Source organism: Vitreoscilla sp. C1 (assembly GCF_002951955.2).
Taxonomy (GTDB): domain Bacteria; phylum Pseudomonadota; class Gammaproteobacteria; order Burkholderiales; family Neisseriaceae; genus Vitreoscilla; species Vitreoscilla stercoraria.
Map to the genome: position 1 here is coordinate 1 of NZ_CP019644.2, position 57,671 is coordinate 57,671.

54 protein-coding genes, 1 tRNA gene and 1 rRNA gene (1 of these 56 running past the window's edge) are annotated in these 57,671 nt (G+C 44.5%); 36 read left to right on the top strand and 20 right to left on the bottom strand.

Features of this window, described 5'->3' with window-relative positions; all coding sequences use genetic code 11:
- Positions 1 to 49 precede the first annotated feature (49 nt).
- The 10 genes from rrf to sugE all read left to right on the top strand — a co-directional run bounded on the left by rrf (position 50) and on the right by sugE (position 14,018).
- Positions 50 to 163 (top strand): 5S ribosomal RNA (rrf, locus tag ADP71_RS00005).
- A 250-nt stretch (positions 164 to 413) separates the two neighbouring features.
- Positions 414 to 4,142, top strand: a complete 3,729-nt coding sequence (locus ADP71_RS00010; RefSeq protein WP_171460793.1) for a pilus assembly protein — start codon at positions 414 to 416, stop codon at positions 4,140 to 4,142.
- A gap of 236 nt (positions 4,143 to 4,378) precedes the next feature.
- Positions 4,379 to 5,506: a glutamine-hydrolyzing carbamoyl-phosphate synthase small subunit gene (gene carA / locus ADP71_RS00015; RefSeq protein ID WP_104931204.1), complete on the top strand. Its 1,128-nt coding sequence runs from the start codon at positions 4,379 to 4,381 to the stop codon at positions 5,504 to 5,506.
- 20 nt (positions 5,507 to 5,526) lie between these two features.
- On the top strand, positions 5,527 to 6,417 hold the full coding sequence (locus ADP71_RS00020) for a PhzF family phenazine biosynthesis protein (protein WP_019958188.1): 891 nt from the start codon (positions 5,527 to 5,529) through the stop codon (positions 6,415 to 6,417).
- Between the two features lies 1 nt (position 6,418).
- Positions 6,419 to 7,069 (top strand): leucine efflux protein LeuE, encoded by a 651-nt coding sequence (leuE, locus tag ADP71_RS00025; protein ID WP_019958189.1) that lies wholly within the window; start codon positions 6,419 to 6,421, stop codon positions 7,067 to 7,069.
- Positions 7,070 to 7,128: 59 nt separating this feature from the next.
- Positions 7,129 to 10,338 (top strand): carbamoyl-phosphate synthase large subunit, encoded by a 3,210-nt coding sequence (gene carB, locus ADP71_RS00030; RefSeq protein ID WP_019958190.1) that lies wholly within the window; start codon positions 7,129 to 7,131, stop codon positions 10,336 to 10,338.
- A gap of 81 nt (positions 10,339 to 10,419) precedes the next feature.
- Positions 10,420 to 11,091 (top strand): nicotinamide riboside transporter PnuC, encoded by a 672-nt coding sequence (pnuC, locus tag ADP71_RS00035; protein WP_019958191.1) that lies wholly within the window; start codon positions 10,420 to 10,422, stop codon positions 11,089 to 11,091.
- A gap of 140 nt (positions 11,092 to 11,231) precedes the next feature.
- Positions 11,232 to 12,185: an NUDIX hydrolase gene (locus tag ADP71_RS00040; protein ID WP_019958192.1), complete on the top strand. Its 954-nt coding sequence runs from the start codon at positions 11,232 to 11,234 to the stop codon at positions 12,183 to 12,185.
- Between the two features lie 164 nt (positions 12,186 to 12,349).
- Entirely contained in the window at positions 12,350 to 13,669 is a 1,320-nt protein-coding gene (niaP, locus tag ADP71_RS00045) for a niacin transporter NiaP (RefSeq protein WP_026353525.1), read from the top strand.
- 34 nt (positions 13,670 to 13,703) lie between these two features.
- The gene (gene sugE, locus ADP71_RS00050) at positions 13,704 to 14,018 is read left to right on the top strand and encodes a quaternary ammonium compound efflux SMR transporter SugE (protein ID WP_104931206.1); all 315 of its coding nucleotides are present in this window, start codon (positions 13,704 to 13,706) and stop codon (positions 14,016 to 14,018) included.
- A 55-nt stretch (positions 14,019 to 14,073) separates the two neighbouring features.
- Here the strand turns inward: sugE and ADP71_RS00055 are convergent, their stop codons facing one another.
- The 3 genes from ADP71_RS00055 to ADP71_RS00065 all read right to left on the bottom strand — a co-directional run bounded on the left by ADP71_RS00055 (position 14,074) and on the right by ADP71_RS00065 (position 15,653).
- Positions 14,074 to 14,754, bottom strand: a complete 681-nt coding sequence (locus tag ADP71_RS00055) for a hypothetical protein (RefSeq protein ID WP_026353526.1) — start codon at positions 14,752 to 14,754, stop codon at positions 14,074 to 14,076.
- A 244-nt stretch (positions 14,755 to 14,998) separates the two neighbouring features.
- A complete protein-coding gene (locus ADP71_RS00060) occupies positions 14,999 to 15,298 on the bottom strand; it encodes a hypothetical protein (RefSeq protein WP_019958196.1) in 300 nt (99 codons plus the stop codon).
- Between the two features lie 43 nt (positions 15,299 to 15,341).
- Positions 15,342 to 15,653 (bottom strand): hypothetical protein, encoded by a 312-nt coding sequence (locus tag ADP71_RS00065; RefSeq protein WP_019958197.1) that lies wholly within the window; start codon positions 15,651 to 15,653, stop codon positions 15,342 to 15,344.
- 161 nt (positions 15,654 to 15,814) lie between these two features.
- Between ADP71_RS00065 and ADP71_RS00070 the strand changes: the two genes are divergently transcribed.
- Positions 15,815 to 16,279, top strand: a complete 465-nt coding sequence (locus ADP71_RS00070; RefSeq protein ID WP_081619554.1) for a TlpA family protein disulfide reductase — start codon at positions 15,815 to 15,817, stop codon at positions 16,277 to 16,279.
- A 41-nt stretch (positions 16,280 to 16,320) separates the two neighbouring features.
- On the opposite strand, the gene ADP71_RS00075 is transcribed toward ADP71_RS00070, so the two are convergent.
- Genes ADP71_RS00075 through ADP71_RS00085 form a run of 3 tightly spaced genes read right to left on the bottom strand, consistent with a single transcriptional unit; the run spans position 16,321 to position 20,001 of the window.
- Positions 16,321 to 16,764, bottom strand: coding sequence for a hypothetical protein (locus tag ADP71_RS00075; protein WP_019958199.1), 444 nt, complete (start codon positions 16,762 to 16,764; stop codon positions 16,321 to 16,323).
- 58 nt (positions 16,765 to 16,822) lie between these two features.
- The gene (locus tag ADP71_RS00080) at positions 16,823 to 18,466 is read right to left on the bottom strand and encodes an FAD-dependent oxidoreductase (RefSeq protein WP_019958200.1); all 1,644 of its coding nucleotides are present in this window, start codon (positions 18,464 to 18,466) and stop codon (positions 16,823 to 16,825) included.
- Complete coding sequence (locus ADP71_RS00085) at positions 18,463 to 20,001, bottom strand: polyamine aminopropyltransferase (RefSeq protein WP_019958201.1); 1,539 nt, start codon at positions 19,999 to 20,001, stop codon at positions 18,463 to 18,465. The genes ADP71_RS00080 and ADP71_RS00085 overlap by 4 nt, the downstream gene beginning before the upstream one ends.
- Positions 20,002 to 20,163: 162 nt before the next feature.
- Between ADP71_RS00085 and ADP71_RS00090 the strand changes: the two genes are divergently transcribed.
- From ADP71_RS00090 to ADP71_RS00130, 9 genes are all read left to right on the top strand, one after another.
- The gene (locus ADP71_RS00090) at positions 20,164 to 20,562 is read left to right on the top strand and encodes a DUF350 domain-containing protein (RefSeq protein ID WP_019958202.1); all 399 of its coding nucleotides are present in this window, start codon (positions 20,164 to 20,166) and stop codon (positions 20,560 to 20,562) included.
- Positions 20,563 to 20,575: 13 nt separating this feature from the next.
- Positions 20,576 to 21,694: an SPFH domain-containing protein gene (locus ADP71_RS00095; RefSeq protein ID WP_019958203.1), complete on the top strand. Its 1,119-nt coding sequence runs from the start codon at positions 20,576 to 20,578 to the stop codon at positions 21,692 to 21,694.
- 15 nt (positions 21,695 to 21,709) lie between these two features.
- The gene (locus ADP71_RS00100; RefSeq protein ID WP_019958204.1) at positions 21,710 to 23,344 is read left to right on the top strand and encodes a DUF4178 domain-containing protein; all 1,635 of its coding nucleotides are present in this window, start codon (positions 21,710 to 21,712) and stop codon (positions 23,342 to 23,344) included.
- Between the two features lie 19 nt (positions 23,345 to 23,363).
- Positions 23,364 to 23,513: a hypothetical protein gene (locus tag ADP71_RS00105; protein ID WP_019958205.1), complete on the top strand. Its 150-nt coding sequence runs from the start codon at positions 23,364 to 23,366 to the stop codon at positions 23,511 to 23,513.
- A gap of 9 nt (positions 23,514 to 23,522) precedes the next feature.
- Positions 23,523 to 23,882 carry an adenosylmethionine decarboxylase gene (gene speD / locus ADP71_RS00110; RefSeq protein WP_019958206.1) on the top strand — a complete coding sequence of 120 codons (360 nt, stop codon included), beginning with the start codon at positions 23,523 to 23,525 and terminating at the stop codon, positions 23,880 to 23,882.
- Between the two features lie 624 nt (positions 23,883 to 24,506).
- Positions 24,507 to 24,734: a hypothetical protein gene (locus ADP71_RS00115; RefSeq protein ID WP_104931212.1), complete on the top strand. Its 228-nt coding sequence runs from the start codon at positions 24,507 to 24,509 to the stop codon at positions 24,732 to 24,734.
- Between the two features lie 90 nt (positions 24,735 to 24,824).
- A complete protein-coding gene (locus ADP71_RS00120; protein ID WP_104931213.1) occupies positions 24,825 to 26,078 on the top strand; it encodes an IS256 family transposase in 1,254 nt (417 codons plus the stop codon).
- A 29-nt stretch (positions 26,079 to 26,107) separates the two neighbouring features.
- Positions 26,108 to 29,008, top strand: a complete 2,901-nt coding sequence (locus tag ADP71_RS00125; protein WP_257793074.1) for an autotransporter outer membrane beta-barrel domain-containing protein — start codon at positions 26,108 to 26,110, stop codon at positions 29,006 to 29,008.
- Positions 29,009 to 29,075: 67 nt separating this feature from the next.
- Entirely contained in the window at positions 29,076 to 30,023 is a 948-nt protein-coding gene (locus tag ADP71_RS00130; protein WP_019958208.1) for a GlcNAc-transferase family protein, read from the top strand.
- 64 nt (positions 30,024 to 30,087) lie between these two features.
- On the opposite strand, the gene ADP71_RS00135 is transcribed toward ADP71_RS00130, so the two are convergent.
- Both ADP71_RS00135 and ppc read right to left on the bottom strand, forming a co-directional pair.
- Positions 30,088 to 30,822 (bottom strand): HAD-IA family hydrolase, encoded by a 735-nt coding sequence (locus ADP71_RS00135; protein WP_019958209.1) that lies wholly within the window; start codon positions 30,820 to 30,822, stop codon positions 30,088 to 30,090.
- Positions 30,823 to 30,900: 78 nt separating this feature from the next.
- Entirely contained in the window at positions 30,901 to 33,609 is a 2,709-nt protein-coding gene (gene ppc, locus ADP71_RS00140; protein ID WP_104931216.1) for a phosphoenolpyruvate carboxylase, read from the bottom strand.
- 302 nt (positions 33,610 to 33,911) lie between these two features.
- Here ppc and groES point away from each other — a divergent pair, with 302 nt between their 5' ends.
- From groES to ADP71_RS00175, 7 genes are all read left to right on the top strand, one after another.
- Complete coding sequence (gene groES / locus ADP71_RS00145) at positions 33,912 to 34,199, top strand: co-chaperone GroES (protein WP_019958211.1); 288 nt, start codon at positions 33,912 to 33,914, stop codon at positions 34,197 to 34,199.
- 5 nt (positions 34,200 to 34,204) lie between these two features.
- Complete coding sequence (locus tag ADP71_RS00150) at positions 34,205 to 34,597, top strand: DUF1883 domain-containing protein (protein ID WP_104931217.1); 393 nt, start codon at positions 34,205 to 34,207, stop codon at positions 34,595 to 34,597.
- A gap of 27 nt (positions 34,598 to 34,624) precedes the next feature.
- Positions 34,625 to 36,262: a chaperonin GroEL gene (gene groL, locus ADP71_RS00155; RefSeq protein ID WP_019958213.1), complete on the top strand. Its 1,638-nt coding sequence runs from the start codon at positions 34,625 to 34,627 to the stop codon at positions 36,260 to 36,262.
- Between the two features lie 101 nt (positions 36,263 to 36,363).
- Positions 36,364 to 37,110, top strand: coding sequence for a Nif3-like dinuclear metal center hexameric protein (locus ADP71_RS00160; RefSeq protein WP_104931218.1), 747 nt, complete (start codon positions 36,364 to 36,366; stop codon positions 37,108 to 37,110).
- A gap of 78 nt (positions 37,111 to 37,188) precedes the next feature.
- Positions 37,189 to 37,653, top strand: a complete 465-nt coding sequence (locus tag ADP71_RS00165) for a pyrimidine dimer DNA glycosylase/endonuclease V (protein WP_104931219.1) — start codon at positions 37,189 to 37,191, stop codon at positions 37,651 to 37,653.
- Positions 37,654 to 37,748: 95 nt separating this feature from the next.
- Entirely contained in the window at positions 37,749 to 38,354 is a 606-nt protein-coding gene (locus tag ADP71_RS00170) for a glutathione S-transferase N-terminal domain-containing protein (protein WP_019958216.1), read from the top strand.
- 9 nt (positions 38,355 to 38,363) lie between these two features.
- On the top strand, positions 38,364 to 38,819 hold the full coding sequence (locus tag ADP71_RS00175; protein ID WP_019958217.1) for a ClpXP protease specificity-enhancing factor: 456 nt from the start codon (positions 38,364 to 38,366) through the stop codon (positions 38,817 to 38,819).
- A gap of 53 nt (positions 38,820 to 38,872) precedes the next feature.
- Here ADP71_RS00175 and ADP71_RS00180 read toward each other — a convergent pair whose 3' ends face one another.
- From ADP71_RS00180 to tsaB, 3 genes are read right to left on the bottom strand one after another with little or no spacing between them, the layout of a single operon-like run.
- Positions 38,873 to 39,778, bottom strand: a complete 906-nt coding sequence (locus ADP71_RS00180; RefSeq protein WP_019958218.1) for a uracil-DNA glycosylase family protein — start codon at positions 39,776 to 39,778, stop codon at positions 38,873 to 38,875.
- Positions 39,772 to 40,191: a GNAT family N-acetyltransferase gene (locus tag ADP71_RS00185; RefSeq protein ID WP_019958219.1), complete on the bottom strand. Its 420-nt coding sequence runs from the start codon at positions 40,189 to 40,191 to the stop codon at positions 39,772 to 39,774. Before ADP71_RS00185 ends, ADP71_RS00180 begins: the two co-directional genes overlap by 7 nt.
- Positions 40,185 to 40,862: a tRNA (adenosine(37)-N6)-threonylcarbamoyltransferase complex dimerization subunit type 1 TsaB gene (gene tsaB, locus ADP71_RS00190; RefSeq protein ID WP_104931220.1), complete on the bottom strand. Its 678-nt coding sequence runs from the start codon at positions 40,860 to 40,862 to the stop codon at positions 40,185 to 40,187. Before tsaB ends, ADP71_RS00185 begins: the two co-directional genes overlap by 7 nt.
- A 28-nt stretch (positions 40,863 to 40,890) precedes the next feature.
- Between tsaB and gluQRS the strand changes: the two genes are divergently transcribed.
- Entirely contained in the window at positions 40,891 to 41,805 is a 915-nt protein-coding gene (gluQRS, locus tag ADP71_RS00195; RefSeq protein WP_104931221.1) for a tRNA glutamyl-Q(34) synthetase GluQRS, read from the top strand.
- An 88-nt stretch (positions 41,806 to 41,893) separates the two neighbouring features.
- Positions 41,894 to 42,169, top strand: coding sequence for a hypothetical protein (locus ADP71_RS00200; RefSeq protein WP_171460796.1), 276 nt, complete (start codon positions 41,894 to 41,896; stop codon positions 42,167 to 42,169).
- A 47-nt stretch (positions 42,170 to 42,216) separates the two neighbouring features.
- On the opposite strand, the gene ADP71_RS00205 is transcribed toward ADP71_RS00200, so the two are convergent.
- From ADP71_RS00205 to ADP71_RS00225, 5 genes are all read right to left on the bottom strand, one after another.
- The gene (locus tag ADP71_RS00205; protein ID WP_104931223.1) at positions 42,217 to 42,909 is read right to left on the bottom strand and encodes an LrgB family protein; all 693 of its coding nucleotides are present in this window, start codon (positions 42,907 to 42,909) and stop codon (positions 42,217 to 42,219) included.
- A complete protein-coding gene (locus ADP71_RS00210) occupies positions 42,906 to 43,250 on the bottom strand; it encodes a CidA/LrgA family protein (RefSeq protein ID WP_104931224.1) in 345 nt (114 codons plus the stop codon). The genes ADP71_RS00205 and ADP71_RS00210 overlap by 4 nt, the downstream gene beginning before the upstream one ends.
- A gap of 95 nt (positions 43,251 to 43,345) precedes the next feature.
- A complete protein-coding gene (gene sppA, locus ADP71_RS00215) occupies positions 43,346 to 44,320 on the bottom strand; it encodes a signal peptide peptidase SppA (RefSeq protein ID WP_019958225.1) in 975 nt (324 codons plus the stop codon).
- Positions 44,317 to 44,988 (bottom strand): HAD-IA family hydrolase, encoded by a 672-nt coding sequence (locus ADP71_RS00220; RefSeq protein ID WP_019958226.1) that lies wholly within the window; start codon positions 44,986 to 44,988, stop codon positions 44,317 to 44,319. Before ADP71_RS00220 ends, sppA begins: the two co-directional genes overlap by 4 nt.
- The gene (locus ADP71_RS00225) at positions 44,957 to 45,943 is read right to left on the bottom strand and encodes an RluA family pseudouridine synthase (protein ID WP_171460797.1); all 987 of its coding nucleotides are present in this window, start codon (positions 45,941 to 45,943) and stop codon (positions 44,957 to 44,959) included. The genes ADP71_RS00220 and ADP71_RS00225 overlap by 32 nt, the downstream gene beginning before the upstream one ends.
- Before the next feature lie 509 nt (positions 45,944 to 46,452).
- Between ADP71_RS00225 and ADP71_RS00230 the strand changes: the two genes are divergently transcribed.
- The gene (locus ADP71_RS00230; RefSeq protein WP_158667031.1) at positions 46,453 to 49,299 is read left to right on the top strand and encodes an Rne/Rng family ribonuclease; all 2,847 of its coding nucleotides are present in this window, start codon (positions 46,453 to 46,455) and stop codon (positions 49,297 to 49,299) included.
- Between the two features lie 68 nt (positions 49,300 to 49,367).
- Positions 49,368 to 49,443: transfer RNA gene (locus tag ADP71_RS00235), tRNA-Asn, on the top strand.
- Between the two features lie 138 nt (positions 49,444 to 49,581).
- Here ADP71_RS00235 and ADP71_RS00240 read toward each other — a convergent pair.
- Complete coding sequence (locus ADP71_RS00240; protein ID WP_051083009.1) at positions 49,582 to 50,139, bottom strand: DUF1285 domain-containing protein; 558 nt, start codon at positions 50,137 to 50,139, stop codon at positions 49,582 to 49,584.
- A gap of 100 nt (positions 50,140 to 50,239) precedes the next feature.
- On the opposite strand from ADP71_RS00240, the gene ADP71_RS00245 reads away from it, so the two are divergent.
- Entirely contained in the window at positions 50,240 to 51,256 is a 1,017-nt protein-coding gene (locus ADP71_RS00245; RefSeq protein ID WP_019958230.1) for a metal-dependent hydrolase, read from the top strand.
- A gap of 132 nt (positions 51,257 to 51,388) precedes the next feature.
- Here ADP71_RS00245 and glmS read toward each other — a convergent pair whose 3' ends face one another.
- Genes glmS through ADP71_RS00260 form a run of 3 tightly spaced genes read right to left on the bottom strand, consistent with a single transcriptional unit; the run spans position 51,389 to position 54,942 of the window.
- On the bottom strand, positions 51,389 to 53,230 hold the full coding sequence (gene glmS, locus ADP71_RS00250; RefSeq protein WP_019958231.1) for a glutamine--fructose-6-phosphate transaminase (isomerizing): 1,842 nt from the start codon (positions 53,228 to 53,230) through the stop codon (positions 51,389 to 51,391).
- Between the two features lie 45 nt (positions 53,231 to 53,275).
- The gene (glmU, locus tag ADP71_RS00255; RefSeq protein ID WP_104931228.1) at positions 53,276 to 54,640 is read right to left on the bottom strand and encodes a bifunctional UDP-N-acetylglucosamine diphosphorylase/glucosamine-1-phosphate N-acetyltransferase GlmU; all 1,365 of its coding nucleotides are present in this window, start codon (positions 54,638 to 54,640) and stop codon (positions 53,276 to 53,278) included.
- A gap of 56 nt (positions 54,641 to 54,696) precedes the next feature.
- On the bottom strand, positions 54,697 to 54,942 hold the full coding sequence (locus ADP71_RS00260) for a hypothetical protein (RefSeq protein ID WP_019958233.1): 246 nt from the start codon (positions 54,940 to 54,942) through the stop codon (positions 54,697 to 54,699).
- A gap of 450 nt (positions 54,943 to 55,392) precedes the next feature.
- Here ADP71_RS00260 and ADP71_RS00265 point away from each other — a divergent pair, with 450 nt between their 5' ends.
- From ADP71_RS00265 to ADP71_RS00280, 4 genes are all read left to right on the top strand, one after another.
- Positions 55,393 to 56,103 (top strand): hypothetical protein, encoded by a 711-nt coding sequence (locus ADP71_RS00265; RefSeq protein ID WP_169708869.1) that lies wholly within the window; start codon positions 55,393 to 55,395, stop codon positions 56,101 to 56,103.
- A 205-nt stretch (positions 56,104 to 56,308) separates the two neighbouring features.
- Entirely contained in the window at positions 56,309 to 56,743 is a 435-nt protein-coding gene (locus ADP71_RS00270; RefSeq protein ID WP_026353532.1) for an RrF2 family transcriptional regulator, read from the top strand.
- An 18-nt stretch (positions 56,744 to 56,761) separates the two neighbouring features.
- A complete protein-coding gene (locus tag ADP71_RS00275) occupies positions 56,762 to 57,454 on the top strand; it encodes an SIMPL domain-containing protein (protein ID WP_081619555.1) in 693 nt (230 codons plus the stop codon).
- A gap of 189 nt (positions 57,455 to 57,643) precedes the next feature.
- Positions 57,644 to 57,671: the 5' end (the start) of a M3 family metallopeptidase gene (locus ADP71_RS00280; protein WP_171460798.1), read on the top strand. The gene runs 2,000 nt beyond the window's last position; only the first 28 of its 2,028 coding nucleotides appear in the window; it begins with the start codon at positions 57,644 to 57,646; its stop codon lies off the right edge, out of view.

Sequence of the window (57,671 nt, forward strand, 5' to 3'; positions counted from 1 at the left end):
TATTTCAAAGCTCTGTAATACAGACGGCTTTCTGATTTTAAAGTTTATGTTTGACGACCATAGCGAGTTGGTCCCACGCCTTCCCATCCCGAACAGGACCGTGAAACGACTTAGCGCCGATGATAGTGTGGATTACCCATGTGAAAGTAGGTCATCGTCAAACGCCCCATTCTAAAGCCCTGATGCAAACGCATCAGGGCTTTATTCATTCTTAAAGATAGCTTTAAATATAATACACATTCATATAAACAAGCGTCCTGTAAACTTTACAGGACGCTTGTTGGTTTATAAGCCTTAATATTAAGTTGCCGTAAAGCCTTAATTACATACCATTAAAATGGGTATTAATTTTAATTGATGTAGTAAGCATATAATTCTTATAATGGAAGAATTATTATTAGGGGTGGTGTGTTATGGCTAACATAAAGAAAAATGTGTTATTAATGGTTCCGATTGTGGGGAGTGTTTTAACAATCAATATGGCCTATGCCGCTACCAGTGTTTCTATAGGTAATCAGCCATTATCTGGTATTACTATGGAATCCAAGTCTAATATTTTCTTGGCACTGTCGGTGGAATTCCCAACGGCGGGTGCTGCTTATAATGATAATCAATTGGATCCAGTAGAGTTAACGACCCGATATCGGGGGTATTTTGATCCAGCCAAATGCTATGTTGTATCAGGAACAAATACGGGTCGTTATTTTGAGCCCAAAGGCTTGGCTGTATTGAAAAGTGGCATTTATGAGTGTAATCAAGGTTCGACTACTAATGAATACAGCGGCAATGTTTTAAACTGGGCAACCATGTCGGCATTGGATGTTTACCGATCTGAAATGACAGGTGGTAATAGAGCATTAGGTGTGGGTACCAGTAATTCAGCATATGAAGATGGTGATACCAATGCTTTGACTTATTTGCGTCGCGCCAGAGTTTACGATGGTCAAAATCGAAATTCAGGTGGCTATGGCAAATTTCCTGATCGTCGTGTAGTAGTTGGGCGTGATCAAATGAAGCGTTTGGTGCCACATGATGTGATTTATAATTTGAGCGGTGGTCAGGCAAGTAGTTTGCGAACCGTTATTTTTGACAGCAAAGATTTTTATGTGACTGTAAAGCATTTGGGTCAAAATAATGCAGTGGTGAGTCGCATTACGAATCTTCCAGTGGTGGTACAAGTTTGTAAGCCGAGTTTATTAGAAAACAATTGTGTTGCTTATGCTGCTTCAGGACGCTCTAAGCCTGAAGGTTTGATGCAAAACTACCGTGATAAGATGAATTTTGCCTCTTTCGGTTATTTGAATATTGCCGGCAATAATATTAATGGTGGTGTATTGCGTTCTAAATTGGCTTCGATTGTGAATGAATACAATCAAAATACAGGGCAATTTGTGATTAATCCTTTTCCAAGCGCAGACAGCTTTGGTGCTGAGGTGACCAATAGTGGTTCTATCAATTATCTGAACAAATTTGGTGATGAAAATGGCTATAAGACCAATGACCCTGTGGCCGAACTGTATTATACGGTTTTGCGTTATATCCGTAATAAAGGCTATGTTGGTGGAAACACGCGCAGTACAGCATGGTTACCTAATAATTTAACCAAGCAGCAAAAAGACAATTTCCCAGTCATTGATTTTTTTGGTCCAAGTAACGATCCGTTTAAAAATGCCAATGGAACATTGAATCCTGATACCGTTTGTAGCCCTAATACCATTATGGTGATTGGTGATACCAATACACATGCTGATAGGGATTTGCCTGGTATGGGTCAAACTAATTCACCAACAGATGATGATATTCCTACTCCCGAGTTTATCGACAAGTTGAAGAAGGCTGAGTTGGCTTACATTGGGGCTGCGGCAAATGCTACATTTATGGACAATGCTTATAATACGGGCATGGGTTCCTCAAACAGTGGTGCTGGTTTGCCTGCTTTGGCTTATTGGGCCAATACCGAAAATGTGCGGCCTGATTTATTAAGCAATTTGCGTAAGCCATTAAATTTAAAAACCTTTATGATTGACGTTTTGGAGAATGGATCTTATAAGGCTGAGAATGGTAATGGTCCGCAATGGATTCGAAATTCTTATTATTTGGCAGGTAAATACGGTGGATTTACAGATCAAAATGGCGATAAAGTTCCCAATCGAGATCGTTTGACTGAGTGGACGAATGATACGCCGCCGGGAGATTTGAGTATTTCTCAATATACCTGGGGAACACCAAAAAACTTTGCATTAGCCAATGACCCAGATTCGATGGTGGAGGCTTTGCAAAAAGCATTTAATTCTGTTCAAGGCTCGGAAGATGCATCGCAAACCGGTGTTGCTACCAGTGTGGGTGCTGATTTGTTTGATATTGACAATGATCGCGTTGTGCGTGCGTCATATAAAGACAGTAATTGGTCTGGTGATGTAGTTGGTTTTCAATTGATGAGAGGTGGTAATGGTTCGTTGGAAGGGAATAATGCTACTGAATGGAGCGCCAATAGTTTATTGAGGGATAATAACAATCGTCGCATCTTTGCCAATAATGGTAGTGGTGTTTATGAATTTACCATTGCCAATGCAGGCCAATTCAATACGCAGTTAAATACAACCAATGCGGCTAATTTGATTGGCTATATGCGAGGTGAAACTACTAATGAAGGCAGTGCTGTTGGTCAATTACGCCCGCGAAGTGGTGATAAATTGGGTACAGTGGTGAATTCACAAGTGGTATCTATTCCAACACCTAAAGCCGCACCAACGGGCTGTACCTATGCGGATACTGCGACATTGGCTCGTACAGGTATGTATGGTTTCGCATCTAATGATGGCATGTACCATATGCTAGATGCTGATGGTCGTGAAATTTATGCTTATATTCCATCAACAGCATTGTCAAAATTAAATGCATATGCAACAAATGGTTATCAACACCAATATATCAATGATGGTTTGAGTACTTATGCTGAGGTATGTTATGCCTCTGGTGACGGTGGTGCGCGCAGTGTGGTTGTCGGTTCTACTGGCCGTGGTGGTCGTTCGATTTATGCATTAGATGTCACCAATTTATCTAATCCAGGTGCCAATAATACTTTGTGGGAATTCAGTGCAACCCATGACAGTGATTTTGGTCACTTTATAGGTAAGCCTGTTTTGACCAAAGATCGCAGCGGTAAACCTGTGGTTGTGGTGACGAGTGGTTATAATGGCAACAGTAACAATGGTTATTTGTATGTGTTAGATGTGAATAAAACCGGCTCTTGGGTAGAGGGCGTAAATTATCAAAAAATTGCTTTAGGTACTGGAGGTGTCGGTTCGCCATTTGTCTATGATGCTGATAACAATGGGATTGCGGATGCTGTGTATGTGGGTGATTTGGATGGTAAATTATGGAAGGTAAATTTGACGGCAGATAACAGTTGGGTCAAAGCATTTAACGGTTTGCCATTGTTCAGTGTTCCTAATAGTGATGCCAATAACCCAGGTACGGGTATTACGGCTACGCCATTTGTACAAGTCACCCGTGGTCGTTTGACTGTATTTTTTGGTACAGGACGCTATTTGGATGAAACTGACTTTAATTTGAGTTCGCAGAATTACGCATATGGTATTTTTGATACTGGTGAAGCGATTACCAACCCTGATACCCAGTTATTGAATCAAACCATTGATACGACACCTGTAGCAGGACGTAATGATTTGTGGTTATTGTCGAGCAATGCTTTAGAAGGCCATCATTTAGGTTGGAGAATCACTTTAAGACAAGGGCAAATGATTGTCGATCAAGCCAATGTTCAAAGCAAACGAGCTGTGTTCTTTAATGTCTTTACACCAATGCCTGCTGCCAACTGTTTGGTGACCAGTACCACGTTCTTATTGGGCGCTGATGTGCGCAGTGGTGCACAATATGAAGAGCCATTGTTTGACGTGAATCGCGATGGTGTTGTGGATGAGAATGATGCGGTAGGTGGATTTTTTCAATTAGGCGAAATGTTAGGACCTGTTGGCACGATGATCCAAACAGAAGATGGTCGAGTGTTGTATATTGTGATTGGTTCAGATGGTCAATTACATGTACTTGATTTGAATCCATTGGCAGTTCCACCAAGTAACTTGAAATACAAGCGTTTATCATGGCGTGAAATCTTCTAACGCTGCGGCAAAAAAAGCCACCTTGAAAATAGGGTGGCTTTTTGATTGCTTAAAATCTGTAAATTCAGTAAAATAGCTTGCTTCTAAGGCATGTCGACCATGCCAAAAAAGCACGTAACACAATTTTTGAACAATTGTGGGGCGTGTTTTTTTTTAGCCTCAGTTTGCCTTGCTTCAAAAGAATACAATACAAACAATATATTATGTGTTTGTGATGAATAAGAATGGAATCAAACATGACAACGACCGCTGCAATTTTGGTTTTGGCTGACGGTAGTACTTTTCATGGTCAATCGATTGGCTATGAAGGTAGTACTGTAGGTGAGGTGGTATTCAATACTGCTATGACCGGCTATCAAGAAATTTTAACTGACCCATCCTATACCAAACAAATGGTCACTTTGACCTATCCACACATTGGCAATACTGGTTGCAACAATGAAGACACTGAATCTAAAGAAGTGTATGCAGCTGGTTTGATTATTCGTGATTTGCCTATTGTGGCCAGTAATTTTCGCTCAGAAATCAATTTACAAGACTATTTAATTGCGAATAAAACCGTCGCAATTGCTGATATTGACACGCGTCGTTTGACGCGTATTTTGCGTGATAAAGGCGCACAAGCGGGCTGTATCATGACGGGTCATGATTTGGATGAAGCCAAAGCGTTGGAATTGGCAAAATCATTCGGCTCTATGGCGGGCAAAGATTTGGCTAAAGAAGTCACTTGTAACCAATCATACGAATGGACACAAGGCGAATGGACTTTGGAACAAGGCTTCACCCAGCCTGAAAGCCAGCCTTACCATGTGGTGGCGTATGATTTTGGTGTGAAAACCAATATTCTGCGTATGTTGGCTGAGCGTGGTTGTCGTTTGACTGTGGTGCCTGCACAAACGCCTGCCAAAGATGTGTTGGATTTGAATCCAGATGGCGTGTTCTTATCTAATGGTCCAGGCGACCCTGAGCCATGTGATTATGCGATTGCGGCGATTCAAGAAATTTTGGCGACTCAAAAACCTGTATTTGGCATTTGTTTGGGTCACCAATTATTGGGTTTGGCAGTTGGTGCCAAAACACGCAAAATGGCTTTCGGTCATCATGGTGCTAACCATCCAGTACAAGACATTGATGCTGGTAAAGTGATGATTACCAGTCAGAACCATGGTTTTGAAGTGGATGAATCTAGTTTGCCTGCCAATGTGCGTGTGACGCATCGCTCGTTGTTTGATGGTTCAGTACAAGGTATTGAATTGACCAATCAAGAGGCATTCTCTTTCCAAGGTCACCCAGAGGCTAGTCCAGGTCCACATGATGTGGCTTATTTGTTTGACCGTTTTATTGCAGCTATGGCTGCGAAATAAGATAAGAGCGTCCTGTAACCATGAATACGGTGTCTGCGTTATTGGCTTTAAGTGATTATGCTTTTGTGTTGGTGAATGTGTTTGCACCCAACCATTTTGCAGGCAACCCCTTGGCGGTCTTTCCACATGCCGATGGGGTGAGCGATATGGACATGCAAGCTTTGGCCAAGCAAACGAATTTGGCTGCCACAGTGTTTGCTTTTAACAGCACTTCTGCTGCTGCCAAATTGCGTATTTTTACGCCAGATTGCGAATTGCCATTTGCAGGACACCCTGTGATTGGCGCTGCACGGGTTTTGGATCAGCTCAAGCGCCTGCCCGCTCAATTTCAGTTTGAAACCGAAGCAGGGTTGGTGCAAATTGAACGTCATAAAATGCGTTATACCTTTACGTGTGCGCAAGGCAGTTGTGATGAAGTGCAAACGCAGGCAATTCCTGAATTGCTAGCGGCATTGGGCATGGATGAATTGGCTTTATCTAGCAGCCCATGTTGGGTCAATACAGGCAGCGAACAGCTTTTATTGGAAGTGAGTCAAACGGCAGTTTTAGACGGTCTGAAACCTGATGTTGAGAAATTGTCCACTTGGTTTGCACAACAAGGCAAACGTGTAGCGGTGTATTTGTGGCACGAGAAAAACCGTTATGTCAGAGTGCGTTTTTTCAGTGTGACCAAAAACCAATTGATAGAAAACATTGGAGCAGGTACAGCTTGTGCCAATTTGGGTACTTGGTGTTTGATGCAAGGCTTGAATGATGTGAATTGGAATGTGTTGCAAGGCGATTATCTAGGTCGCCCCAATCGCTTGTTCTTGCGCACAGATGAGGCCAATTGTATTCACGTCGGCGGCGAAACCATCATTGTCGGTCACGGCAGTATGAGCGTGCCACAGACTAAAAACGAGGATTATTGAGATGTTGGGTGTGGTGGATTTACCGACTTATGTCTTGGGTGTGATTGCAATTATTTTGCTACCTGGCCCCAATTCCATGTTTTGTTTGACTGTGGGCGCACAATACGGTGTTGCCAAAGGTTATCAAGCGATTGCTGCGGTCTTTTTGGGCGATTTGGTGTTGATGACATTGGCAGCTTTGGGTGCTGCATCTGTGATGGTGCAATATCCTGCTGTGTTCAATGTGGTGAAATATGTTGGTGGTGCTTACCTAGCTTATCTGAGCATTCGCATGATGATTGGTGCTGTAAAAGGTTGGATGAAACCTGCCAAGCAACTGGACGAGCCTATTGAGCCTGCTTTGTCTTCACCGAATGTCTTTGGTCGTGCTTTGATTTTGAGTTTGCTGAATCCCAAAGCGATTTTGTTTTTCATTTCTTTTTTCGTGCAGTTTGTTGACCCTAATTATCCACATCCCGTGGTGAGTTTTGCGGTGTTGGCTTCGATTTTACAAATCGTGAGTTTGACTTATTTGACAGTCTTGATTTTTGCGGGTGCGCATTTGGTGCGTTGGTTCCGCAGCCGTCAAAAAGTGGCCGCAGCAGGATTGGCATCGGTAGGTGCTTTGTTTATGAGTTTCGCAGTGAAATTGTGGACTGCCACAATTGCTTAATGAGATTTTGAAAATGTACAGGACGCTTGAAGCGTCCTGAAAGATGATAAGAGATTACTATGCCTAAACGTACCGATATAAAAACCATTTTGATCATTGGCGCAGGTCCAATTGTGATTGGTCAAGCGTGTGAGTTTGACTATTCTGGCGCACAAGCATGTAAAGCTTTGCGTGAAGAAGGTTATAAAGTGGTGTTGGTGAATTCTAATCCAGCGACCATCATGACCGATCCTGAAATGGCTGATGTGACTTACATCGAGCCGATTCGTTGGCAAACGGTTGAGCAAATCATTGCCAAAGAGCGTCCTGATGCGATTTTGCCAACAATGGGCGGTCAAACAGCATTGAACTGTGCTTTGGATTTGGCTCGCAATGGCGTGTTGGCGAAATACAATGTGGAATTGATTGGCGCAACAGAAGATGCCATCGACAAAGCCGAAGACCGTGGTCGCTTCAAATTGGCGATGGAAAAAATTGGCTTAAAATGTCCTAAATCTTTTGTGTGTCACACCATGGAAGCGGCATTGGCAGCGCAAGCAGAAGTGGCTTATCCTACTTTGATTCGTCCATCGTTCACCATGGGTGGTTCGGGTGGCGGTATTGCTTACAACAAAGAAGAATTTTTGGAAATTTGTGAGCGTGGTTTTGATGCGTCTCCAACGCACGAATTGTTGATTGAACAATCGATTTTGGGTTGGAAAGAATACGAGATGGAAGTGGTACGCGACAAAGCGGACAACTGCATCATCATTTGTTCTATCGAAAACTTCGACCCTTGTGGCGTGCATACAGGTGACTCGATTACTGTTGCGCCAGCGCAAACTTTGACTGATAAAGAATACCAAATCATGCGTAACGCTTCTTTGGCGGTATTGCGTGAAATCGGTGTGGATACAGGTGGCTCAAACGTACAGTTTGCAACCAATCCTGAAACAGGCGAAATGATTGTCATCGAGATGAACCCACGCGTGTCACGTTCATCTGCTTTGGCGTCTAAAGCCACAGGTTTCCCAATTGCCAAAGTCGCTGCCAAATTGGCAGTAGGTTTTACTTTGGATGAATTGAGCAACGACATTACAGGCGGCCGTACGCCTGCGTCTTTTGAACCATCAATCGACTATGTTGTGACCAAAATCCCTCGTTTTGCATTTGAAAAATTCCCAGCAGCCGATGACCGTTTGACCACACAAATGAAATCTGTGGGCGAAGTGATGGCGATGGGTCGCACGATTCAAGAATCGATGCAAAAAGCATTGCGTGGTTTGGAAACAGGTTTGTGTGGTTTCAATCCTCGTTCGACTGACAAAGCAGAAATCATGCGCGAAGTTGCGGTGCCTGGTCCTGAGCGCATTTTGTTTGTGGCTGACGCATTCCGTATTGGCATGAGCTTGGAAGAAATTTTCGAAATCAGCAAAATCGACCCTTGGTTCTTGGCGCAATTGCGTGATTTGATTGAAGAAGAAAACAAAGTGGCGGCAGGTTCTTTGCAAGACTTGGATTATGCTAACTTGCGTCGCTTGAAACGCAAAGGCTTCTCAGACCAACGTTTGTCACAATTGTTGAACGTGTCTGAAACAGCTGTGCGTGAACACCGTCATGGTTTGAAATTGTACCCTGTGTACAAACGTGTGGACACATGTGCTGCTGAGTTTGCAACCGATACCGCTTACATGTACTCAACTTACGAAGAAGAGTGTGAAGCCAATCCAAGCGACCGCAAAAAAATCATGATTTTGGGCGGTGGTCCTAACCGTATTGGTCAAGGCATTGAGTTTGACTACTGCTGTGTGCATGCGGCTTTGGCTTTGCGTGAAAGCGGTTTTGAAACCATCATGGTTAACTGTAACCCTGAAACGGTTTCAACTGACTTTGATACTTCAGACCGCTTGTATTTCGAACCGTTGACTTTGGAAGACGTGTTGGAAATTGTGAAAGTCGAACAACCTTATGGTTTGATTGTACATTACGGTGGCCAAACACCATTGAAATTGGCGAACGCTTTGGTTGAAAACGGCGTGAACATCATTGGTACATCTGCTGACAGCATTGATGCTGCCGAAGACCGTGAACGTTTCCAACAAATCTTGAAAGATTTGGGTTTGCGTCAACCTGATAACCGCACGGCACGTACCAACGAAGAAGCGATTGTGTTGGCTGAAGAAATTGGTTATCCATTGGTCGTGCGTCCATCGTATGTATTGGGTGGTCGCGCGATGCAAGTGGTGAGCAATGCTGATGAATTAGGCCGCTACATGCGCGAAGCGGTGAGCGTGTCTAATGACAGCCCAGTGTTGTTGGATTTCTTCTTGAACAATGCTATTGAAGTGGATGTGGATTGTATTTCTGACGGTGAACAAGTGGTTATCGGTGGCATCATGCAACACATCGAACAAGCAGGCGTGCACTCTGGTGACTCAGGTTGCTCGATTCCACCTTACTCATTGCCACAAGACATTCAAGACGAAATTCGTCGCCAAACCAAAGAAATGGCTAAGGCTTTGAATGTGGTTGGTTTGATGAACGTGCAGTTTGCGGTTCAAGATGGCGTGGTGTATGTGTTGGAAGTGAATCCTCGTGCTTCTCGTACTGTGCCGTTTGTGAGTAAGGCAACAGGCGTGCCATTGGCAAAAATTGCAGCGCGCGCGATGGCTGGCATTACTTTGAATGAGCAAGAAGCCACCACAGAAGTGATTCCTGACTATTACAGCGTGAAAGAAGCAGTCTTCCCATTCATCAAATTCCCGGGTGTCGACACCATTTTAGGTCCTGAAATGCGCTCAACAGGCGAAGTGATGGGCGTGGGTGTGGATTTCTCTGAGGCGTATTTGAAAGCACAATTGGGTGCTGGTGAGCGCATTCCAACTGTGGGCAAAGTATTCTTGTCTGTGCGTGAGCAAGACAAACAATACGTGGAAAAAACCGCACGCAATTTCCAAGAATTGGGTTATGGTTTGTGTGCCACACGTGGTACAGCGGCTTATTTGAAAGAAAAAGGTTTCATCGTGCAAGTGGTGAACAAAGTCTTGGAAGGTCGCCCGCACATTGTTGACATGATTAAAAATGGCGACATTGCGGTCGTTGTGAACACCGTTTCTCACGAGGCACAATCGATTCAAGACAGCCATTCTATTCGTCGCACCGCTTTGAACAATCGTATTCCTTTGTATACGACGATTGCAGGTGGTGAAGCGATGAGTGAAGGTGTGAAATCTTTGAATGATACCGATGTGTACAGCGTTCAAGAATTGCACGCCCGTTTGCAAAAATAAGTGTTGAACTGATTTGAATCATCACAAGCGTCCTGTAAAAGTTTACAGGACGCTTTTTTCAATGGTTAAAGGAAAGATAGCATGAATGAATGGTTGGCTTTTTTGTGGGCGCCTTATCAAACTTACAGTCGTATTGAAATTTCGGTAGAAGCGTTGGCGGCGGTGTTTGGCGTGGTATCGGTATTACTGGCGCAAAGACGCCATATTTGGGTTTATCCTGTTGGTTTGGTATCGACCATTTTATACAGTTATTTGTTTTTCAAATGGGGTTTGTATGGAGAAGCTCTTATCAATGCTTATTACACCGCCATGTCGGTTTATGGTTGGATTTTATGGCGCCAACACAGTGAGCAAGACCATGTTCATGTGGCGGTGCAATGGGCTAATTTCAAAGATGCGGGCATTGGTGGCGTGATTTGGTTGTGTAGTTTCTTGTTTGTGTTGGCTATTTATTATTTCAGACCATGGATAGAAAGTGGATTTTCTGTGTGGGACATGAATCAACATAGCATACACCATTTGGGTGGCATCGATTTTTTAGATGCATCTATTGCAGCAACGTGTTTTGTGGCGATGTGGTTGCAAGCGCAGCGACGCATCAATCATTGGTATTTGTGGACCATAGCCAATGTGGTGATGGTGCCATTGATGTTTTACAAAGGTTATGGCATTACTGCTTTGCAATATATGGTGTTTGTGGTGTTGGCATGGATTGGTTTGCGTTTGTGGAAACAATCATTGCAAGCGTCCTGAAAAGATTTAAATGTTGCGCTGCAAAAATATTTTTCATTGAGTATAAATTCATTTATAAATATGTTATTTTAATTAAAAATCAAAAATTGACATATCACTGTCAATACCGACATGCTTTTTTTCAAGACTGATGGGACGTAATGAATACGCTAGACAATCAAGAAATACACTGCAAAGACGATGATCAATCTGCGGCAACCGAATTGGTGGCTATTTTGGTCGCTGTAACCAATGGACAAGCACGGGTGTTGACAACCAATCATGGCAATCATTTGCCATCAGGACCTTTGTCACCTTTGCACCGTTCTTTACAAAAAGGGGTGAAAGTTTGGGTAGAAGAACAAACGGCGCAACCTTTGGATTACGTGGAACAGTTGTACACATTTGTCGATACGGCACGTGGTTTGGAGGCGGGGCAATATTGTTTGATGGTCAGCTATTTGGGTCTGGTGAAGGAAATGGATGCCAGCAGCTTAAGTTTGGAAGCCAAATGGTTTGATTGGTATGTTTTTTTTCCATGGGAAGATAGACGCAGCCGTGAAAATGAAGCGCGTTGTAGCCATATTGTTGCGGCGTTGGATGCGTGGATAGAAGCTGCCGAAGACGAAAGCAGCCGCCAATTTCGCCAACAGCGTGTGGACATGTATTGGGGGCGTGGTGAGTGGAATTGGTCGGAAGAATTGGCTTTGCAACGCTATGAATTGATGTATGAAATTGGCTTATTACCAGAATCACCACAATTTCAAGGCGAAGAAATCCCATTTACAGGGCAAAGCATGCAAGGCGATCATCGCCGTATTTTGGCAACAGCTTTGAGTCGTTTGCGTGCGAAAATCAAATACCGTCCGTTGATTTTCGATTTGATGCCACCAACATTTACCTTGTTGCAATTGCAACAAAGCATTGAGGCTTTGGCGGGCTTATTGTTGCACAAGCCTAATTTCCGCCGCTTGATTCAACACCAAGATTTGGTTGAGCCAACAGGCGAAAGCATCATGCAAGACCGTGGTCGTCCTGCACAAATGTACCGTTTCAAACCGAATATTTTGAAAGAACGGGCTTTGGCGCGCGGTAAAATGCCTGTGAATAAGTGAATGATTGATTCAAAATGTTAGCAAACCCCAAGAGTCTATTGAAAGCGTGGTGGTAATAGCCCAAATACAATAGAGAATCAGGCGGTTTGTACAAATTAGGATGTGAGGCGGTAGGCGCAATCACATCCTATTTTTGATGGTTTGAAGAAGGGAAAAGGACAAACATGGATTTGGTCTCACGGGTACAAAGGCTACCCATAGGAAAGTTTCATTACCGTTTGTTGGTGGTAGTCGGCTTGGGTTGGATGTTCGATGCGATGGATACAGGCTTGATTGCTTTTATCATGACACGTTTGGCAGAAGATTGGCAGTTGGCACCAAGCGACAAAGGTTGGATTGTCAGCGTGGGTTTTATTGGCATGGCTTTGGGGGCAGTGATTGCCGGTGCCATTGCCGATAAAGTAGGGCGAAAAACCGTATTTGCAGGGACTTTGGTGGTTTATTCGGTGGCCACCGCTTTGTGTGGTTTGGCACCGAATCTAACGTGGTTATTGGTGTTTCGTTTTATTGTGGGCATTGGTTTGGGTGGGCAATTGCCTGTGGCGGTGACTTTGGTCAGCGAATACGTTCCTGCGCATGTACGAGGACGCTTCATTGTATTGTTGGAAAGCTTTTGGGGCTTAGGTTGGTTGGTGGCGGCTTTGATTGCTTATTTCATCATTCCCAATCACGATTGGCACACGGCTTTTTTGGTCGGTGGATTGCCTGTGTTGTATGTGTTGGTATTGTGGAAATTGGTGCCTGAATCCATTCCGTATTTAATCCATAAAGGACGCTTGGAAGAAGCGCACGCAATTGTATCCAAATTGGAAAAAGAAGCAGGCGTTGAGGTCGTGAAGACAATTGAAATTGCGCCTGTGGCTGAAAAAAAGAATATCAGTTTTGGGCAATTGTGGTCTAAAATCTTTGCTCGTCGTACTTTGATGTTGTGGTTAATTTGGTTTGGTATCGTTTACTCTTATTACGGTATTTTCACATGGTTGCCGAGCTTGTTGGTGCAAAAAGGCTATTCGATTGTGCAATCATTTGAATACACTTTGATTTTGATTTTGGCACAATTGCCAGGCTATGTCGTGGCAGCTTGGTTGGTCGAAAAATGGGGTCGTAAAACCACGTTGGCGGCATTTATGGCAGCGTGTGCGGTGTGTACATTTTTCTTCAGCAGTGCCAATTCTGAAGCGGCTATCATCACTTGGGGTTGCTTGTTGTCTTTCTTTAATTTGGGTGCTTGGGGCGTCCTGTATACCTATACGCCAGAACAATATCCAACCAATATTCGTGCTTTCGGCTCGGGTTGGGCTTCGGCTGTGGGGCGGATGGGCGGTATTTTAGCGCCTATGGTTGTCACCAGCATGATGGTATCACCCAATGGTTTTAGCAATGTGTTTATGATGTTTACAGGTGTTTTGTTTGCAGTAGCGGTGGTAGTGGCTGTGTTAGGCGAAGAAACCAAGGGACGCACTTTGGAATCTATCAGCCAATAAATACCATCATGAAAAAACGGAAAGGTCGTTAAAAATGGCGTGGCTTTTTTTGCTTATCGCAGGCTTGCTAGAAGTGGTATGGGCGACATCGATGAAATATTCAGATGGTTTTAGTCGTTTGTGGCCGAGCGTGTTGACGATTGTGGCGATGATTGCCAGCTTTGCTTTGCTGTCTGCCTCGATGAAAACCTTGCCATTGGGAACGGCTTATACCATTTGGACAGGCATCGGTGCGGTGGGGGCTTTCATTGTTGGCATTTTGTTCTTAGGCGAACACTTGAGTATGATGCGTGTGTTGGCTGCTGTCTTGATAGTCAGTGGTTTGGTTTTGATGAAATTGTCTTCTTGATGGGGATATATGAAAGCGTCCTGTAATATTACAGGACGCTTTTGAATGAATTTTGTTAATCAGATAAAGCCTCTTGCTTTTGTTGCAAAGCGATTTCAGCTTGTTGGATATGGGTAATGGCGTGTAAAAACAATTCCTTGGTTTCAGGTGTTGGAATGTATGCCTGCCCTTGCTCATCATAAACTTGATAGGTAAAACCCTCTTTATTGGTTGCATCTGCATTTAGACGCATCAAAATGCGACCATCGGGCAACAAATAATCTTCGTGAGTGGCTTCGTGTTGTGCGTTGAAAAATTGTTTTTTAAACACTTCACCGCTGGCGTAATACGTTTCTTTGGTGCCAATGGCTTGTCCTTTTTGCAGATGCACCGTGGATTTTTTGCTGCCATCAGGAAAATAAAAAACCACAGTGCCATCGATAAAAGGCAATGTATCCCATTCGTATAGTCCACGTTCATCAAAAATGATAAAAGCATTGGTTTGCGGTGTGTGAGTGTGTTGGTAGAAGTCTTGCACCACCCAATAATGCTGGGCAGTTTTGCCATACAGGGTGCGTCGAAAAGCCGCTTGGTTGTTTTGGGCGGAGTATTGACCATTTTTCTGAAAATACGCCAATGTTTTTTCTTCTGTTTTGACAACTTGTTGTTTGGCATCGGGCGCAACATGGCTTTGACATGCACTTAAAGCCATGACAATCAGGCTTAACAATAAGGCTTTTGAGTACAAATAAAGCATGTTCATTCCTTTCATTGATTCACCATCATTTCAAATACCTATTTTAAGCAATGTGATTTGAAAGACAAACATTTGAGTGTCATGTTTGCTGATGGTTTCTTGATATTGACATGGCTGATTAAAATTAATCTTTTTGAGTGCAACACGATGAAAACTGATTCAAACTGCCTAAACCGGTTTTGCGTACAATGAAAAGCGTCCTGTAAAGTTTACAGGACGCTTGATAATATGTATGGATGGGGGCTTAATTGTATTTCTTTTGACCTGCTTCGCAGCTGTCTTTTTTAGAACCTTTGAATACTTGGTCTAATTGCTGATTGGCTTCGTTGAGCAGTTTGTTTTTGTCGGCGCCACTCAAATTTTGAGCACATTCTTGTTTGAGTTTGTCAGACAAAACTTTGGTTTGTTTTAATTGGTAAGCACAACGTTGTTGATAGCCTTGAGCGGTGTATAAATCACGAGCGATGTCTTGGCAATTGGCCATTGCCATTTGACTGCTACCAATCACTGCTACAGTTAAAATCGCGCTAAATAAAGCTTTCATGGATGTCTCGATGGTTAAAAATGATGGTTAATCAATGATCAAGTTAACGGCGATTGGCATATTTAGAACAAAATTGTTGTGCGCCAATACGCTGATACTCGTTTTTCAATTCATTGCTTTGTAAATTTTGCTGTTCTTGAATGGCTTCTTTGCTGCCTAAAGCTGCTTCACAAGATTGGTCATTGATGACATCTTGATAGGTTTGGCTTGCTGTGCCACCACACAATTGGCTGATGGTTAATTGAAATGAATTGGCATGAGCATAGCGTTTACAGCGGTTGGCAGGGCTGTTGGGATTGGCGATGGCTAAGGTGCTTAACGCCAATAAAGATGCCGCTAAAATCAATTGTTTCATGCGCATATCCTCTTTAAAAACAGCAAATTTATTTAATGCTATTATACGCGACATTAATGAGCATCTAAATAAAGTTGGGTAAAAATACTATAATTCAATATTATAACGTGTACATTCAGCGATATTAAAAATACAAAAATCAATATGAAAGTGGTTGGACAATGAAGTTAATGGCAGTGTGTGTGGCGGCAATGGTGATGGTTTTAAGTGCTTGTGGTGAGCCTAAAGTCACGCCACAGCTCAAGGTACAAGATTTGGATGGTCAATATGTGACGTTGCAATCTTTGCAAGGCAAGCCAGTCGTGATCAATGTATGGGCCACGTGGTGTGCGCCTTGTCGTCGTGAAATGCCTTTATTGCAAGAGGCGCAACAACAAAATCCCGATGTGACTTTTGTGTTGATCAATCAAGGTGAAAAAGTCGATGCCATTGAACGCTATTTGGCGCAAGAACAGTTGAACTTAAAAAATGTGTGGCAAGATGAAAATTTATTGACCCAAGAGGCTTTGGGTTATCAAGCTTTGCCAAGCACGTATTTTTTGAATGCCAAAGGTCAATTGCTTGCTCAATCGGTTGGTGAGCTTGAAAAGTCACATTTAGAACAATATTTAAAAGACATTCGTTAAGTCTTATTGTAAGCGTCCTGTAAGGTTTACAGGACGCTTGTTTATGCATGGCAAGAGGATTGATTGACTGTCAAAGTGATGGTTTCTTGATTGCGAAATATATAATTAAAATGCATTTTGTAACCTGCTGCTAAAAATTTCTTGGTGTCTTTTTCAGCGCACAATTGCTGTATGGCGGCTTGTTTGTTGCTGTCTAAGCTTAATATTTGTGGCGTGATGGCTTCGCTTAAAATGGTGAAATTGTAATGAATGTCTTTACCTGTGCGTTTTAGCGAGGATATTTCCATAAAGTTGCCCGCTTGATAAGGCAGTTGTGCTTGCATGTGTTTGAGAGTGGTGTCAATTTCTTGATCGTAATTGTTGCTGTGGCTGGTTTGATTTTGTATGACTTGAGTCAGATCAGCCGATTCGGTGTCTTTGGTTTGATGGCCACAGGCGCTGATGGACAAGACTGCACAGCAGACTAAAAAAGAGAGTTTCAACATGATAAGTCCTTATTTTAAAAGCATGATAACCATCAGCTCGTTATCGTAAGGCCATGTTTTACAACCATTGTTCCAATGCAAGCAAAGCTTTTTGTTTGCCCCACCAACATGCTTCTTCAAAAACTGAATAACCAGACAAATCACTGTGAGCAAACTGCAAGCGTCCTGTATGCTTTTGCAAGGCTTGTAAACCTGTGTTGCTCAAATAATCTGGTGTCGGTACTGCCATGGCATGCCCTCGTACGGTGATGCGTGCTTGTACCATTTGGCGGCGGATGTCGACACCATAAATGCTTTCTAATTCGGCAGCGGCATGTTGGTAAATGGTTTCAGGACGGCTGTTGATGAGCCAATGGCGAACATTGGCAGGTGTGTCATGATTGAGCGCATTGTATGCGGTGAATGAAGTATACGGCGGTTGACCTCGCCACAATTCTTGATGTGTGGACACGACATAGCCCAAACCTTGCCCTTGATAGGCGACATTGTCCCAAGCCAAAGGCGTACCACTGTATTCAGCAGGCATGCCTTTAAAAATAAAATTGCTCACCAACCACGGCGCATATTCAGGCATGTGTTCGCGTGGATTAAATCCGTATTGAGAAATACCATTCACCACGCGCGCGGCAATGTACAACGGCATGGCACAAATCACCGTTTGAGCGTGCAAATACAACCAACCTTGTTGTCCATCGTAGACCAATACTTTCACGCCATCTTTGGTTTCTTCAATCTTCATGGCACTGGCATTCAAAGACACGGCTTGATGCTGAGGCGTCCTGTAAGCAGCAATATCGGGATAAGTTTGTAAGCGACAATATTGGCGTATGCGCTCGCTCAAATGGTTCAAACCATCAGACCAAGTCAATACTTGGTGGCTGTGTTCGTGTTCATCGTCCAAACGGGTGCGCGCGCAAAAATAATGCAAGCCTGCCCAAGCCGACACTTGGTGTATGCCTTGTCCATAATCATCGCGACAACAATAATCGGCATACCACAGCAAACTTTCATCGTCATAATGTTCTTGCTTGAGCCAAGTGGCAAAAACCATTTGGTCGAGTTGGCGCCATGTTTGATCCAAGCTAGAGGCGGCAAGTGGCATGGCAAACACACGTTTGTTGTCCGTACCATGTTGCAAACTCAAGCGATGCATGTGTTCAAAAAAACGTTCGCTTTGAGCGTTTTTGTGTGGCGCAATGGTGTTTTGCCAATGTTCATCAAAATACAAACGCTCGGTTGGCGCATGCACCAAAGCTTTTTCATCGTATTGACCGTCCTGAAAAACCTTTAAGTCGCGTAGCAATTCTTCGATATGAGTCGATTCGAGCGAAGGCAAAGGCAGATAATGCGCCCCCGTTGGATAATACACCTCGCCATGATGTTCGCCACGATTGTTGCCATTGCGTTCAGGACCATCGAGTAAAACATAATCGTGCATGCCATGTTTGGCAAATTGCCACGCCGCCGACAAACCCGCACCGCCGCTACCAACAATCACCGCTTTAACCTGTTTGACAGGGATGTTTTGAGGCAATGCATGCATGGCGTCGCGCATGGCATGCCCCAAAGCCATGCCGGGATAATCAATGCTAATGGGTGGCGTTTGAGGATTGAACCGACGGTAAGAGCCCAAACCAGTAGCACCAAGCAAGCCTGCACCCAATACATGTCCTAAAAAACGGCGGCGGCTGAGTTTCATCATCGTGTTGCAGCTCGCCAATCGGATTCAAAATATTCGACCAAACGTTGCGTGTTCAAATGATTGGCTTCCACGTTCAAGCGAGGCATGTCTTTGGGAAATGAAAACATTTGTGCTGTGGTTTGTGCATCTAAAAATTGTGTAGGTACTTGATAGGTTTTGGGGATGTGGAACTCGTCCTGTAGCGATGCCATCACAAAACCCCATTCACCAAAAGAAGGCACATAAGCATGGTAAGGCAAAGTTCTTAAGCCTGCCGCTTCCAAGGTGGTGACGATGCACCAAAACGCTTGTGGCGCAAAATAAGGCGAAGTCGATTGCACCACGACATTGCCGTTTGGGTTGAGATGGCGTTTGACCATGCGATACATCGGTACAGAATACAATTTGCCCAATGAAAAATTGGATGGATCAGGCAAATCGATGATAATCGCATCAAAAGTTTGGGTGGCTTGTTCTAGCCATTTGGCCGCATCGTTGTTGACGATGGTGACTTTGGGATGGTTTAAGGCGTTGGCATTGAGTTGGGTCAAGGCAGAAGAAGTGCGAAACAGCTTGGTCATTTCAGGATCCAAATCGACCAAGGTAATGTGATTGACTTGTGGGTATTTCAACACTTCGCGTGCCGCAAAACCATCGCCACCACCCAAAATCAATACATCTTTCACGGTGTTTTTTTGTTCCATAATCGGCAAAACCAAGGCTTCGTGGTAACGGGCTTCGTCAATCGACGAAAATTGCAAATTGCCGTTGATGAACAAGCGCGTGTCATTGTGCCAACGTGTGACCACCAAACGCTGGTAAGGTGAGGCGCTGGAATAGACAATTGGGTCGCCAAAATAGCTTTGTTCGGCTTTGTAAGTGATTTGGTCTGCATACCAAAAACAACACAATAAAACCAACATGATGATGTTGCCACGAAAACGCAGGCTTTTATAAGATGGTAATTCGTGTTTGAAAATTTTGGCAGTGATTAAAGCCACGCCCACATTCAAAATACCAAACAACAAAGCGCTGCGAGCCATGCCTAATTTGGGTGCCAAAATCAATGGAAATAACAAAGACACCGCCAAGGCGCCCATGTAATCAAACGTCAGTACACGACTGACAATTTCTTTGAATTCGGCTTGATGTTGATGTAAAACCCGCATCACCAAAGGAATTTCCATACCCACAACCGTACCAACAATAATGACTAAACCATATAAAATGATGCGAAATGGCGCGGCAGAAAAACCAAACAAAACAAACAGTGCCAAAGCCGATATGCCGCCGATGATGCCGACAAGCATTTCGGTTTCAATAAAACGGGTGAGAGCATGCTCGTCTGAGATGTAGCGGGTTAAATGCGAACCGATGCCCATTGAGAACAAATACAGGCCGATGATGGTGGAAAATTGTAAGATAGAATCGCCTAACAAATAGCTGGCCAAAGCAGCCATGATGAGCTCATAGGCCAAACCACAGCTTGCGACAATGAAAACAGAGATGATTAAAGCGGGATTCACAGGTTTTTCCACCAAGAAAAGTGCAGGCATGCTAACACAAATTTTGATGTAAATAGCATGTAAAAGCGTCCTGTAAAATTAAAAATGTTTGAAAATTACGTATGATATGTTCATGTTTGGAATGATTGTTTTGTATACAATTGGATGTTTTTAGGCTACATTTAGTGCCAATATACTGAAATGGATGCAACGATGGAAATCGCAATTTGGCAATATTTACTGTATTTGAAATATTTTGGCGTCGCCTTAATCATGTTGGTGGTGTTTGCGGCGGTGTATACACGCATCACGCCGATTCGGGAATTGGCTGCCATCAAAGAAGGTAATGTGGCGTGTGCTTTGTCTTTCAGTGGGGCGCTGATAGGTTTTTGTATCACTTTGATTTCAAGCATGATGCAATCTGTTGGCATGCTCAGTTTTGTGATTTGGGGTGCTGCTGCGGCCGTGATTCAAATTTTGGTGTATTTTGTGGCGACGCGTTTGATACCAGATGCCGATGAACAATTGCGCAATAACAATGTGGCTGTGGGTATTTTGTTTTTGGGCTTGTCGGTATCCATCGGTATTTTAAATGCCGCTTCATTAAGTTAAAAGGAATGACATTATGGTTTTTAAATCCATTTTTGGCGGTGCGGATGTAGGTGGTTTCATCAAGAAACAATTCATTGATGTCATTCAATGGCCCAATCCTGAACCTGAAGTCTTAATGTGGCGTTTTCCGATTCAAGATGAGGAAATTCAAAACGGCGCTAGCTTAACAGTACGAGATTCGCAAGCGGCGATGTTTGTGGACGAAGGCGTGACAGCCGATGTATTTACAGCGGGTACTTATAAACTCACCACACAAAACTTACCCATTTTGACCAACTTGAAAAACTGGTCAAGAATGTTTGAGTCGCCGTTCAAGTCGGATGTGTATTTCTTCAATATGCGCCAACAATTGTCACGTCGTTGGGGCACGTCTCAGCCTGTCACCATTCGTGACAGTGATTTTGGTGCGGTGGCGGTGCGTGCGTTTGGCATGTATTCATTCCGTATTGCTGACCCTTCTTTGTTTTTCCGTGAAGTGACAGGCGTGACAGTAGAATATCGTGGCAATCAATTAGAAGAACAATTGCGCAATTTGGCTGTGACCAATTTGGCTTCGGCGTTTGGTACTTCAGGCATTCCATTTTTGGACATGGCGGCCAATCAAGTTGGTTTGTCACACAAAATGACAGAATTGCTGCAACCTTTGTTTGCACGCATTGGTTTGTTGCTAGAAAGCTTTACCGTTGAAAGCGTGACCTTGCCTGAAGCTTTGCAAAAACGCATGGACGAGCGCATGGGTATGGGCATTATTGGCGATATGTCACGCTATACCCAATTTCAAACTGCCCAAGCCATTCCCATGGCAGCACAAAATGAGGGTGGGATTGCAGGTATTGGCGCAGGCATTGCCGCTGGTATGGGTATGGGTAATGCCATGACTCAAGCGATGATGCCCGGTATACAACAGCCTCAAATGCCTTATCAACAGCCTTATCAACAACCAACGCTACCTCAACAAACCGCAGCAGTCGGCGCGGGTGCCGCAGCAGGTGCGGCAACGGTAGGAACAGGCGGTGGCGAAGATTTAGCGAGTAAATTGATGCAACTGAAAACTTTGTTAGACCAAGGTTTGATCAGTCAGGATGACTTTGATGCTGCCAAGGCGGAAGTCATTAAAAAAATCACGGGATAACGGTAAAGGTTCAGCGTGGCTAGTTTGTTTCATACGTCTTGTCCTCAATGTGGTGCCAATGTCGAGGTGCAATCTGCTACTGCCGTTACGGTAGTGTGCGGCTCTTGTCATTCGATGTTGGTGCGAAGCGGGGAGCAATTGGCCGCTTCAGGTCGCCATTCGGTATTGTTGCAAGACTTTTCGCCTTTGCAAGTGGGCACCAACGGTTCTTACAAAGGCATGTTGTTCACTTTGGTGGGACGCTTGCAAGTGCAATACGAAGGTGGCAGTTGGAATGAATGGCATGCTTTGTTACATGACGGGCGCAGCACGTGGTTGTCTGAGTCTGCTGATTTGTTTGTGTTTACCGAACTCGAAACCGCCGCGCAAATTGGCGAATTGCCCAAATTTGAAGACATTCAAATTGGCGCCACTTGGTTTTCTTATGGACCCAAGTCTTATGCTGTGGCAGACATCCGCGAAGCCAACCGCAGCCGTTATGCTGCGGAAGGTGAATTGCCGTATATCGTGCCTGAAAATGAAGTGGCGAAAGTGGTCGATTGTCGTAGCACCGACACTTTCATGACGTTAGACTATACCAATGACAATAAGCGGCCTGAAGTATTTATTGGGCAAGGTGTTGAATTATCGGTTTTGGGTTTGCAAAATTTGCGTACCAAAGACCAAATTCAAGAAAGTGCAGGCCGCTTAAAAGGCAGCGCACAAGGCAGTAAATGTCCCAATTGCGGTGGTACGGTGCAATGGGTGACAGGTGTGGCCACGCATGTGGTGTGTCATTATTGTCAAAGTCAGATTGATTTCAGTGCAGAACAAGCGGTTGTGGTGGAAACGCGCAACATGCGCATGGAACAAGACAACGCTTTTACATTGAATCTGGGCAGCCAAGCGACGATTATGAGGCAACAATGGTGGGTCATTGGTGCGATGAAACAATCGGAAGTGGCGGGCAATGCGGCACGTTCGACTTTGTATCCTGGTAATCAACCTAAAATCTTAGTCCCTGAGGGCGATCCTTGGTGTGAGTATTTATTGTATGCGCCTGAAAAAGGTTTTTTGTGGTTGACTGAAATGTCAGGCAATCGTTGGGCCATTGCCAAGACTTTGAATACGTGGCCACAGTTACAAATGCCTTTGCGTCCTATTAACGATAACAAGCGTCCTGTAAACTTATTGTACGATTATGGTGGACAAGTGCAATATGCCGCGGGGGCATTTTATTGGAATGTGGCACCGAAAGACGTTACATATTACACAGATTTTGGTACTGAAAAGAAAAAACTGTCAGCTGCTTTGACCGCATTTGAGCAATCTTGGTCGGCTGTGACTGAAATTCCTGCTGCGGCAGTGGCTGCATGGTTTCAAAACAATCAAATTGCCAAGCCAATGGAGTTGGGTCAAGCCAATCAATTGGCACAAAATGCCTTGCGCGTTGAGGCGAGTCATTTTAATGCTGGTGCAGGAGCTGCGGCTGTCAATACGGCTTCTAATGCCGTAGGCTCTAACAAAGCCATGATTTGGCTCTTGATTTATTTGGTCTTGAATTTTCCTGCCATGCTGATGGGTTTGATGGGGGACGGCTTATTTGGTGTCATTATTGTGACCTTGATAGTGCATTGGATTTTGAAAATGATTTTTAATAAAAATACCTGAGGTCAAATAAGGAATCAATATGAAGGGATTTTTTTCTTGGGCTGCGGTAGCATTGTTGGTTGCCAGTACCAGTATCAATTATTCTATGGTTTCTACCAGTAGCACCGCTTCAAAGTCTGGTAACAGTTCAGTGGTACGCACGCCAAGCAGTGGTGGTTGGCACAAATAAGGTTGATTTATGCAGTTAGCAGGGCAACACTGCTTACTTGATGTAAGTGGTATCGATATTGAATGGGCAAAAGATGCTGTACGCATCGAAGCTTTGCTGCGAGAAGTTGCACACGCAGCAGGAGCGACCATTATCAACAGCCATTTTCACACTTTTGGTGCGGGTGGTGGCGTCACTGGCGTTTTGCTATTAGCAGAATCTCATATCAGTATTCACACATGGCCAGAGCATGCTTATGCGGCTTTGGATATCTTTATGTGTGGGTCACATCAAATTGAATTGGCATTGTGTTTGCTTAAGAGCAAAATGCAGTCTGATTTCATTAATATCAATATGATTAATCGCGGTCTTCCAACAAACTTAAATTAATTTTTTTATGACATTAATATTTAATTAATAAGATGATTAGATGATTAGATGATTAGATGATTAGATGATTAGATGATTAATTCTTGAATAAAAACAGATGGTGATGTGAATTATATGGCCGAAATTTGACTATTTTTAATTGATTTAAGTCATATTTTGAAAAGGCTATTTTAGAAAGTTGTTTTTCAGTCAAAATGCCAATGGTTTTAAAAAATTAAATATGCATATAATATAAATTATTTGTCAATTAAAAACAATAAGTTGAATTTATTTTGGAACTTTTAAGTGCGATTTTTCAAAAGTGTTGATATGTTGTTAATGGGTAATCATCTGTAAATTATTTGATATAAATCAAATTTTTGCCTATGATTCATCGCTCTTGTATTGTTCATATATGCATAAGTTTTTCGAGCTAGAAAAATCATAAAGAATCCAAATGGCCCCATAGATGAAATGGTTGGATCCATTTTATCGAATGCCGACAAGTGTAGATTAAAAACACCCACAAAAAAATAGTAATGACACTGATGTATTGAGTGGCTAAGTGTCTTTGCTTTTTCTTGAAACTATGATTGCGTATGAATTTTAAACAAGTCTTTGTTTTTTATAAATTATGGAGTAGTCATGAAAAGTGTCTCGGGTAATGTTTATCATTTAAAGTGGAATGAGTTAATACAAGATTGGGTTGTGATTCACACAGTGGATGTGGACTCTGCTCATGGTATGACTTTATCTAAAGCATCTGTGGTTTCTGCAATGGTCATTGGTTTGGGTAGCCCTGTTGCCTATGCTTCTTCTGGCTATCAACAAAAGTCTTTATTAGAACGCCAAGGTATTAATGGCGAGCTATAGTCATTTCTGGTGTATGACGAACAAATGAAGAAGGCGTATCCTGTTGATTGATTTCCGACCAAAGATTTCAACCAACAAAAGGAATACGCCATGACTGATTCTAACCCAAATGCATTCGTACAACCACAGCAAACATTCAATGACCCATTGACCGATTTGCTGCGTCAGGGAGCCAGGGAGTTGATTGCCAAAGCAGTTGAAACCGAATTGCAGATTTTGCTGGAGCAACACTCACCCAAGAAACTTCCCGATGGTCGCCAAGCATTGGTCAGAAATGGTTATTTGCCGGAACGAACAGTGCAGACTGGCATTGGTGATGTACAGGTGAAAGTGCCGAAGGTACGAGATCGCAGTGGTGACGGTGTGTGTTTCAACAGTCAATTGTTGCCGCCTTATTTGAAACGTACCAAAAGCATCGAAGAATTGCTGCCATGGCTGTATTTGAAAGGCATTTCCACAGGTGACCACCAACAAGCTTTGGCGGCTGTATTGGGAGAGCAGGCCAAAGGCTTGTCAGCCAATACCATCAGTCGTTTGAAGCAACATTGGACGGACGAACATCGGCAATGGAGCCAGCGGGATTTAAAGGGCAAACGCTATGTGTATTGGTGGGCCGATGGCATTTACAGCAATGTGCGATTGGACGATAGACTGTGTTTGCTGGTCATCATTGGTGTGACTGATCAAGGACATAAAGAGTTGGTGGCGGTTGAAGATGGTTATCGGGAATCTGAAGTCAGTTGGTCAGAAGTGTTGATAGGCTTGCGTTTGAGGGGTTTGGAAACCAGTCCAAAATTGGCGGTCGGCGATGGTGCGTTGGGCTTTTGGAATGCCATGGCCAAGTCTTATCCAGACACCAAACATCAGCGCTGTTGGGTGCACAAAACGGCCAATGTGTTGGCAGCCGTACCCAAATCGGTACAAGGCAAATTGCGAGAGGCTTTGAAAGAAATTTGGATGGCCGAAACCAAAGAAAGTGCAGAACAAGCCTTCAAACAAACAGTGGCTCGCTTTGGTGACAAATACCCCAAAGCCATTAACAAACTGGTGAAGGATGAAGAAGAGTTATTGGCATTCTATGACTTTCCAAATGTGCATTGGACGCACATCCGCACCACCAACCCGATTGAATCCACGTTTGCTACCGTACGATTGCGTAGTAAGCGGGCTAAAAACTGCGGTTCCAGAGAAACCACTTTGGCGATGGTGTACAAATTATTGGAAACGGCCCAAAAGCGTTGGCGCCGGATTCAAGGATTCAACTTATTGACCTTGGTGGTCAACAACGTCATCTTCAAAGATGGCAAGCAGGAAGACGAGCAATCAACAGAGAAAGCGGCCTGAATGCCATACACCAGATTTGACAATAACTCATTAATGGCCGTGGTGTCACCGTAGCGTATTTGGACACAGGCACCAGCTTTGACAATAGCGCGTTTGCATTGGGAAATTATCGCCAGCAAATTACGCAAGGTTTGGCAGTGAATGCCAATGTCGCTCGAAACAGCGAGGGTCGTTTGTATTTTACCGATGACATCCGAACCAGTCAGAGCGAACATGGTACTTGGATGACTTACACCATTTTAAAGCAAGCGCCTCAAGCCAATGTTTTGGTGGGCATGTTGCAAGGTGAAGGTTTTAATGGACGTTTGGAAGACTATTACAATGCAGTGGTCAAAATCTCAAGTGAGCGTCCTGTAAAAATCATTGGCACCAGTACTGCTTGGGGCAATTACAACGATGCGTTGGTGCCTTTTAATTCATACAAAAAACAATATGATCAAATCAAAGCCAATAATGCTTTGGTTGTGTCTGCGGCAGGCAATGATTGGCCAAGCACGTTTGCATATGCGCCTTTAATTGAATACACCGCTTCTATCAACAAAAATGAAGCTTTGAAGTACCAAGGGCAGTATTACGGCCATTGGATTAATGTGACCGGCCTGAATCAAACAGCGACTGATGCGGCGGATGATATTCAGCATTGTAATATCAGTATGTATTACTGTGTTGCTGCGCCACAAGGACCAGCACTGCGTGATGAGCAAGGGGAATTCTTGCGTGATGAAGCTGGCAATATTCGCTATGGTGAATATTATGGTACGTCATGGGCGGCGCCGAATGTTACAGCGATTGCAGGTTTGGTTGAGCAGCGTTATCCATGGATGAGTGCGAAGAACATATTTGAAGTGGTGCTCGGTACTGCTGATGATATTGGTGCTGCAGGCATTGACGAGCAAACAGGTTGGGGTGCGGTAAACCGTGATGCTGCCATCGGTGGTTATGGACAATTTGCTTGGGGTCAAAGTGAATTGGACATTCCCCAAGAACAAACGGCATATTTTGACAATAACATTGGCGATGACCGCTCAGTCAGTGGGGCTGCGGGTGGTTTTGATAAAAAGGGTCGCGGTGTCTTGGTGCTCAATGGCCACAATACCTATCGCGGCAACAGCAATGTGCATGCAGGTACGGTGGTGGTCAATGGCAGCAATGTGAATTCTAGTTTTCATGTTTACCAAGATGCCAATTTGGTCGTTGGAGACGTGAAAGCTTCGGTTAAAAACTTGAACAATGCAGGCCGTGTTTCTTTGGCACATGTGAACAGTGAGCTGGATGTTTTAGGCAACTATCATGGTGAAACAGGCAGTCACATGGATGTGTATGCGCATTTGTCTGTAGCAGATCAAGTACAAATGGGTTCTGTGAACATTCATGGCAATAGCAGTGGCGAGAGTGCGGTGTCTGTGCGCCAAGCGGGCGGTGCGAATGGTTTGATTGCCAATCGCCAAGCCGAAGCCGATGGTTATTTGTTGATTGCGGTCAAAGGTGATTCCAAAGCGCAGTTTAAACAAGTCGGTCGGATTACTGCAGGAGCGTATGAATACCAATTACAACGAGGCCAAACCAATGCCAATAATTGGTATTTGAAAACAGAAGTCACCAAACCTGAAACACCTGTGGCAACCAATAGTCCATTGACACCTGAAGCCGATGAGTCGTTAGATTCTCAACCACAAACGCCACCATTGCAAAACAATGGCTCTTTGACATCCAAACCAACGGAAAGTCAGCCAGCTCAACCTGAAATCGATCAATTGCAAGATACTCAACCGCAAACACCGCCAGTGCAAAACAATGGTTCTTTGGGGTCTAATTCAGTTGCCAATGAGCCTGTGCTACCACAGACAGAAAATAAGCCTAATCAGCCTGAAAGTGGTTTGGTGGAAGCGGTGCCAAATGTTACGGATACTGATACAGAGACGGTGACAGGTAATCTTGCGCAATCGAATCAGCCGAGTCAGCCAGTACCGTCTGCCATAGTTGCTACGCCTGTATACCGTCCTGAAGCGGCGACTGTCATTGGTCATCAAGTGGCAGTGCATCAATTGTTTGATATGCATACTTTGGGTGCGCGTCGCCAATTTCAGCAGCGCAATGTGAATAATTTAGGCAATCAAAAAGACGTTTGGGTGGCTTATCGCCGTGATGATGAGCATTATGATGTGGGTGGCAAACAAGTGCGTTTGGATGCGACGTATGATGCGGTGCAAACAGGCGTGAAAATCATTGGTAATGATCATTTTCAAGTGGGCGTGACTGCCGCTTATGGTCAATATGATTCACGCAGCCGCTCTAAAATTACGGTGTATGAATCCAAAGGCAAAACCACAGCTTATGCCGCTGGTGCGTATGCAGAGTATGCACAACAACCTGATTCAGGCAAAGGCTTAAAAGTGAGTAGCCAAATTTTGTGGAATCAATTTGATCATGAACTCAATGGTGAAAATGCCGCAGCGGTAAAATATGCTGCCAAAGGCGTGAGTGTGCAAAACAAAGTATCTTATGGTTTTGAACATACCAATGCCAAGGGTTCACGCTTTAGCATACAGCCACAAGTGATGGTCGATCATCACAATATCAAAGCCAATAGCGTGACTTTGAGCGATGGGACTGAGGTGAAAACCAACAATAAGGCTTTATGGCGTGTGGGTGCGGGTGTGAAAGTACAGGCCGATATGGCTGTGGGTCAGAATTCACGCATCAAACCGTATGCTGAAGTCAATGTATATCAGCAAAATCGAAATTTATCGGTTGAAATGGACCATCATCGTGTAATATTTGATGGTCAACGTAAAGTAGTAGATACGCAAGTCGGTGTAGTGGCACAAGTAGGGGCGCAAACAGAAGTTTGGGCTGGTGCTGGTATGCAATGGGGTGACTCAGGTTATCGCAAAGCCAGCGGACAGATAGGTGTTCGTTATCATTTTTAGTCGTACAATAAATTGAGCCCATCCACTGTGGGCTCAATTTACAAAAATATATATTATTAATATCATTATGAAACATTTAGATCAAGCTTCTATTTTTGTATCCATTGCTGCATATCGGGATCCACAATTGCCCACGACTGTACGGTCTTTGTTGGAAAATGCAGATCACCCAGAACGTATTTTTATTGGTATTTTTAACCAAGTACACTTACAAAAAGACAAGGATTGTCTGGTACACAACCATCCACAAGTGTTGCAACACATTTTGGACTATACAGAGGCACAAGGCGCTTGTTGGGCGCGTGGTTATGTGTGGAATAAATTGTTAGGCGACCAAGATTTTGCCTTGCAAATTGACAGTCACAGCCGTTTTGCCGAAGGTTGGGATACGACGGTTTTAAATATGTACGCCAAATTGAAGGATGAAAATGCCATCATTACCCATTATCCTATGGGTTTGGATACGGAGAAAAATTCGTTGGATCCGCAAATGTACACGTATTTTAATGTACAAAGCTTCCGCAACACCCAATTGCCTGATGTCACTTCAGGTGCGATTGATTTGCGTCACGCGCCTGAAACGTGTTCTAAAACAGCATTTGTGGCAGCAGGTTGTATGTTTGGTGCGAGCCGTATTTTCAAGCAAGTACCATATGATCCTTACATTTATTTTCATGGCGAAGAAATTACCTATGCCGCACGTTTGTGGACGCATGGTTATAATTTGTATTTACCGAATCAGCCATTTATGTGGCATGACTATAAAAATTTAAATAAACGCCCATTGCATTGGCAAGACCACAAAGAATGGCGTTTGAAAGACATGTTGGCACAACAGCGCTGTCGTCATTTGATGCGCATTAAGGCCGTTGATGACCCACGCGCATTGCAGTATTTAGAGCATTATGGCATGGGTTTTGAGCGCAGTTTGGATGAATACCAATCTTTTTCAGGCATTCATTTTAGACGTCAATTGCTCACCGAGCGAGCCAGAAGCGGTAAGCAATACGGTTGATATTGAGTCCATAAATAAGCGTCCTGTAAACTTTACAGGACGCTTATTTTGTCTGCTCAGTTGATTAGCTGTTGACTGGTGCAAAAGCTGCATCCACTGCATCGGCAAATGCTGCCAAAGATGGAAACGCCAAATCAGGTGTGACTTCGGCTTTTGGGTCAGGTGTTGCGCCCCAACCGGGTTTGTCATGGCGGCGATTGATCCAAATTGTGTCTAAATCGACGGCTTTGGCAGGAACATGGTCGTGAAATAAAGATTGCGCCACATGCAATAATTGCGCTTTTTCAACCTCTAAATCGGTAATGCGTTCCAATAAAAATTGAAAATTGCGTGCGCTTGGCTTGTAAGAACCAATGGCTTGAGCGGTATTGATTTGGTCAAAATCCACTTGCAAATGTTGGATGCTGCCGGCAACACCTTCTTCATGCACATTTGATAAAATGATGAGTTTGTAATGTTGTTTCAAACGCTGCAAAGCTTCAGCCGAATCTGCAAACGCAGGCCATTGTGGTACGGAACGTCCTAAAGCTTGGACATCGGCATCGTTAATAGGCAAATTCAAGGTTTTGGCGGTGCGGCGAAAAGCGGCCTGTAACACTTCAGGATAAGCCAAACTTGGGTACTCAGCTTCTACAGCGGCTTCGTGATCGGCATAAGCCAATAACAAAGCCTCATCATCCAAATCGGAGCCTTGTTTTTTCGCCCAAGCTGACAACACAGCGGCAATGCCTGCTTCCCAATCAATCAACGTACCGTAAACATCAAAACTCAATGCCGAGTAAGCGGTTAAATCTAACATAAACAACCTTTCTAAATGTGTGTGAAAAGTGTTGCTGCGACAAAAAAGCCCATTCATATAGAATGGGCTGAAAAAGTTTTAACCTGTGTTGCGTAAGCCTTGGGCAATGCCGTTAATCGTGCCGTGCACCAAATTCAACGTATTGGTGCGTTCAGGCTCTGCTTTGAGCTGGTGTAATAAATGAATTTGCAGCCAATTCAAAGCATTCAAAAATGGCATGCGCAACGCCAAAGAGCGAGCCAAAGAGCGATTGTGTATCAACAATTGTTGTGAGCCCAAAATGTCTGCCAAAGCTTGGCGGCTGCGTTGGTATTCTTCTTCAATCAAGCCGAAAATGACTTGTGCTTGTTCTGCATCTTGACCCAATGAAATATACGAACGGGCAATGTCCAAATCGGTTTTGGCCAATACTTGTTCCATGTTGGATAACATCGCTTGGACGAATGCCGAATGTTTGGCTTGGTGGCGTAAAATGTTCAAAGCGTCGGGATTTTGTTCGCACACGGTTTGTACGGCGGTACCAAAACCATACCAAGCGGGCAAAATCAAACGGGTTTGCGTCCAAGAGAATACCCAAGGAATCGCGCGCAAATCTTGAATGCGCGCCAAGGTTTTGCGCGAAGCGGGGCGGCTGCCAATATTCAACGAGGCAATTGCTTCAATTGGTGTGATTTGTAAGAAGAAATCAATGAAACCTGAATGGGTAATCAATTGACGGTAATGCTTGAATGCTGCATCTGACAAGGCTTGCATCAATTCAGTATCAGGGTTTTCAGTGGTATGCGGCAATAAGCTCGCTTCCAAAGTTGCCGCCACAAACGCTTCTAAATTGCGCTGCGCATTGCCTTCATCGGTGTATTTGGCAGAAATGACTTCACCTTGTTCGGTAATACGAATTTGGTTTGCCACCGAGCCAACAGGTTGCGCCAAAATCGCTTGGTAAGAGGGACCACCACCACGACCCACGCTGCCACCACGACCATGGAACAAGCGCATTTTGACATTGTGTTTGGCAAATACTTCGACCAATTGCGCTTCGGCTTGGTACAAACACCATTGGCTGGTGACGTAACCGCCGTCTTTATTGCTGTCTGAGTAGCCAAGCATGATTTCTTGGCGATTGTCACGGCTTTGCAGCAAAGCTTGGTACCAAGGCAAGCCAAACAAATCGTCCATCACCACAATACAACCTTCTAAGGCTTCGATGGTTTCAAACAAAGGCACGATGTTTACGCGTGCGCTTGGTTTGCCATCATCGTCTACCGACAATAATCCCGATTCTTTCAACAACAAAGCCAAGCACAACATGTCGCTGACGGTTTCGCAGTTGGAAATAATCGATTGGTTGATGGCATTTTCACCAAAGCGGTTTTTAATCTCGTAAGCGGCCTGAAAAATCGCCAATTCACGCTGGGTTTCGGCACTGTAAGTGACAAAGCGGTTGAATAAAGGGCGTTGATTCGACAATTCACGCAGTAATACTTGGCTGCGCTGGGCATCGTCCAAACTTAAAAAATCTTCCAAACCTGCATGTTTGAACAAGTCGGCAACTGTATCTGCATGGTGTGCAGCGTGTTGGCGCAAATCCAATGGCATCAAGTAAAAACCAAACACCGATGCGGCACGAATCAATTGTTGCAAGCGACCTTGAGCCAGCAAACGGCTGCCGTTTTGTGTGAGTGAGTCGGCGATGGCTTCCAAATCTGCAATAAAATCTTCCACTTGTGCATAAGGCTCTAACAAGCCCACGCGCGAACCCAAAGTCAAACCCAATGAGCGTCCTGAAGCTACGAGGCGCGCCACCACGGTTGCAAGGGCTCTGCGATAAGGTTCTTCATGACGGGCACGTTCCAAATCAGGAGAGGCATCTGACAATGCACGCACCGCAGGGCTGACACGCACACGGCGGTCTGATAAAGGCAATTCTTTGTAGAGTTCAGCCAATTCATCACGGTAATGGTGAAAAATCACATCGGCTTGTTTTAAAAATGCAAAGCGCAAAGTATCGGCACTGACATTCGGATTACCATCGCGGTCGCCGCCAATCCAACCGCCAATATTCAAAATATTCGGCAATTGAATATCAGGATAAGCGTCCTGTAAGGTGCGTTGCATATTGCGATAAAGCTTGGGTAAGGCTTGTAAAAAACTCAAATTGAAATAACCCAAACCATTGCTGATTTCGTCTTCCACCGTGATTTTGAACCAACGGGTTTCATTGGTTTGCCATAAGGTCAGCAAAGTGGCGCGGATGTTCCATTCCAAATCTTCCAAATCGTGGTTGCTTAAGGTGCGAGAGCGTTGGTCTAAAATGGTGCGAATGTGGCGGTTGATGCCCAAAATGGTTTGGCGCTGTACTTCGGTAGGATGCGCTGTCAAAACCGCAGAAATTTGCGTTTCATTCAAAGCGTCCTGTAATTGTTGGCGGCTTAATTTGGGTTTCAAAGCCGCGACTGTGGCGCGCAAACTGCCTGAATGTTCCAAATCACCTTCTTGTTCGTGGCTCAAGCGGCGGCGTTCGTGATGGGCATCTTCGGCAATGTTGAATACTTGGGCAAACAAACTACATGCACGAATCAATTGTTCGGTTTGGGTGTCGTTCAGCGTCGGCAACCATGTTTTCAAAGTGCTTGCTGCGTCTTGTGTGCGCAATAACTCATTTACCACTTTTAAGACCGTGGCATCGGTTTCATGCTCTAAAACATGCAATAAAGCGCCACTTAAGAAAGACACATCGGCTAAAAGCGGTGCGTCTTTAGGGTTGCTGAGCAACGAGTGTAACAACATACCAACCATTCCTTTCAAAACGAATTGAGTCCTACAACTGATATCATCAAATTATTGTATTGATTTCAGTCTATTAGCATCTAAATTAGTGTGTTTTATCAAGGCTTAATTGTTAATTGTTTGAAATATTAAGGAATTTTTTTTTAAGGCAAGCACTTGAATTTGTCTATATCAGCCTTATCTCGTGCATCAGAGGTTGTTGCAAGTATTCTCATCAAATATGAAATATGAGAATGGCGCACTTATCATAGATTATGATTCAACGCGGATAATCCGCACTCGTTTATTTTGGAGAGTTACACATGGCTATTCGTCCTTTACATGACCGCATTGTTGTTAAACGTGTTGAAGCTGAAGAAAAAACTGCTTCTGGTATCGTATTGCCAGGTGCTGCGGCTGAAAAACCAGATATGGGTGAAGTTGTGGCTGTTGGCGCGGGCAAACGCAATGACAACGGCGAACGCCAAGCTTTGGATGTGAAAGTTGGCGACAAAGTGATTTTTGGTAAATATTCAGGCCAAACCGTGAAAATTGACGGTCAAGAATTGTTGGTAATGAAAGAAGACGAAGTCTTCGCTATCATGGGTTAATCATCATGGCAAAACGAGCACCTGCGGCTAAAAAAGCCGTTGTCACAGACACTGCGCCACGCCCATTACATGAAAATGAACAAACTGCGACTTCGGTCGCTGGTGAAAGCCAAGATACGTTTTTGTTTCGTTTTTGGGAGTTAGGTCAATTAGACGGTGGTAAGCAAGGTGTGGAAATTGGACATGACGGCGCGCCGATAGATTTGTTCGTTTTTGATGAGACCAATTTTGAAGCTTACAAAACAGGTCAACAGCATCAATACTTAGGTGGCTTTGGTATTACGGCGGCTCGCCATTTGTTCCAAATCCCATTCGATGGCAAATGGTTTTTGGCGGCTCGCCCAGTCAATCCGGATGACCAATACGAAGTCGCTTATCGCATTATGAATTTCAATTGAATATAGATTAATTTTTGGAGACGCACCATGGCAGCAAAAGAAGTTAAATTTGGCAACGACGCCCGTCAAAAAATGGTTGAAGGCGTAAACGTTTTGGCCAACGCAGTAAAAGTGACTTTGGGTCCTAAAGGCCGCAACGTGGTATTGGACCGTGCATTCGGTGGCCCACACATCACCAAAGACGGTGTATCTGTGGCCAAAGAAATCGAATTGAAAGACAAATTCGAAAATATGGGTGCGCAATTGGTGAAAGAAGTCGCTTCTAAAACCAACGACATCGCAGGTGACGGCACTACTACTGCAACGGTATTGGCTCAAGCGGTTGTGGCTGAAGGCATGAAATACGTGACTGCGGGCATGAATCCTATGGACTTGAAACGCGGTATCGACAAAGCGGTCAACGCTTTGGTTGAAGAATTGAAAGTGATTGCCAAACCAGTTCCAGAAAAATCAAAAGAAATTGCGCAAGTGGCGTCTATTTCTGCTAACTCTGACACTTCTATCGGCGACATCATCGCTCAAGCGATGAACGAAGTAGGCAAAGAAGGCGTGATCACTGTTGAAGATGGCAAATCTTTGGAAAACGAAGTAGAAGTGGTGAAAGGCATGCAGTTTGATCGCGGCTATTTGTCTCCTTACTTCATCAACAATGCTGAAAAACAAATCGCTGAATTGGATGCGCCATTTGTATTGTTGTACGACAAAAAAATCAGCAACATCCGCGAATTGTTGCCAGTTTTGGAACAAGTGGCTAAAACCAGCCGCCCTTTGTTGATCATCGCTGAAGACGTTGATGGCGAAGCGTTGGCAACTTTGGTGGTGAACAATATCCGTGGCATTTTGAAAACCGTTGCTGTTAAAGCACCTGGTTTCGGTGACCGTCGCAAAGCCATGTTGCAAGACATCGCGATTTTGACCGGTGGTACTGTGATTGCTGAAGAAGTAGGCTTGTCTTTGGAAAAAGCCACTTTGGAAGATTTGGGTCAAGCCAAACGCATCGAAGTGGGCAAAGAAAACACCACCGTGATTGATGGTGTGGGTGGCAAAGAAGTGGTTGACGCACGTGTGAAAGAAATCCGTCAACAAATCGAAGTTTCAACCAGCGAATACGACAAAGAAAAATTGCAAGAGCGTGTTGCCAAATTGGCAGGCGGCGTTGCAGTGATCAAAGTTGGCGCAGCAACTGAAGTTGAAATGAAAGAGAAAAAAGACCGTGTGGACGATGCGTTGCATGCGACTCGCGCTGCGGTTGAAGAAGGTGTGGTACCTGGCGGTGGCGTTGCTTTGTTGCGCGCTCGTTCGGCTTTGGTTGAATTAAAAGGCGACAACGCTGAACAAGATGCGGGTATCAAAATTGTATTGCGCGCGATTGAAGAGCCTTTGCGCCAAATCGTTCAAAACGCAGGCGACGAGCCTAGCGTGGTGGTAAACGAAGTGTTGAAAGGCGAAGGCAACTTCGGTTACAACGCTGGCACGGGCGAATACGGCGACATGTTGGAAATGGGTGTATTGGATCCTGCTAAAGTGACACGTTCTGCATTGCAACACGCAGCGTCTATCGCTAGCTTGATTTTGACCACTGATGCGATGGTAGCTGAAATCCCTGAAGACAAACCTGCAATGCCTGATATGGGTGGTATGGGTGGCATGGGCGGCATGATGTAATTCATGTAGCTATATGTTTAAAAAAACCTCGCTTAGGCGGGGTTTTTTATTTGTCAGTTATAATGCGTATTGAAAATCAAGCGTCCTGTAAGGAGAAGACAATGCAACGCAATGAATTGATGACGTGGATACACAACCAATTACAGGTCGATGTATTCAAAGATTACGCCCCCAATGGTTTGCAATTGCAAGGCAAAGCCGAGATTGGGCATATCACTTGTGCGGTGACAGCGAGCTTGGCGGCAATTGAAGCGGCAGTGGCTAATGGTTCGGATTTATTGCTTGTGCACCACGGCTGGTTTTGGAAAAGTGAACCGACAGTGATTACCGATTGGAAATTCAAACGCATTCAAACGGCGATGCAAGCAGGTTTGAACATTGCAGGCTACCATTTGCCTTTGGATGCGCATCCGCAATGGGGCAACAATGCACAATTGGCGCATGTTTTGGGTTTGAAAATGCAAGCACAATTTGGACATCAAAATTTGTTGGCGCAAGGCGTGTTACAGGACGCTTTGAGTTTGGCGGATTTTAATCAGCAAATTGAAACGGCTTTGCAGCGCCAACCTACTGTGATTGGGCGTCCTGAAAAACCAATCCAGCATGTGGCTTGGTGTACGGGTGGGGCGCAAGGCTTTTTTCAGGACGCGATTGATGCGGGCGTGGATGCTTATATCACGGGCGAGATTTCGGAAGCGCAATACCATTTGGCGAACGAAACTGATGTGGCGTTTATTGCCGCAGGACACCATGCTACCGAGCGTTACGGCATTCAAGCTTTGGCTAGCGCGATTGAAGTTGAGTTTGGCATAGCGCATCAATTTTTTGATGAAGCCAATCCTGCTTAAGCAAAGCCTCAGTCCAATCTTCATCACACCGCTTTATGGCGGCGTTATTGGCTTGAATGTCTAAAAAAAGGAATCAACATGCGTTTGTGGCACCATGATTTGCTGCCGTATTTACCGCGCAGCCAGCTTTTAGCACAATGGCGTGAGTTAAACAGCATTTATGCCAAAGAAGACCAACATGTGTTAATCAATTATGTTTACGAATATCCGAAAGAGGATTTGTATGCATACAGTTTGATGGTGGTTGCGCAAATGCAAGCGCGAGGCTTTCAGATTCGGGCTTGGGACAAGTATGAGGCATATTTTGCAGCTTACAGGACGCTTAAACCATCGCAATTACCTCGTCAGCCTTTTGCCAAACACCATGACGGTGCATATTTGAATGTGTGTTTTTTCAATTTGTATGAAAAGTGGGTGTGTGGGCAAAAAGATTATCCTATTGAATTGTTTGAATCTTTAAAAAATTTTTGGTTGACGAAGACCGCAGCGCAAAACAGCGATAAAGAAGTTTTTTTAAACAGCTTGCTCCGAAGTATATCTTGATTGGATTCAATGGCTTAAACTCTTAAACTGGCTTTTTTGATAAAAATTTCTTATAATACAAAAGATTAACTTTTTTAGTAGGAGTGCTCTTTATTATGATGATTTTATATTCAGGTATTACTTGCCCATTTAGCCAACGTTGTCGCATCGTGTTGTTTGAAAAAGGCATGGACTTTGAAATCAAAGACGTGGACATTTTCAATAAGCCAGAAGATTTGGCTTTGATGAATCCTTACAACCAAGTACCTGTTTTGGTAGAGCGTGATTTGGTTTTGCATGAGTCTAACATCATCAATGAATACATTGATGAGCGTTTCCCACACCCTCAATTGATGCCAGCCGATCCGATTCAGCGTGCGCGTGGTCGTTTGTTCTTATACCGTTTGGAACGTGAATTGTTCAGCCATGTACAAGTGTTGGAAAATGCAGCCAGTACCAAAAAAGAGCAAGAACGCGCGCGTGATGCGTTGACTGAAGGTTTGACTTTGATTGCGCCTGTGTTTGCCAAACAAAAATACGTTTTGGGCGAAGAGTTTTCGATGATTGATGTGTCTTTGGCACCATTGTTGTGGCGTTTGGATCATTACGGTATCAAATTGGGTAAATCGGCAGCGCCTTTACTCAAATATGCAGAGCGTTTGTTCCAGCGTGATGCCTTTATTGAAGCATTGACGCCAGCTGAAAAAGCGATGCGCCGTTAAGGAAACATCATGACGACTTCAACCAAACCTTATTTGGTACGTGCTTTGTATGATTGGTGTGTGGACAATGGTTTTACGCCACACATTGCGGTTTGGGTGAACCATTACACCCAAGTGCCGCGCCAATTTGTGCAAGATGAGCAAATTATTTTGAATATCAGTCCAAGTGCCTGCAAAGGCTTGTTGATAGACAATGAGTGGATTCATTTTGAAGCACGTTTTGGTGGTAAAGCAGAAGACATTTGGATTCCTGTTGGACATGTTTTGGGCATTTTTGCACGCGAAAACAATGCGGGCATGGGTTTTGATGTGGAAGCATATGAGCCTGAAGAGGCACAACAGCCCACAGAAGAGACCACGCCTGAAATGGCATTGTTGTCCAAATCAGAACATGCAGAAGTCACAGATGCACCACATGAGGATACAGAAAAACCTGCAAGCAGTTTCTTGAAAATCGTCAAATAAGTCAAAGTCAAAGCCGCTGATTCAGCGGCTTTTTTGATGTCTGTTAAATCATTTTATAAGTGTGGTTGCAGTTTTTGCAAAGTTTCCCACGCGCTGCGTTTGATGGCAGGATTGCGCTGCATTTTAGAAGGGTGGGGAATGCGGAACAAGCGTTCGCTACCGCACCATTCTTGCAAACGTTGCCACAAGCGTTCTTGGTTTTCAGCCAATAACAATACAGGTACTTTAGGCAACAATTGCAACTCACGTTCTAAATACGAGCGACATTGCGCAGCATGGTGTTGCTTGGCGACCAATTCTAAATTCGGTGAGCATTTGATGGCACTGGTCACATACACTTGCTGCGATGTCAGACCGATGGCTTTAATCAATTTTTGCCACATTTCCATAATCTCACCACTGAGCAAATGCCCATGGATGTCATCTTCCAAAGACGGCTGCGGCAAGACCACAATCAAGCGACAATCGCTGATTTCGTGCGCAACCAACGCTTGGCGCCGATTGGCAGACAAATCACACAATTGGCAATGGCGAATTTTGTGTGTCAAGCTGGTCAATGTGTCTTGGCTGTAATCGGCTTTGGTGCTGGTCGTTGGAGTTTTTGCGGCTGTGGTGGTGGTTTTGGGATTTTGATGCTGCGCTTGGGCAATGATGGCCAATAAATTGGCAGCACGTTGCGTGACTTTGCGTTGTACGGCTTCCGCTGGCACAGGCTTGGTTTGCGGTGCAGGTGTGGGTGCAGGTGTTTGGATGGGAATGGCTTGGGCAGCTTTGGGAGTAGGACGCTGCTGTAAAGCGTCCTGTAACACCGAAGTGGTCTCGATTGCTAACACAGGTGCAGCAGTAGACACAACAGTCATCGCATGCTCAGGCGCATCGCAAACATAAGCCTCATGACTGAGCCACATTGGACCTAAACCCAATGCTTGGTGCAAATGTATGTGTTGCCCACTTAACATGACCACTCCAAAATCAAAGCATCTTCACGCCCTTCGTCACAAACATAATATGCGCGGCGAATGGCAATTTGTTGAAAGCCTAAAGAGGCATAAGCGCATTGAGCGGTGCGATTGCTGGCGCGCACTTCCAAGAAAATGCGTTGGTTGTGTTGCTGCAAATAGGCAATCAATTGCTTGGCCAAACCTTGGCGGCGAAAAGTGACAGCGGTATTGATTAAATAAATTTCCGCTTCTGCAAACAAACTTTTGCTCACTAGCATAGCGACAATGTGACCATCGTGTTCTATGACATCGATACTGTCTTGCGCTAAGCTTTGTTGCAATTGCTTGAGCGTCCATGGATGTGGGTTACAGGCCGCTTCTAATGCCGCCAATTGTGGCAAATCATCACCGTTTGCAGGGCGCATCAACATGTTTTGCGAGCAGCTTGTTCGATGGCGGTTAAGGCGACTTTGTTGCGCACATAACGCAAATGCACGGCGCTGGCGTCGGTGGCTTCAAAACGACCGCTCAAAGCCAAATTCAAATAATCAACTGCCGTTGGCATGTCTGAGCGTCCTGTAACAGGCAATTGTTCGGCATACACATTATAAGCATTGCCGATGCCTGTGGCGGTCGTGATGCCTTCAGGCAAGGCAATGTCTTGGGCTTTACCGACCATGTCTTCGCTTAAACGCGTCAAGTTTTGCGTATTGAACCAAGCATAAAATACTTCGCCCATGCGCGCATCGCTGGCAGCCAATACATACGCTTCGTTGGTTGCCAATGAAGCGATGGCTTCCAAACAGTCGATGCCGATTAAAGGCAAATTTTGTGCCAAAGCCAAACCTTGCGCTACGCCCAAACCAATACGCAAGCCCGTGAAAGCACCAGGACCTTGTGCATACACGATGCAACCTAAGTCTTGGCGACTTAAGGATGCTTGTTTTAACAAAGCGTCTAAAGCGGGTAAAATCAAGGCAGATTGTTTGGTACCGACTTCTTCATGGTGTGACCATGTTTGACCTTGTGAAAAAATGGCCAAAGATAGGTACGAAGTAGAAGTGTCTATTGCCAATACGGGGCGGGAAAAATCAGCATTCATTGCAAGTTATCAGCACTACATTAAAGACATGATTATAACAGACTCAAAACCATACATAGGCAGATTTGCACCCAGTCCTACAGGACGCTTGCACATTGGTTCATTGTTAACTGCGGTGGCATCGTTTCTAGATGCCCGTTTTCACCAAGGCACTTGGTTGGTGCGCATGGAGGATTTGGACCCACCGCGTGAAATGGCAGGCGCTGCGGACGATATTTTGCGCACCTTAGAAGCGTTTTCACTCATGTGGGATGGCGAGGTGATGTACCAAAGCCGACGTGATGAGGTGTACCAAGCGGCATTGGAGCAATTACAACAGCAAGATGTGATTTATCCTTGTTTTTGCAGTCGCAAAGACATTGCGGCGGCTGAACCTGTGATGGGCGTGGATGGCTGGGTGTATCCGCGGCGTTGTGAAGATGCGAGTTTGCGCAAGGTCAAGGTGGACAAACAAGCTGCGTGGCGGGTGCGTGTGCCTGATGCGGTGTTTGGGTTTGATGATGCGATTGTGGGGCATTATGAACAGAATTTGGCGCAGCAAGTGGGCGATTTTGTGTTGAAACGTGCCGATGGTTGGTGGGCGTATCAATTGGCGGTGGTCATGGATGATGCAGAACAAGGCATGACGCATGTGGTGCGTGGGCAAGATTTGTTGGTGTCTACGCCTCGTCAATTGTATTTGCAGCAATTATTAGGCTTGCCTCAGCCGCATTATGCCCATCTGCCTTTGCTCACCAATGCAGAGGGAGAAAAGTGGTCTAAGCAAACTTTGGCACCTGCTTTGAATCAGCAAAATAAAGAAGTTTTGATGAATCAAGTCTTGGATATTTTAGGACTGCCTAAGCGTCCTGAAAGCCAGATGTCGTGTGAACAATTGTTGCAATGGGCAACGTTGTATTGGGATATGAGTCAGGTGCGTCCTGAAGCGAGAGTGGTGGTGTAAAATTGCGTCATGGAACTTGAAATATCTTTGTCACCTCTCATATTCTATTGAGTATAAGCAAATTTATTTTTGTGTGAGGAGTGGGCAAATGAGCAAATTGGCGATGTTACTGCGTGCGGTCGGTCGCAATCCCGAATCCAAAGCGGCGGCTTTGGCGACTGCCGCGACAACAGGGATTGCAGTGGCCAAATTTTTAGGTCGGCGTTCGATTTATGGGGCTGTTGCTGGCGTGGGTGTGAGTTTGATTGCCAAAAAAATGGCCAAAAAAAGTTTGCAGCGCAAACATGCTGATTCTGCCAAAGACGTCATCATTGATCATGCGCCTTTGCAGCCCGACTCGAATGCACCTAAGCGCAAACCTTAATTCATGACAGTATTAAAAAACCGCCTTAATCAGGCGGTATTTTAATATCAGCCAAATAACCATGGAATCAAATAAGGCGCAATTGCAGCGCTCAAAATGCCATTGAAAATCAAGCCCAAGGTGGCGTAAGCAGCGTATTCAGGACCTTTTTGCCATGCGGCATTGATGCCCAGTGCATGTGAAGCCGAACCCAATGCCAAGCCTTGTGCGCTGATGCGGCGAATGCGTGCAATTTCCAGCAATTTAAAGCCAATAATTTGTCCAACCAAACCTGCAAAAATGACACCAACCGCAGTAATGGCAGGAATGGCGCTCAAGCTTTGGGTGATTTCCAAGGCAATGGGATTGGTCACTGATTTGGCTGCCAAAGACAGTGCCACAATGTCCGATGCGCCAAATATTTTCGCCAGCCAAACACCTGAAACCAAGCCAACCATCGCACCGATGAATTGTGAAACCGTAATCGGCAGCCACAATTTGATGATTTTGTCGCGTCTTTGATACAAAGGTACTGCCAAAACCACTACCGCAGGCTTGAGCCAAAACGCCACCATGTCGGCACCTGCTTGAAAATGGCTGTAATCAATGTTGAGCAATTTCAAATAGGCAATCAACACCACCGTACAAGTCAAAATCGGCGGCAGCCACACGCTGCCTGAAGTTTTGCGCAACCACAACGCAAATTGGTACACCGCTAAAATCGTGAACAACATCCACAAAGGTTGGGTTAAGAAGCTCATGAACGCTCCTTAGGTGCCAACAATTGTTCTATCCAACCGACCACCCAAATCAGCAAAACCGAGCTCAATACGCTGGCGCCCAAAAGTGCAAAAAAATCTTGTTGAATCAAGTCCAAATGGGTAATCAATGCCACGCAAGGCGGAATCAAAAACAAAGCCAAATGTTGCATTAAAAAGTCGGTAATCGTCGTCAATTCTTCTATTTTGACCCAATTCCATTGCAAAGCCAAAAACAAGGCAATCAATCCCAAAACACTGGCAGGCAATGGCCATTGGGTCAGATAAACAATGGCTTCTCCGACTGCCAAGGCAGCAGAAATCGCCAACAAGCCTTTAATCATGTTGCTCCTTTGTGCATGTATTGATTTTTTTATAGATAAACAAGCGTCCTGTAAACCTTACAGAACGTTTGTTTTATTTGATAAGCATAACAACTTTACCAAGAAGGTTGCAAATAAGCATCGGTGGCTGATTTCAATTGCACACCAAATTGACGACCTAATGAGTTGGAAAAACTGTCTTTAGGCGTGTAATTGACCATGTCAGGTGCTTTGAAAACATCGCGTGAAACGGTGTAAATGCTGCCAAACTCATCGACCAAACCCACTGTTTTGCCTTGTTCGCCCGTGTACACGCGTCCACTGAAAACATCAGGGTTTTCGGCATCTTTGATTTTGTTGCCACGACCTTCTTTGACTGCCGCCACAAATTGTTGGTGGATGTCGGTCAACATGTCTTGCCAAATTTGATTTTGTTCTGGGCTTTCAGGCGTGAATGGGTCACCCATGCCTTTGTTTTCGCCTGCTGTTTTCAAGCGACGCTCTACGCCCAATTTTTCCATCAAGCCTGTAAAGCCAAAACCACCTGAAATCACGCCTATGCTGCCGACCAAACTGGATGGATTGGCGTAAATTTTGTCAGCGGCGCTGGCGATGTAATAACAGCCCGATGCGCACACATCCTCCATCACCACGACAACGGGAATGTTTTTATTGGCAGCTTTCAAGCGGCGAATTTCATCGAAAGCGACTTTGGAAATGACTGGTGAACCACCGGGGCTGTTGGCACGCAAGATAATGCCTTTAACATTGGGCGATTTATAAGCCGCTTCCATGCCTTCGATGATTTTGGTGGCAGTGTCGTTGTTACTGTCTATCACGCCATCAAGGTCGATGACGGCAGTGTGTTTTTTAGCGATGGCACCAACATTTTTATTGCCGCCAGCCATCACGCTAATCAATATCAAGAACAACACCAACCAAACCGCGCGCCCCACCCATTTCCACAAGCTGGCGCGGCGGTTTTGTTTGTAAGTTTCAAGTAATAATTTTTCTAAAGTGCGTTGTTCCCAAGAACCTTGCTGCTCGGAGCCAACCTCTTTGAGTTCGCCATTGGGCAATCGAATTTTCATACTGTTTCAACTTTCAGGCCGCTTTGTAGCCAGTTCACAAAGCCTTGGAAATCATCCACCATGGCAACGTGTGGTGCGCTGAGTAAGGTTTCACGTGTATGTGCGCCACACAAAACGGCTACGGCATCGCAGCCTGCATTGTGTGCCATCCATAAATCATGGGTCGTATCGCCTATCATCAAACAATCTTTGGGTTCTAAACCCAATTCATCACACAAGCTTAAAATCATGTCGGGTGATGGTTTGGAAGCACATTCGTCTACGGTGCGAGTGGCTAAGAAAAAGCCTTGATTCAAGCCGACTTCTTGTAGTGCTCGGTCTAAACCACGGCGGCTTTTGCCTGTGGCTACGGTGAGCCAATAGTCTTGGCGCAAGCTGGGCAATAAGGCTTTGGCGTCTTCAAACAAACGCATCGTGTTGTCAGGATGTAAAAAGCGGCGTTTGTAAGCTTCGGCCAAGTTTTGCAATTGCAGTTCGCTGGCTGTCGGTGCCAAATATGCCATGGCTTTGGGCAATGCCAAGCCAATGATGTGTTGGGCGGCTTCATTCGATGGTGGCGGCAAATCATTGTCTTGAAAAGCGGCCTGAACGGCTTGGACGATTGTCGAAGTGGAGTCTGCTAAAGTGCCATCCCAATCAAAGATTAAGGCTTGATACGGTTTGTTCATTGCTCAAAGTTTCCAAAAACTGTTTCAAAGGTTTGGGTAAAGGTGCCAATAAATGCAAAGGCTCATCGGTCATTGGATGGGTAAATTTCAATTGATGTGCATGTAAAAACATCCGTTTTAAACCCAATTTTTGCAATTGACGATTGGCATCATAATCGCCATAGCGTTCATCTGCCGCAATTGGGCAGCCTTGAGATTGCATGTGTACGCGAATTTGGTGGGTGCGCCCTGTTTTCAATACCGCACGCATTAACGAGGCTTGACCCATGTTTTGAGGCAAGGCAAATGTTTTTAAAACATCGAAGACAGTATGTGCAAATTGACCATCGGCAGACACGCGCACCATTTTCTCGCCTTGTGCACCTGTGTATTTGAACAAAGGTTCTTTGACATGGCGAATTTTGTCTGGCCATAAGCCCATCCCCAAAGCGATATAGCTTTTGTAAGGGTGATGGTCACGCAACAATTCGTGTAATTTCACCAGACAAGAGCGTTTCTTGGCAATCATCAGCAAACCAGATGTGTCTTTGTCCAGACGGTGTACCAATTCCAAATAGCGTGCTTCAGGACGGGCTTGGCGCATTTGCTCAATCACACCAAAATTCACGCCACTGCCACCATGTACAGCCACGCCTGAAGGTTTGTTGATGACCAATAACCAGTCATCTTCATACACAATTTCAAACTCTTTGGCGGGTATAGATTTTTGATTTGATGTGTCATTTTTCACGGCGATGCGCACAGGAGGGATGCGAACGACATCGCTATCGACCAAACGGGTAGTGGCTTGAGCACGTTTTTTATTCACCCGTACTTCACCAGCACGAATGATGCGTTGGATGTGGCTTTTAGGGACGCCTTTGAGAATTTTAATTAAAAAATTGTCCAAGCGCTGACCGGCGTCCTCGTCACCTATGGTTAAAAAATTAACTAAGTCTTTGCTTATTGAAACCATCTTGCTTATAATCTTTCAGCTTGTTCGTGATAGACCTTTTTAAAACAAAATCAAAATCACAAACGGCTGTGTATTTTGAGGGCATGATAGTCATGTGTCTTCAAAAGGCGAAATTACCATTCGTCAGGCATGTTGTTAATGCGTGGCGAAACATTGATGTTAACGTATTTAAATATAAACAACAATCAATGCACTCGAATCAGCCTCTGTCGCATCTGTAACCAGTAGATGTGATTTAAGTAATTAAGTTTGACCCCTTAAGTATTTGTTTTTTCTGCTCGTAAGACGCGTCGCGCAGATGTGAGGAATCAACAAGCTTAAGCAAATAAGAAGACGGTAACCAGTTAGATTCACAAAGCGGTCGTAGATCTTCGCTTTTATGTCAACTGACACTTTAGCGCATTGCGCATTGATCTTTATAGGTGGAACTTCTTCAGGTATGGCGCTAAAAGCCATTGTCAAATACTGATTGCGTGTGCCTCGTGAGTGCATAAAACGAGGTTTTTCTTATGAAAAGAATGTTATTCAATGCAACTCAAGCCGAAGAGCTAAGGGTTGCTATTGTCGACGGTCAAAATCTGGTTGACTTGGAAATCGAGACTCTCGGTAAAGAGCAACGCAAAGGCAATATCTACAAGGGTATCATCACCCGCATCGAGCCATCTTTAGAGGCTTGTTTCATTGATTATGGTACTGACCGCCACGGTTTTTTACCCTTCAAAGAAGTTTCCCGTTCGTATTTCAAAGGTTATGAAGGTGGTCGTGCTCGCATTCAAGATGTTTTGACCGAGGGTCAAGAAGTCATTGTGCAAGTGGAAAAAGACGAGCGTGGCAACAAAGGTGCTGCTTTAACCACATTCATCAGCTTGGCAGGTCGTTATTTGGTGTTGATGCCTAACAATCCTCGTGGTGGCGGTGTTTCTCGTCGCATTGAAGGGGATGAGCGTCAAGAACTCAAAGCAGCGATGGCAGACTTAGACATTCCTCAAGGCATGAGCTTGATTGCGCGTACCGCAGGTATTGGTCGCAGCACCGAAGAATTGCAATGGGATTTAAACTATTTATTGCGCTTGTGGGAATTGATTGCCCAAGCCGGTGAAGAACACCACGACCCGTATTTGTTGTACTTGGAAAGCTCGCTGGTCATTCGTGCCATTCGAGATTATTTCAAAGGTGACATTGGTGAAGTGTTGGTAGACACTGCCGAAGTGCATGAAGAAGTGTCTCAATTTATGTCTTATGTGATGCCGAATAATTTGCATCGCGTCAAACGCTACGAAGACAGCATTCCTTTGTTTAGCCGTTTCCAAATTGAACACCAAATTGAAACGGCTTTCTCGCGTGAAGTACGTTTGCCTTCAGGTGGTGCGATTGTGATTGACCATACTGAAGCTTTGGTTTCAGTCGACGTCAATTCTGCGCGCTCAACCAAGGGTGCAGACATTGAAGACACGGCATTCAAAACCAACCGAGAAGCGGCAGAAGAAATTGCCCGTCAATTGCGTTTGCGTGACATTGGTGGTTTGGTGGTGATCGACTTCATCGACATGGAAAACCCGAAAAACCAACGCGATGTAGAAGCGACTTTGCGCGATGCTTTGCGCTTAGACCGTGCCCGTGTACAAATGGGCAAGTTGTCTAAATTTGGTTTGTTGGAGTTGTCACGTCAGCGTTTACAACCTTCATTAGGTGAATCTACACATGCCGCGTGTCCACGCTGTGGTGGCACGGGTGTGATTCGTGGTGTGGAATCTTCTGCACTGCACATTTTGCGCATCATTCAAGAAGAAGCGATGAAAGACAACACAGGGGCTGTGCATGCACAAGTGCCTGTGGATGTGGCGACTTTCTTATTGAATGAAAAGCGTTCGGAATTGTTTGGTATTGAAGAGCGTTTGGATGTGAATGTGGTGATGATTCCGAGCACCCAATTGCAAACGCCTAATTACAAAATCGAACGCATCCGCATTGACGATGCGATTGAAGACGAAGTACCAAGTTATCGCAAAGTGGACGCAGAGCCAGAACCTGCACCAATTTTAAGCACAGCACAAAAAGCCAAGATCCAAAAACCAGAACCAGCGGTGAAAGGTGTTCGCCATGACGAGCCTGCACCGGAGAGTAAGTCTAAGACTGAAGAACCTAAAAAAGGTGGTTTCTGGGCGAATTTGGTAGCTTGGTTCAAAGGTTTGTTCAGTGGCCCTAAAGCTGAAGAACCACAACCTGCGGCAGCAGCAAGCACGCCTCGACAAAACACGGCGTCGTCTGCACACACTCATCGACCGCAAAAGAAGCGCCACCAACAGCGCCGTCAACAACCTCGTCGCGATGACGACATCGACGAGATTGAAACCATCCGTCCTGAAGCGGATATTCCTGTGGACATAGAGCCAAAACCAGTTCAAGGACATCAAAAACGTCGCCAAAATCGTCGCCACCAAGGTGAGCAGACGTCGGCACAAACGATGCAAGAACTTGTGGTTGAGTCATCTTCAGCGCCGATTGCGCCAGAGACCAACGATGTGGCTACTACGGAAACCCGTACTCAGGGCAATAATCGTCGTCGCAATCAACGCCAGAAATCGCAGCCGCATCCAGAGATGACACAAGGCGCGACAGAGGCGAAAAACCAAAGTAACAATGAAAAACCTTTGGTGATTCATTTGAATGGTGAGCCTGGAGCAGAACCAGCTCAACTGGCTAAGGGCAACAACAAGCAACGTCAAGCGCGTCCGCCACGCAATGACCGTCCTGTACGTGCCAAAGATGTGATGCGTCGCATCAATGTGAAGCAAATTGCAGGTCGTGTGCGCAGTACTGCTTATACGGTATTGGTGGATGAAGGTTTGATTGTGCCAAAAGCTGCGCGCCGTCAAGAACCGCCGCGTGTACAAGCCCATTCAGGTGAAATCAATATCACTGAGATTGTGCACCATGTGCAAGATGTGGCTGCTGATGTGTTGGGCTTGCCAAAATCGGCGCCTATTGACGTTGTTAAAGCCAAACCGCAGCGTCCTGAAAAGCCAAAACCAACAGAGGCAACTGTGAGCGTCGCACCTGCAACGCCTGTGGTTGAGGTAGCGCAAGCACCTGTGGCTGAAAAAGCGGCAGAAGTGGCTAAAATCGTTTTGCCTAGTATCACTGCTGTGGTTTTAGATATCGAAGCAGTCGCGTCGCAAATTGATTTGGGTGGCTTACAATGGGTACAAACAGAGGCTGCTTTGGTAAAAGATTGGACGATGACACCTAAAGAAGTGACTGGTTTGCGTCGTTCGGATTTGCCGCAAGTGGTTGAAGCAGAAGCCATTGCGCCTGAGCAAATGCAGCTGATTGAAACCAAGTCTGAATTTTTATAAAAAATTCACTATAAAGCGTTAAAAAATGCTTGACGAGCATTGTAACTAACCTTATAATGCTCCTCTATTCCCTGATAGCTCAGTCGGTAGAGCGACGGACTGTTAATCCGCAGGTCCCTGGTTCGAGCCCAGGTCGGGGAGCCAAATTTAAAAGCCCAGCTTCTAGCTGGGCTTTTTTACGTTTGTCTAAAATTGTCATGATTTAAAGCTTGGTCATGTAGCCTAAAAATTTACAGGGCGCTGGTAAAAAGCGGCCTGTAAATTGAATGGTTATCTTAAATTTTATAATTCTCCAACGACGCTGAGATGTTGCATCTTTTGTCCCATAGGAATACTCAAAACGGTTTGTCCATCTTGTTCTGACAAATTGCACCAGTCAATCAAATGATAAAATGCATGGCGCATGATTTTGGCTTCTAAACCAAAGCGAATCGGCACATACGGTTGGATTTGTCCTTGATAATCACGCAAAATCAAACCATGTTCCGCATTCAAAATGATTTTGTCTTGGTGTGTAGTGATGCATTCGATGTATTGTCCATCTGCCAGCGTTAACAAGTTCACATCTTCAATGAACAAAGGCACGTCTTCCACGCAGATGCCGATTTTTTCGACGGGCGTTTTTAAAAAATACTCATCACCTTCCCGCCATAAAACCGAAGCAAACAAATCAATCAAACCTTGTCGGGTCATTTGTCTGCCCTCGTGCCACCATTGTCCGTTGGCTTTGATGATTAAATCCATATTGCCACAAAATGGGGGATGCCATTGATCAACGGGGGGTATGCGTTTTTCGGTTTGGGTTTGGCTGAGATAAGCGGCAGTTTGTTGTAAATTCATAAAAACCCATTTCACAAAGTAGGTTATGCTCAAGGCGTAATATTTTTTAATCCAATCAGGATAAGCCACCAGCGTCCTGAAAGCAATGCAAAGCACATACATGGATTCATTGACTCAATTGCTCACAGGTGCGGTCATTGCTGCCGCTATCGTTCCTCGTCGCCATCGACGGGCAGCATTGGCTGCAGGCGCGGCTTTGGGAACCTTGCCTGACTTGGACGTGATTCCATTAAATTTGTTAAATGACAATCCTGTCATCAAAATGACAGTGCATCGCAGCATTTCACACAGTTTATTGCTGTTGCCATTGGTCGCAATATTGATTTGGTGGTTTTGTCGCAGCAGAGTCGGCTCACGCACATCTGAAGCGCCTAAACGTTGGTTTTGGGCGATTTTTTTGGCATTGGTCACGCATCCTATTTTAGATTGTTTCAATGTTTATGGTACATGGCTCTTTTGGCCGTTTGGTGAACAAACGATTATGTGGGGCAATATGTTTGTGATTGACCCCATGTTTACTTTGCCGTTGTTGTTCGGTGCATTGTGGGCGTGGTTATGGCCACAAGCTTGGGTGAGTCAAAAAATATTGCTCAGCAGTTTGGCACTCAGTGGTTTGTATTTGGCTTGGAGCTTGGCGGCGCAAATGTATGTGTGGCAAAAAGTGGATGCTCAATTAAGCCAAATGCGTTTGGATGCTGCACCACGTTTGATTGGTGCCACGCCTTTGAACACTTTGCTATGGCAAGTGGTGGTGCAAACGCCTGATGGCGTGCTCAGTGGGGACTATTCTTTGTTACAGGACGCTGCTGATCAGCCCATTGCATGGGTTAAAGTCGAGAGTGATGTTGTAGCACTCAAAGCCGCCGAGCATTGGCAATCGGTACAGCGTTTGCAGCGTTTCAATCAAGGTTTTCAAATTGCGACGGTGCAGGATAATCAGTTAATCATCAGTGATGTGCGCATGGGACGTTACCCGAATTACACGTTTAATTTTGTCGTAGGGCAGTGGCAAAATGGACAATGGCAAGAATTAGCAATGCCAGTACAAAAACAAACTCGTGCGGATGTGCCACAAGAATGGGCGTATTTGAAACAGCGCATTTGGGGCATTCATTAAAGCATTCATATTGGCTTTGGTAAGATGAATGATTGGTGAATAATAGGGCATGTTGCCAAATAAAAAAGCGTCCTGTAAACATTTACAGGACGCTTCATCATTCAAAAAGCATTATTCAACATTCAAAAAGCATTATTCAACAGTTACAGATTTGGCCAAATTGCGAGGCTTGTCGACGTCGGTACCACGCGCCAAAGCAGTATGGTATGACAACAATTGCACCGGAATGGTGTGCAAAATCGGTGACAATACGCCGACATGACGTGGGGTGCGAATGACGTGTACACCTTCGGAAGCATTGAAATTGCTGTCTAAATCGGTAAACACAAACAATTCACCGCCACGCGCGCTGACTTCTTGCATATTGGCTTTGACTTTGTCGAGCAATTTGTCGTGCGGTGCAATCACAACCACAGGCATATTTTCGTCTACCAAAGCCAACGGACCGTGTTTTAATTCGCCCGCAGGATATGCTTCGGCGTGGATGTAAGTGATTTCTTTGAGTTTCAAAGCACCTTCCAAAGCCACAGGATAATGAATGCCACGACCTAAGAACAATGCGTCAGATTTTTTGGCAAATTGCTGTGCCCAAGTGACGATTTGTGGCTCTAAATTCAAAGCGTGTTGAATGTCGCCCGGCAATTGGCGCAATTGTTCCACATAATCGTGTTGCTGTTGCTCATTCACATGACCACGCAAAACGCCTAAAGTTACAGACAAGCCAAACAAAGCCACCAATTGCGTGGTGAAGGCTTTGGTCGATGCCACGCCAATTTCAGCACCTGCACGCGTGTAAAACACCAATTCGCTTTCGCGTGGCAAAGCGCTTTCCATCACGTTACAAATCGACAAACTGTGGGTGTGACCCAAAGATTGTGCGTATTTCAACGCTTCCATTGTGTCCAAAGTTTCGCCTGATTGGGAAATGGTCACCACCAATTGTTTTGGATTGGCAATCACGTCACGGTAGCGGTATTCACTGGCAATTTCGATGTCGGTTGGAATTTTAGCGATGCTTTCTAACCAATATTTGGCGGTCAAGCCTGCGTAATAGGAGGTGCCGCACGCCAAAATTTTGATGCTGTCGATTTCAGCAAACACTTCGGCAGCTTTTTCGCCAAAAATTTCAGGACGAAACACATCATTGATCAATACTTCAGCAGTATCTGCAATGGCTTTTGGCTGCTCGTGGATTTCTTTTTGCATGAAGTGGTTGTAAAGACCCAACTCCAATGATGCCAAAGACAATTCCGAAACGCGCACAGTACGCTCGGCAACTTGGCGGTTTTTGTCAACCAAGATATCGATGCCATTGGTTGATAATTTAGCAATGTCGCCATCTTCTAAAAACACCACGCGGCGCGTTTGAGAAATCACTGCCGATACGTCAGAGGCGATAAAGGTTTCGTTTTCACCCAAAGCCACCAACAATGGACAACCCATGCGGGCTGTAATCAATTGGTCTTGCTTGTCAGTAGCAATCACGCCAATGGCATAAGCACCATGAAAATGTTGACAAGCGGCCTGTACCGCAGCGAACAAATCACCTTGTGCAGCATGGGTGTATTCGTAATGAATGGCATGGGCGATGACTTCAGTATCGGTTTGTGAGGTGAACTCATAACCCAAAGCTTGCAAGCGTTCACGTTCGGTTTCAAAGTTTTCAATGATGCCGTTGTGAACCACTGCAATCAAGCCGCCTGAGATGTGAGGATGGGCATTCGGTTCTGTCACGCCGCCATGGGTTGCCCAGCGCGTATGACCGATACCCAACAAGCCATTCAAACCGACTTCTTGTGCTGCTTCTTCCATCAAAGCCACACGACCTGTACGGCGCACACGTTCAATGCTGTTGCCTGTATTGACGGCAATGCCAGAAGAGTCGTAACCACGGTATTCTAGGCGTTTTAAGCCATCAACTAAAAATTCCACCACATTGGTGTCTTGGCGAATGGCGCCAACAATGCCACACATAGCTGTATTCCTTAAAATTTTTTGAATGATTCAAGTAAGATGGGGTTATTTGTTTTGTTTTTCAGGACGCTTCCAATTGGCAATATTGGTTTGGCGTGCACGACCGATGCTCAAATGGTTTTCTGGGCAATCTTTGGTAATCACGCTGCCTGCGCCTGTGGTCACTAAGTTGTGGATGGTGACAGGTGCCACCAACATCGAACCTGAACCGATACGAACATGGTCACCGATGGTGGTTTTGAATTTGTTCACACCATCGTAATTGCAAGTAATTGTACCTGCACCGATGTTAGATTGGGTGCCAATTTGGGCATCGCCAATATAACTTAAATGGTTGACTTTAGAGCCGTTGCCAATTTGGCTGTTTTTCACTTCGACAAAATTGCCAATGTGAACATCGTTGCCTAATTGTGCATTAGGGCGCAAGCGTGCAAATGGGCCAATGCGAGCATCTGTGCCGACAACGCAATCGCTTAAATGGCTAAATGGTGCGATTTGGCAGCCTGAACCAATGGTAGCATTGTTCAAAACGCAGTTGGCACCAATGTGAACATCATCGCCTAAGACGCAATCGCCTTCGATAACGACATTGACATCAATGATGCAGTCTAAACCATGTTGCAAAGTGCCACGCAAATCAAAACGATTAGGATCGCGCAACGTGATGCCCGCGGTCATCAAAGCTTTCGCTTGTTCTGCTTGGTAAATGCGTTCGATTTCAGCCAATTGCAATTTGTTGTTGATGCCTGCAGCCAAATGGCTTGCACGCACAGTCATGCCATGTACGGTGACACCGTCTTGCACTGCCAGTGCAATCACATCGGTCAAATAATATTCGCCTTGGGCATTGCTGTTTTGTAAGGTGTTGAGCCATTTTTCCAATTTGGCATTGGGCAAAACCAAAATACCAGTATTGATTTCTTGAATTTGTTTTTGGTTGGCATCGGCATCTTTTTCCTCGACAATGGCACAAATACCTTGCTCATTGCGAATGATGCGACCATAGCCTTGCGGCTGCTCTAAAACATCGGTCAACAAACCGACTTCATCACCTGCCAAAGCCAGTAATTGTTCCAAAGTGGCAGCGTCGGTCAAAGGGACATCACCATATAAAATCAAAGTTTTGCCATCTTTTGGCAAATGAGGCAAAGCGCATTTCACCGCATGACCTGTACCCAATTGTTGGTCTTGGATAACCCAAGTCACAGGGCTCTGGATTTGGTCTTGTACCAATTCTTTGCCATGACCAATGACTACTTGTATAGATGCAGGTTGTAGCGATTGAGCTGTATTGATGACGTGTTGTACCAATGGTATCCCACCGATTTGATGTAACACTTTAGGAAGTTTGGAATACATGCGGGTGCCTTTGCCCGCAGCTAAAATCACAATATGTAGCAAGTCATTCATATACAGCACTTTATGGTTGTTTAATATTTAAATATGAGAAATTGATAGGATGGATTTTATGGCCAAGTCACACGCTCAGAAGCTTGCATCTGATTGGCATGAGTCATTGTATGGCGTACAGGACGGTATTGGTTGTAATTCATATTGGATGAATAAGTACCATCTTCATAATAGACTGCTTGAGACGCTGAGTGATTGGCGCGAAAACCCGTGCTACCATCGTCTTTAGTATAGGTGTTCCAGCTACAGCCACTAAGACATGCCAATAAAGTAATGTATAAGAAAATTCTGTATTTTTGCATAAATGTGCCCTGTAACTGCAATCTGTGAACCTTGGATAAGAGATTAAACAATCTAAAATCAGTGGTTATTGGGGTTGTTTGTATGAAATATATCAGTATCATGACATATTTTAGGTCGGTTCGTTAAGTGTCTTGGTATGGTTTTACTATGGCTAAAAACATTTCAGTGAGATGGAAAGATATATTTTTTTCTGCTGTGGATTAAATGCCTATATAAATTAATATCATAAAAGCTTTTTTGTTTGGTTTAGATTGCCATAATCTTTTAAAGAAGACATTTCAATATGCTCAATCTGGTGAGTCATAATAGGGAATTTACTTTATAAAATGATTTCATCATACTGGACCCAGTATAAAAGCAATATTCTTGGTGTTAAATGAATATGAAAACAGATTCAATATTGAATAACGAATGCATTTTTAATAATATTTTCAAGTAGGCAAACCACGATGAAAAAAATATGGACAATATCTATGGCAGCTTGCGCCATATTGTTGGGCGCATGTACTAGCCCACATTTGGTGACAGATGCATCAGGTAATGCTTGTCATCTGAATTATACAGAAGTTAAAGCGCAATTTGGTGAGCATTTTGCCAGACCGTGTGGGCTGGATTTGGAGTCCAGTGAGAATATTTTGCGCGTCAATCAAGAGCCTAAAGCGGTCACATTAATGGCCGATCCTCATTCTTTTGATGCCACTCATGGTATTTATACCCGTCAAGGTATCGATGAGCGCAGTCAATATTATTGGATGCTGCCATATTCTATGATGAATACCCATGGTGTTACACATTCTGCCAATATTTTGGAAGCTCGCTGGCACAATCAAGCCCGAGATGAGGTGCGTTTGTTTGTATATGACAAAGCTCAAAAAGACATGAGCAGCATCCAATTTGAAGTTGATGGGGCGGTGGTTTTAAATCAAGTGGCTACTTGGCCAGCGGAGCAAATCGATGGCAATGACAATCGTCAGTTGTCAAAGCAATATTTTGATGTGCCTTATGCAGTATTAAAACACATGGCACAAGCCCACCAAGCGAATGTGGTGTTGGGTTTTAGTGATGGCTCGGCTGAAACTTTGGTATTGGTACAGCAAGGTGAGCCTTCGAATGCTTCTGCAGGTTTGCGTCGCCTTTTTAATGCTATTGAAACCCGTTAAAAAAATCGGAATCAAGTCGATTTTGGATGCTTGAGCGATATTCAAGATATTTAAAGTGTTCACTAAAATGACATTTTTGAATGTGATTGAAAAATGCAAATATTAAATTTGAATTTTTTGATGAAACAGATGTCTGTCGGTACATTATTTATCTTGAATATCCGAACGTATTTTTCGTGTATTCAAGCACAAAAAAGAGATAAAAATGCAAATTAGCCGATTTACCGATTTGGGTTTGAAGGTTTTAATCTATCTTAGTTACCATAATATGCCCAGTACGACTATTGCGCGCATCGCAGATGATTTACAGGTTTCAAAAAATCATTTGGTCAAAGTGGTACATTTTATGGGGCAGCAGCAATGGTTGGTTACCATGCGTGGTAAATATGGTGGGATTGCCTTGGCAAGATTGCCGCAAGAGTATTTTTTGGGTGAATTGATTCGGCATTTAGAAAAAAAATATCAGCAAGAATCCATGCAAATGCGCTTAAGCGAGGTGGAATGTGGTGTTTTGCCGATGTTGCATTGTTTGCCTGAAGTGTTTCAAGAATCCTTAGAAATGTTTTATCAAAGTTTGAATCGCTATAATCTAGCGGATTTGAATCCTGCTCAATACAATGGTTTGCGTTTGAGAGCATGAAGATTGTGAGAGGGTAGTATGTTCTATAAATGTATGGGCTTGACATTAAGCTTGTTGTGCGCCAATCATGTTTTGGCAGCAGATGTACATTACAATATGGTCAATTTACAGGACGCTGCACAAGTGCAAGTGTCGCAAAATCAATTGACTGTGGTGTTGGCAATCGAATCCAAAGCCGATCAGCGTGATGCTGCCAGTCGTGACAATACGCTCAAACTGAACCGTGTATTACAAGCCATACAAGCACAAGGCGTGAAAGGTGAGTTGCTCAATCGTTCGGTCAATCAGCAATACGAATACACCAACCAATCTCATCAAGCGCGTGGTTGGATGGATGTGGCAAAAGTTCAGATTTACAGTGAAGACAGTGCCAAAATCAATCAATTGGTGGCTGCGGTACAAAAAGAGGCACGTTTGGAGTCGCAGCAATACGGCTTGACGACTGCGCTCAAACGCCAATATGTGTTGCAAGCGACCGAAGAAGCGGTGGCGAATTTTCAGCAACAAGCTCAGCAAGTGACCCAAAACCTTGGCGGCAAGCGTTATCGCATTGTCGAATTGAATATTGGTGAGGCGGGGCAATATGAAATGCAGCCACGCATGATGATGGCAAAAGGCGCTATGGCAGCAGATGCGGCACCTGTGGCGATGGATATGCCGGGTGAAACCAGCATACGCGTACAAGTCAGTGGCAAAATCCAAATACATTGATTGGTTAAAATGAGCGTCCTGGAAATGTTACAGGACGCTTTTGTATATGGAACTTGCATATATTAAAACGCCATAGCTTAGATTGAATTGGCCGATAGTGGTGTGGATGGTGGTTTGCGGTAGTATTGAAATTCAGGCGATTGCCTACATTTGAAATACCATTGAATGACGAGATAAAGAAAGTACACCATGTCAGAGAATGTTTTGTTGCAATTGC

What these genes read in the sequence shown, in the direction of transcription:
- ADP71_RS00010 (WP_171460793.1), top strand. Translation starts at nt 414, where the DNA reads ATGGCTAACATAAAGAAAAATGTGTTATTAATGGTTCCGATTGTGGGG.
- carA (WP_104931204.1), top strand. Translation starts at nt 4,379, where the DNA reads ATGACAACGACCGCTGCAATTTTGGTTTTGGCTGACGGTAGTACTTTT.
- ADP71_RS00020 (WP_019958188.1), top strand. Translation starts at nt 5,527, where the DNA reads ATGAATACGGTGTCTGCGTTATTGGCTTTAAGTGATTATGCTTTTGTG.
- leuE (WP_019958189.1), top strand. Translation starts at nt 6,419, where the DNA reads ATGTTGGGTGTGGTGGATTTACCGACTTATGTCTTGGGTGTGATTGCA.
- carB (WP_019958190.1), top strand. Translation starts at nt 7,129, where the DNA reads ATGCCTAAACGTACCGATATAAAAACCATTTTGATCATTGGCGCAGGT.
- pnuC (WP_019958191.1), top strand. Translation starts at nt 10,420, where the DNA reads ATGAATGAATGGTTGGCTTTTTTGTGGGCGCCTTATCAAACTTACAGT.
- ADP71_RS00040 (WP_019958192.1), top strand. Translation starts at nt 11,232, where the DNA reads ATGAATACGCTAGACAATCAAGAAATACACTGCAAAGACGATGATCAA.
- niaP (WP_026353525.1), top strand. Translation starts at nt 12,350, where the DNA reads ATGGATTTGGTCTCACGGGTACAAAGGCTACCCATAGGAAAGTTTCAT.
- sugE (WP_104931206.1), top strand. Translation starts at nt 13,704, where the DNA reads ATGGCGTGGCTTTTTTTGCTTATCGCAGGCTTGCTAGAAGTGGTATGG.
- ADP71_RS00055 (WP_026353526.1), bottom strand. Translation starts at nt 14,754, where the DNA reads ATGCTTTATTTGTACTCAAAAGCCTTATTGTTAAGCCTGATTGTCATG.
- ADP71_RS00060 (WP_019958196.1), bottom strand. Translation starts at nt 15,298, where the DNA reads ATGAAAGCTTTATTTAGCGCGATTTTAACTGTAGCAGTGATTGGTAGC.
- ADP71_RS00065 (WP_019958197.1), bottom strand. Translation starts at nt 15,653, where the DNA reads ATGAAACAATTGATTTTAGCGGCATCTTTATTGGCGTTAAGCACCTTA.
- ADP71_RS00070 (WP_081619554.1), top strand. Translation starts at nt 15,815, where the DNA reads ATGAAGTTAATGGCAGTGTGTGTGGCGGCAATGGTGATGGTTTTAAGT.
- ADP71_RS00075 (WP_019958199.1), bottom strand. Translation starts at nt 16,764, where the DNA reads ATGTTGAAACTCTCTTTTTTAGTCTGCTGTGCAGTCTTGTCCATCAGC.
- ADP71_RS00080 (WP_019958200.1), bottom strand. Translation starts at nt 18,466, where the DNA reads ATGATGAAACTCAGCCGCCGCCGTTTTTTAGGACATGTATTGGGTGCA.
- ADP71_RS00085 (WP_019958201.1), bottom strand. Translation starts at nt 20,001, where the DNA reads ATGCCTGCACTTTTCTTGGTGGAAAAACCTGTGAATCCCGCTTTAATC.
- ADP71_RS00090 (WP_019958202.1), top strand. Translation starts at nt 20,164, where the DNA reads ATGGAAATCGCAATTTGGCAATATTTACTGTATTTGAAATATTTTGGC.
- ADP71_RS00095 (WP_019958203.1), top strand. Translation starts at nt 20,576, where the DNA reads ATGGTTTTTAAATCCATTTTTGGCGGTGCGGATGTAGGTGGTTTCATC.
- ADP71_RS00105 (WP_019958205.1), top strand. Translation starts at nt 23,364, where the DNA reads ATGAAGGGATTTTTTTCTTGGGCTGCGGTAGCATTGTTGGTTGCCAGT.
- speD (WP_019958206.1), top strand. Translation starts at nt 23,523, where the DNA reads ATGCAGTTAGCAGGGCAACACTGCTTACTTGATGTAAGTGGTATCGAT.
- ADP71_RS00115 (WP_104931212.1), top strand. Translation starts at nt 24,507, where the DNA reads ATGAAAAGTGTCTCGGGTAATGTTTATCATTTAAAGTGGAATGAGTTA.
- ADP71_RS00120 (WP_104931213.1), top strand. Translation starts at nt 24,825, where the DNA reads ATGACTGATTCTAACCCAAATGCATTCGTACAACCACAGCAAACATTC.
- ADP71_RS00130 (WP_019958208.1), top strand. Translation starts at nt 29,076, where the DNA reads ATGAAACATTTAGATCAAGCTTCTATTTTTGTATCCATTGCTGCATAT.
- ADP71_RS00135 (WP_019958209.1), bottom strand. Translation starts at nt 30,822, where the DNA reads ATGTTAGATTTAACCGCTTACTCGGCATTGAGTTTTGATGTTTACGGT.
- ppc (WP_104931216.1), bottom strand. Translation starts at nt 33,609, where the DNA reads ATGTTGTTACACTCGTTGCTCAGCAACCCTAAAGACGCACCGCTTTTA.
- groES (WP_019958211.1), top strand. Translation starts at nt 33,912, where the DNA reads ATGGCTATTCGTCCTTTACATGACCGCATTGTTGTTAAACGTGTTGAA.
- ADP71_RS00150 (WP_104931217.1), top strand. Translation starts at nt 34,205, where the DNA reads ATGGCAAAACGAGCACCTGCGGCTAAAAAAGCCGTTGTCACAGACACT.
- groL (WP_019958213.1), top strand. Translation starts at nt 34,625, where the DNA reads ATGGCAGCAAAAGAAGTTAAATTTGGCAACGACGCCCGTCAAAAAATG.
- ADP71_RS00160 (WP_104931218.1), top strand. Translation starts at nt 36,364, where the DNA reads ATGCAACGCAATGAATTGATGACGTGGATACACAACCAATTACAGGTC.
- ADP71_RS00165 (WP_104931219.1), top strand. Translation starts at nt 37,189, where the DNA reads ATGCGTTTGTGGCACCATGATTTGCTGCCGTATTTACCGCGCAGCCAG.
- ADP71_RS00170 (WP_019958216.1), top strand. Translation starts at nt 37,749, where the DNA reads ATGATGATTTTATATTCAGGTATTACTTGCCCATTTAGCCAACGTTGT.
- ADP71_RS00175 (WP_019958217.1), top strand. Translation starts at nt 38,364, where the DNA reads ATGACGACTTCAACCAAACCTTATTTGGTACGTGCTTTGTATGATTGG.
- ADP71_RS00180 (WP_019958218.1), bottom strand. Translation starts at nt 39,778, where the DNA reads ATGTTAAGTGGGCAACACATACATTTGCACCAAGCATTGGGTTTAGGT.
- ADP71_RS00185 (WP_019958219.1), bottom strand. Translation starts at nt 40,191, where the DNA reads ATGTTGATGCGCCCTGCAAACGGTGATGATTTGCCACAATTGGCGGCA.
- tsaB (WP_104931220.1), bottom strand. Translation starts at nt 40,862, where the DNA reads ATGAATGCTGATTTTTCCCGCCCCGTATTGGCAATAGACACTTCTACT.
- gluQRS (WP_104931221.1), top strand. Translation starts at nt 40,891, where the DNA reads ATGATTATAACAGACTCAAAACCATACATAGGCAGATTTGCACCCAGT.
- ADP71_RS00200 (WP_171460796.1), top strand. Translation starts at nt 41,894, where the DNA reads ATGAGCAAATTGGCGATGTTACTGCGTGCGGTCGGTCGCAATCCCGAA.
- ADP71_RS00205 (WP_104931223.1), bottom strand. Translation starts at nt 42,909, where the DNA reads ATGAGCTTCTTAACCCAACCTTTGTGGATGTTGTTCACGATTTTAGCG.
- ADP71_RS00210 (WP_104931224.1), bottom strand. Translation starts at nt 43,250, where the DNA reads ATGATTAAAGGCTTGTTGGCGATTTCTGCTGCCTTGGCAGTCGGAGAA.
- sppA (WP_019958225.1), bottom strand. Translation starts at nt 44,320, where the DNA reads ATGAAAATTCGATTGCCCAATGGCGAACTCAAAGAGGTTGGCTCCGAG.
- ADP71_RS00220 (WP_019958226.1), bottom strand. Translation starts at nt 44,988, where the DNA reads ATGAACAAACCGTATCAAGCCTTAATCTTTGATTGGGATGGCACTTTA.
- ADP71_RS00225 (WP_171460797.1), bottom strand. Translation starts at nt 45,943, where the DNA reads ATGGTTTCAATAAGCAAAGACTTAGTTAATTTTTTAACCATAGGTGAC.
- ADP71_RS00230 (WP_158667031.1), top strand. Translation starts at nt 46,453, where the DNA reads ATGAAAAGAATGTTATTCAATGCAACTCAAGCCGAAGAGCTAAGGGTT.
- ADP71_RS00240 (WP_051083009.1), bottom strand. Translation starts at nt 50,139, where the DNA reads ATGAATTTACAACAAACTGCCGCTTATCTCAGCCAAACCCAAACCGAA.
- ADP71_RS00245 (WP_019958230.1), top strand. Translation starts at nt 50,240, where the DNA reads ATGGATTCATTGACTCAATTGCTCACAGGTGCGGTCATTGCTGCCGCT.
- glmS (WP_019958231.1), bottom strand. Translation starts at nt 53,230, where the DNA reads ATGTGTGGCATTGTTGGCGCCATTCGCCAAGACACCAATGTGGTGGAA.
- glmU (WP_104931228.1), bottom strand. Translation starts at nt 54,640, where the DNA reads ATGAATGACTTGCTACATATTGTGATTTTAGCTGCGGGCAAAGGCACC.
- ADP71_RS00260 (WP_019958233.1), bottom strand. Translation starts at nt 54,942, where the DNA reads ATGCAAAAATACAGAATTTTCTTATACATTACTTTATTGGCATGTCTT.
- ADP71_RS00265 (WP_169708869.1), top strand. Translation starts at nt 55,393, where the DNA reads ATGAAAAAAATATGGACAATATCTATGGCAGCTTGCGCCATATTGTTG.
- ADP71_RS00270 (WP_026353532.1), top strand. Translation starts at nt 56,309, where the DNA reads ATGCAAATTAGCCGATTTACCGATTTGGGTTTGAAGGTTTTAATCTAT.
- ADP71_RS00275 (WP_081619555.1), top strand. Translation starts at nt 56,762, where the DNA reads ATGTTCTATAAATGTATGGGCTTGACATTAAGCTTGTTGTGCGCCAAT.